Annotated in this window: 45 protein-coding genes; 24 read left to right on the forward strand and 21 right to left on the reverse strand. The window is 66.9% G+C overall.

Features of this window, described 5'->3' with window-relative positions; translation table 11 throughout:
- Positions 1–248 precede the first annotated feature (248 nt).
- Together lpdA and E1263_RS21915 are read left to right on the forward strand one after the other, a co-directional pair.
- Positions 249–1646, forward strand: a complete 1398-nt coding sequence (gene lpdA / locus E1263_RS21910; protein ID WP_132170295.1) for a dihydrolipoyl dehydrogenase — start codon at positions 249–251, stop codon at positions 1644–1646.
- A gap of 568 nt (positions 1647–2214) precedes the next feature.
- A complete protein-coding gene (locus E1263_RS21915) occupies positions 2215–2619 on the forward strand; it encodes a cytidine deaminase family protein (protein WP_132170297.1) in 405 nt (134 codons plus the stop codon).
- Positions 2620–2689: 70 nt separating this feature from the next.
- Here the strand turns inward: E1263_RS21915 and E1263_RS21920 are convergent, their stop codons facing one another.
- The 5 genes from E1263_RS21920 to E1263_RS21940 are packed head-to-tail and all read right to left on the reverse strand — an operon-like array spanning position 2690 to position 8328.
- Complete coding sequence (locus E1263_RS21920) at positions 2690–4147, reverse strand: MFS transporter (protein ID WP_420323389.1); 1458 nt, start codon at positions 4145–4147, stop codon at positions 2690–2692.
- 22 nt (positions 4148–4169) lie between these two features.
- The gene (locus E1263_RS21925; protein ID WP_132170301.1) at positions 4170–5039 is read right to left on the reverse strand and encodes a hypothetical protein; all 870 of its coding nucleotides are present in this window, start codon (positions 5037–5039) and stop codon (positions 4170–4172) included.
- Positions 5040–5070: 31 nt separating this feature from the next.
- The gene (locus E1263_RS21930) at positions 5071–5823 is read right to left on the reverse strand and encodes a metallophosphoesterase (RefSeq protein WP_132170303.1); all 753 of its coding nucleotides are present in this window, start codon (positions 5821–5823) and stop codon (positions 5071–5073) included.
- A gap of 9 nt (positions 5824–5832) precedes the next feature.
- Entirely contained in the window at positions 5833–7341 is a 1509-nt protein-coding gene (locus E1263_RS21935; protein ID WP_132170305.1) for a PstS family phosphate ABC transporter substrate-binding protein, read from the reverse strand.
- A 54-nt stretch (positions 7342–7395) separates the two neighbouring features.
- A complete protein-coding gene (locus E1263_RS21940; protein WP_132170307.1) occupies positions 7396–8328 on the reverse strand; it encodes an NAD-dependent epimerase/dehydratase family protein in 933 nt (310 codons plus the stop codon).
- Between the two features lie 106 nt (positions 8329–8434).
- Here E1263_RS21940 and E1263_RS21945 point away from each other — a divergent pair, with 106 nt between their 5' ends.
- The 6 genes from E1263_RS21945 to E1263_RS21970 all read left to right on the forward strand — a co-directional run bounded on the left by E1263_RS21945 (position 8435) and on the right by E1263_RS21970 (position 14241).
- Positions 8435–9328: an AraC family transcriptional regulator gene (locus tag E1263_RS21945; RefSeq protein ID WP_132170309.1), complete on the forward strand. Its 894-nt coding sequence runs from the start codon at positions 8435–8437 to the stop codon at positions 9326–9328.
- Positions 9329–9383: 55 nt separating this feature from the next.
- Positions 9384–10745: a dihydrolipoyl dehydrogenase family protein gene (locus E1263_RS21950; protein ID WP_132170311.1), complete on the forward strand. Its 1362-nt coding sequence runs from the start codon at positions 9384–9386 to the stop codon at positions 10743–10745.
- 54 nt (positions 10746–10799) lie between these two features.
- Positions 10800–11813, forward strand: a complete 1014-nt coding sequence (locus E1263_RS21955; protein WP_132170313.1) for an energy-coupling factor ABC transporter permease — start codon at positions 10800–10802, stop codon at positions 11811–11813.
- Positions 11810–12568, forward strand: coding sequence for a cobalt ECF transporter T component CbiQ (cbiQ, locus tag E1263_RS21960; RefSeq protein ID WP_132170315.1), 759 nt, complete (start codon positions 11810–11812; stop codon positions 12566–12568). The genes E1263_RS21955 and cbiQ overlap by 4 nt, the downstream gene beginning before the upstream one ends.
- Complete coding sequence (locus E1263_RS21965) at positions 12565–13338, forward strand: energy-coupling factor ABC transporter ATP-binding protein (protein ID WP_132170317.1); 774 nt, start codon at positions 12565–12567, stop codon at positions 13336–13338. The genes cbiQ and E1263_RS21965 overlap by 4 nt, the downstream gene beginning before the upstream one ends.
- Positions 13339–13455: 117 nt before the next feature.
- Positions 13456–14241 (forward strand): SGNH/GDSL hydrolase family protein, encoded by a 786-nt coding sequence (locus tag E1263_RS21970; protein WP_132170319.1) that lies wholly within the window; start codon positions 13456–13458, stop codon positions 14239–14241.
- 550 nt (positions 14242–14791) lie between these two features.
- On the opposite strand, the gene E1263_RS21975 is transcribed toward E1263_RS21970, so the two are convergent.
- A complete protein-coding gene (locus E1263_RS21975; protein WP_132170321.1) occupies positions 14792–17050 on the reverse strand; it encodes an ATP-binding cassette domain-containing protein in 2259 nt (752 codons plus the stop codon).
- A 98-nt stretch (positions 17051–17148) separates the two neighbouring features.
- On the opposite strand from E1263_RS21975, the gene E1263_RS21980 reads away from it, so the two are divergent.
- The 5 genes from E1263_RS21980 (at position 17149) to E1263_RS22000 (ending at position 21969) form a co-directional block, all read left to right on the forward strand.
- Positions 17149–18207, forward strand: a complete 1059-nt coding sequence (locus tag E1263_RS21980) for a LacI family DNA-binding transcriptional regulator (RefSeq protein ID WP_238161396.1) — start codon at positions 17149–17151, stop codon at positions 18205–18207.
- 100 nt (positions 18208–18307) lie between these two features.
- Positions 18308–19624, forward strand: a complete 1317-nt coding sequence (locus E1263_RS21985; protein ID WP_132170323.1) for an extracellular solute-binding protein — start codon at positions 18308–18310, stop codon at positions 19622–19624.
- A gap of 32 nt (positions 19625–19656) precedes the next feature.
- Positions 19657–20532, forward strand: a complete 876-nt coding sequence (locus tag E1263_RS21990; protein ID WP_238161398.1) for a carbohydrate ABC transporter permease — start codon at positions 19657–19659, stop codon at positions 20530–20532.
- Positions 20529–21422: a carbohydrate ABC transporter permease gene (locus E1263_RS21995; protein WP_132170327.1), complete on the forward strand. Its 894-nt coding sequence runs from the start codon at positions 20529–20531 to the stop codon at positions 21420–21422. Before E1263_RS21990 ends, E1263_RS21995 begins: the two co-directional genes overlap by 4 nt.
- A 235-nt stretch (positions 21423–21657) precedes the next feature.
- Positions 21658–21969, forward strand: a complete 312-nt coding sequence (locus E1263_RS22000) for a hypothetical protein (protein WP_132170329.1) — start codon at positions 21658–21660, stop codon at positions 21967–21969.
- Between the two features lie 211 nt (positions 21970–22180).
- Here E1263_RS22000 and E1263_RS22005 read toward each other — a convergent pair whose 3' ends face one another.
- Complete coding sequence (locus E1263_RS22005; RefSeq protein WP_132170331.1) at positions 22181–22636, reverse strand: carboxymuconolactone decarboxylase family protein; 456 nt, start codon at positions 22634–22636, stop codon at positions 22181–22183.
- Positions 22637–22668: 32 nt separating this feature from the next.
- Positions 22669–23451 (reverse strand): sugar phosphate isomerase/epimerase family protein, encoded by a 783-nt coding sequence (locus E1263_RS22010; RefSeq protein WP_132170333.1) that lies wholly within the window; start codon positions 23449–23451, stop codon positions 22669–22671.
- A 106-nt stretch (positions 23452–23557) separates the two neighbouring features.
- On the opposite strand from E1263_RS22010, the gene E1263_RS22015 reads away from it, so the two are divergent.
- Entirely contained in the window at positions 23558–24739 is a 1182-nt protein-coding gene (locus E1263_RS22015) for an RNA-guided endonuclease InsQ/TnpB family protein (protein ID WP_132170335.1), read from the forward strand.
- Between the two features lie 227 nt (positions 24740–24966).
- On the opposite strand, the gene E1263_RS22020 is transcribed toward E1263_RS22015, so the two are convergent.
- Together E1263_RS22020 and E1263_RS22025 are read right to left on the reverse strand one after the other, a co-directional pair.
- On the reverse strand, positions 24967–26109 hold the full coding sequence (locus tag E1263_RS22020) for a mandelate racemase/muconate lactonizing enzyme family protein (RefSeq protein WP_132170337.1): 1143 nt from the start codon (positions 26107–26109) through the stop codon (positions 24967–24969).
- 13 nt (positions 26110–26122) lie between these two features.
- Positions 26123–27160, reverse strand: coding sequence for a hydroxyacid dehydrogenase (locus E1263_RS22025; protein ID WP_238161401.1), 1038 nt, complete (start codon positions 27158–27160; stop codon positions 26123–26125).
- A 97-nt stretch (positions 27161–27257) separates the two neighbouring features.
- On the opposite strand from E1263_RS22025, the gene E1263_RS22030 reads away from it, so the two are divergent.
- Genes E1263_RS22030 through E1263_RS22040 form a run of 3 tightly spaced genes read left to right on the forward strand, consistent with a single transcriptional unit; the run spans position 27258 to position 29898 of the window.
- Complete coding sequence (locus E1263_RS22030) at positions 27258–28139, forward strand: LysR substrate-binding domain-containing protein (RefSeq protein WP_132170341.1); 882 nt, start codon at positions 27258–27260, stop codon at positions 28137–28139.
- 17 nt (positions 28140–28156) lie between these two features.
- Entirely contained in the window at positions 28157–29107 is a 951-nt protein-coding gene (locus E1263_RS22035) for an SDR family NAD(P)-dependent oxidoreductase (protein ID WP_132170343.1), read from the forward strand.
- 11 nt (positions 29108–29118) lie between these two features.
- On the forward strand, positions 29119–29898 hold the full coding sequence (locus E1263_RS22040) for a putative protein N(5)-glutamine methyltransferase (protein WP_132170345.1): 780 nt from the start codon (positions 29119–29121) through the stop codon (positions 29896–29898).
- A gap of 37 nt (positions 29899–29935) precedes the next feature.
- Here the strand turns inward: E1263_RS22040 and E1263_RS22045 are convergent, their stop codons facing one another.
- Positions 29936–30427 carry an SRPBCC family protein gene (locus E1263_RS22045; RefSeq protein WP_132170347.1) on the reverse strand — a complete coding sequence of 164 codons (492 nt, stop codon included), beginning with the start codon at positions 30425–30427 and terminating at the stop codon, positions 29936–29938.
- The gene (locus E1263_RS22050; RefSeq protein ID WP_202868991.1) at positions 30424–31047 is read right to left on the reverse strand and encodes an SRPBCC domain-containing protein; all 624 of its coding nucleotides are present in this window, start codon (positions 31045–31047) and stop codon (positions 30424–30426) included. Before E1263_RS22050 ends, E1263_RS22045 begins: the two co-directional genes overlap by 4 nt.
- Before the next feature lie 115 nt (positions 31048–31162).
- Between E1263_RS22050 and E1263_RS22055 the strand changes: the two genes are divergently transcribed.
- Positions 31163–31927, forward strand: coding sequence for a phosphotransferase family protein (locus E1263_RS22055; RefSeq protein WP_132170349.1), 765 nt, complete (start codon positions 31163–31165; stop codon positions 31925–31927).
- On the opposite strand, the gene pyrH is transcribed toward E1263_RS22055, so the two are convergent.
- Positions 31920–32627 (reverse strand): UMP kinase, encoded by a 708-nt coding sequence (pyrH, locus tag E1263_RS22060; protein ID WP_132170351.1) that lies wholly within the window; start codon positions 32625–32627, stop codon positions 31920–31922. The two genes, E1263_RS22055 and pyrH, sit on opposite strands and share 8 nt — an antisense overlap.
- Positions 32628–32706: 79 nt before the next feature.
- Here pyrH and E1263_RS22065 point away from each other — a divergent pair, with 79 nt between their 5' ends.
- Positions 32707–33372, forward strand: coding sequence for a VOC family protein (locus E1263_RS22065; protein ID WP_132170353.1), 666 nt, complete (start codon positions 32707–32709; stop codon positions 33370–33372).
- An 11-nt stretch (positions 33373–33383) separates the two neighbouring features.
- Here E1263_RS22065 and E1263_RS22070 read toward each other — a convergent pair whose 3' ends face one another.
- The 7 genes from E1263_RS22070 to E1263_RS22095 form a co-directional block, all read right to left on the reverse strand.
- Positions 33384–34148: an SDR family NAD(P)-dependent oxidoreductase gene (locus E1263_RS22070; protein ID WP_132170355.1), complete on the reverse strand. Its 765-nt coding sequence runs from the start codon at positions 34146–34148 to the stop codon at positions 33384–33386.
- Positions 34149–34253: 105 nt separating this feature from the next.
- The gene (locus tag E1263_RS22075) at positions 34254–34694 is read right to left on the reverse strand and encodes a GNAT family N-acetyltransferase (RefSeq protein WP_132170357.1); all 441 of its coding nucleotides are present in this window, start codon (positions 34692–34694) and stop codon (positions 34254–34256) included.
- Positions 34684–35196, reverse strand: coding sequence for an NUDIX hydrolase (locus E1263_RS22080; protein WP_132170359.1), 513 nt, complete (start codon positions 35194–35196; stop codon positions 34684–34686). Before E1263_RS22080 ends, E1263_RS22075 begins: the two co-directional genes overlap by 11 nt.
- Before the next feature lie 5 nt (positions 35197–35201).
- Positions 35202–35378 (reverse strand): hypothetical protein, encoded by a 177-nt coding sequence (locus E1263_RS43740; RefSeq protein WP_238161403.1) that lies wholly within the window; start codon positions 35376–35378, stop codon positions 35202–35204.
- A gap of 63 nt (positions 35379–35441) precedes the next feature.
- Complete coding sequence (locus tag E1263_RS22085) at positions 35442–35993, reverse strand: alpha/beta fold hydrolase (RefSeq protein WP_238161404.1); 552 nt, start codon at positions 35991–35993, stop codon at positions 35442–35444.
- Positions 35990–36721, reverse strand: coding sequence for a VOC family protein (locus E1263_RS43745; protein WP_238161406.1), 732 nt, complete (start codon positions 36719–36721; stop codon positions 35990–35992). Before E1263_RS43745 ends, E1263_RS22085 begins: the two co-directional genes overlap by 4 nt.
- 13 nt (positions 36722–36734) lie before the next feature.
- Positions 36735–37646 (reverse strand): AraC family transcriptional regulator, encoded by a 912-nt coding sequence (locus E1263_RS22095; RefSeq protein ID WP_132170361.1) that lies wholly within the window; start codon positions 37644–37646, stop codon positions 36735–36737.
- Between the two features lie 81 nt (positions 37647–37727).
- Here E1263_RS22095 and E1263_RS22100 point away from each other — a divergent pair, with 81 nt between their 5' ends.
- From E1263_RS22100 to E1263_RS22120, 5 genes are read left to right on the forward strand one after another with little or no spacing between them, the layout of a single operon-like run.
- Positions 37728–38552, forward strand: a complete 825-nt coding sequence (locus E1263_RS22100; protein ID WP_132170363.1) for an NAD(P)H-binding protein — start codon at positions 37728–37730, stop codon at positions 38550–38552.
- Between the two features lie 11 nt (positions 38553–38563).
- Positions 38564–39013, forward strand: coding sequence for a helix-turn-helix transcriptional regulator (locus E1263_RS22105; RefSeq protein WP_132170365.1), 450 nt, complete (start codon positions 38564–38566; stop codon positions 39011–39013).
- A 5-nt stretch (positions 39014–39018) separates the two neighbouring features.
- Positions 39019–39441 carry a VOC family protein gene (locus E1263_RS22110; protein ID WP_132170367.1) on the forward strand — a complete coding sequence of 141 codons (423 nt, stop codon included), beginning with the start codon at positions 39019–39021 and terminating at the stop codon, positions 39439–39441.
- Positions 39442–39487: 46 nt separating this feature from the next.
- Positions 39488–41848: an ATP-binding cassette domain-containing protein gene (locus E1263_RS22115; RefSeq protein ID WP_132170369.1), complete on the forward strand. Its 2361-nt coding sequence runs from the start codon at positions 39488–39490 to the stop codon at positions 41846–41848.
- The gene (locus E1263_RS22120) at positions 41835–42350 is read left to right on the forward strand and encodes a pyridoxamine 5'-phosphate oxidase family protein (RefSeq protein WP_132170371.1); all 516 of its coding nucleotides are present in this window, start codon (positions 41835–41837) and stop codon (positions 42348–42350) included. The genes E1263_RS22115 and E1263_RS22120 overlap by 14 nt, the downstream gene beginning before the upstream one ends.
- Positions 42351–42376: 26 nt before the next feature.
- Here E1263_RS22120 and E1263_RS22125 read toward each other — a convergent pair whose 3' ends face one another.
- Positions 42377–42931, reverse strand: coding sequence for a maleylpyruvate isomerase family mycothiol-dependent enzyme (locus tag E1263_RS22125; protein WP_238161408.1), 555 nt, complete (start codon positions 42929–42931; stop codon positions 42377–42379).
- Between the last annotated feature and the right edge of the window lie 204 nt (positions 42932–43135).

Genomic DNA, 43135 nt, shown 5'->3' on the forward strand with positions numbered 1-43135 from the left:
GGCGGGGGTGGTGTGGGCGTGCCGGCATACGCAGGCAGTGACATCACTGCCAGCACTGTGCCGAGCGCCGCGAACCGCAGCCCCCGACGGTTCCCCAGAACCATCAGGCTCCCCATTGTCGTCTCGCCTCACGCGCGCAGGCCGGACGATGGCCCCCGCGCCTGCCCCAGCGTAGGCCGGGAACGGTCCGGACGGAAGAAAGCTGCCCGATAGTCACGTGACTGGCGTCACCCACTAAAGTCTGGAGTATGGCCTCGCACTTTGACGTTGTTGTCCTCGGCGCAGGTCCGGGTGGGTATGTCGCGGCGATCCGCGCGGCCCAGCTCGGACTCAAGACCGCCATCATCGAGAAGAAGTACTGGGGCGGTGTCTGCCTGAACGTGGGGTGTATCCCCTCCAAGGCGCTGCTGCGGAACGCGGAGCTCGCGCACATCTTCCGCACCGAGAAGAAGGCCTTCGGGATCAGCGGTGAGGTCAGCTTCGACTTCCCGACCGCCGTCCAGCGCAGCCGCAAGGTCGCCGACGGCCGGGTCAAGGGCGTCCACTTCCTGATGAAGAAGAACAGCATCACCGAGTTCGACGGCTGGGGCGCGTTCACCGACGCCAACACCATCGACGTGACGCTGAACGACGGTTCCTCGGAGACAGTGACCTTCGGCAACGTGATCATCGCCACCGGCGCCACCACCAAGCTGCTGCCGGGCACCCAGCTGTCCGACCGGGTCGTCACCTACGAAGAGCAGATCCTCACCGAGGAGCTGCCCGGCTCGATCGTCATCGCCGGTGCCGGCGCGATCGGTGTCGAGTTCGCCTACGTCCTGGCCAACTACGGCGTGAAGGTCACCATCGTCGAGTTCCTCGACCGCGTGGTCCCGCTGGAGGACCCCGAGGTGTCGAAGGAGCTCGCCCGCGCCTACAAGAAGCTCGGCGTCGAGATCCTCACCTCCACCCGGGTCGAGTCGATCGACGAGTCCGGCCCGCAGGTCAAGGTCACCGTGACCGGCAAGGACGGCGTACAGAAGGTCATCGAGGCCGACAAGGTCATGCAGGCGATCGGCTTCCAGCCGCGCGTCGACGGCTACGGACTGGACAAGACCGGCGTCCAGCTCACCGAGCGCGGCGCGATCGCCATCGACGGTCTCTGCAAGACCAACGTGCCGAACATCTTCGCCATCGGTGACGTCACCGCCAAGCTGATGCTCGCCCACGCCGCCGAGGCGATGGGTGTCATCGCCGCCGAGACGATCGCCGGCCACGAGACCATGGAGCTCGACTACGCCATGATCCCGCGCGCCACCTTCTGCCAGCCGCAGATCGCCAGCTTCGGCTACACCGAAGAGGAGGCGAAGAAGCTCGGCCACGACGTCAAGGTCGCCAAGTTCCCCTTCACCGCCAACGGCAAGGCTCACGGCCTCAACGACCCGAACGGTTTCGTCAAGGTCATCAGCGACGCCAAGTACGGCGAGTTGCTGGGCGCCCACCTGATCGGCCCCGAGGTCACCGAGCTCCTCCCCGAGCTCACCCTGGCCCAGAAGTGGGACCTCACCACCAAGGAACTGGCCCGCAACGTCCACGCCCACCCGACGCTGTCGGAAGCGCTGCAGGAAGCCTTCCACGGCCTCGAAGGCCACATGATCAACTTCTGATCGCTTCGACAGCCGCCGCGAACCTGGTTTGCGGCGGCTGTTCCATTCCCGCCCGCGGTGGTCACGATTAGGCCGCAAGTGGGGGCGCGTGCGGGACCGGGGGATGTAATGGCGGCGTGAGTTTTCCCGCACCCCCAGATCCGCGTGTGTTTCATGGGTACTCCGACGCGCCCAGCCATCCGGTCCTGATCACGGTCGGGTGGTGCGTGGCGGGTCTGGTCGGACTCGTCGGATGCTTCCCGCTGCTGACCGCGATGTCTCCGTCTGATCCCTGTTCGCCGTCGGCGATCGAGTGTGGGCCTGAGCCCATAACCTTCCTGGCGGTGGCTGCGGGACTCTTCACGCTTGCCCTTGTCGCGGGTGGGTGGTCGGTGTTCTGGCATCTCCGAGACGCGCAGTACCGCTTCCAGCCGCCACCGAACTGGCCGCCGGTACCGCCGGGGTGGCAGCCGCCGAGGGGGTGGACCCCGCCGTCCACGCTCCCCAGGGCACCCGAGGGCTGGAGGTTCTGGCGGCATCAGGCGTAATTCCTTCGCGATGCACCCGAGAGGGTTGCTAGCTTCTCGGCATGACGAGCAACGACGAGCTGATCCAAGCGGCGGTCGCCGTACTGAATCCGTATCAGGTGGGTGATCGCTGGTTCGGCGATGTCGCATCTGCACTCGTCACCAGCACCGGCCAGGTCCATGTCGGCGTCTGCATCGACACGACCAGCGGCACCGGCTTCTGCGCCGAGCACGCCGCAATCGCCGCCATGGTGACCGCCCGCGAGTACAAGATCGCGAAGATCGTCGCCGTCTGGCGAGGTGACGACGGCGTGCACGTCGTCTCCCCGTGTGGCCGCTGCCGCGAGTTCATCGGTCAGATCGACGAGTCCAACCTGGACACCGAGGTCATCCTCGGCCCCGACCAGACCTCCGCACTCCGCGACCTCCTCCCCGCCAACACCTGGCCCGGCCCACTGGTGCCGTAAGGACTGCAGGTGGTGCCTGGTACGGCGTACTTCCTGCGTGCGGGTGGGTCGAACGAGGCCGGCGGGGGTACTACCTGCAGTCGTTCGTGTCGCTCCGGCGTAGGTGGCGGGCGGCTAGGGCTGCGGTTAGCAGGAGCAGTACGGCGCTTGCTGCGGCGGACAGGTGGAAGGCGTCGGTGAACGCCTCGCGGGCAGCCGGGATGGCGAGGGCTTCGCGGGTTAGCGCGGCGGTGGGGCCAGCTTGGTGGCGGTAGGCGACTGTGATGAGGCTGCCGAGGAGGGCGATGCCTAGGGCACCGCCCAGCTGGGGAGCGGTGGAGGCGATGGCTGCCGCGGTTCCGGCGCGGTCGGCGGGGGCGGCGCCGATGATGAGGGTGGTCGCCAGCGTCATGGTGGGTGCGAGACCGAGCGAGATGATGATCGAGCCGGTGACGAGCAAGGCAAGCGGCCCGGTCGCCAGCAGTACGGCGAATCCCACGGCAGCGAGGATGAGTCCGGCGGCGATGACAGCGCCGGGCGGGATCCGCCGAGCCAGCCGCGGTGCAAGCAGCGACCCCGCGATGGTCCCGACGGCGGAGGGCGCTGTCCAGAGGCCCGCGGTCAGGGGGTCGAGTCCGTGGGCGAGCTGCAGGAACTGGGCGATGGCGTAGTTGACCGCCCAGAGCACGAAGATCGCCAGCGCGAGCGCGATCGACGCCGTACTGAAGACGCGGCTCCCGAACAGCCGCAGGTCGACCATCGGATCGGCCAGCCGACGCTGCCGCAGTACAAACACCGTACCCAGCACCAACCCAGCTGCGACCGCGACCACTGCAGCCCACGCGAACCCATCGGCGGCTAGCTGCTTGAGGCCGTAGACAATCGGAAGGATCGCGGCCAGCGACAGTACGGCGCTCAACGGATCGAGCCGCTTGCCACCAGGCGCGCGGTATTCGGGCAGCAGTCGCGGCCCGACGACGAGCAGCACGACCATGATCGGCACCCCGATCAGAAAGACGGCACCCCAGTGAAAGCTCTCGAGCAGCCAACCACCGACGAGCGGGCCGATCGCCGTACCGCCGGACACGCTCGCGACCACGATGCCGATCGCGACACCGCGTTGCGCAGGGCTCTTGAACATCGCGGCCACCAGCGCGATCACTGACGGCATCAGCGTCGAGCCGGCCACCCCCATCAGGGCTCGGGCCGCGATCAGCATGCCGGGGCTGGTCGCAAAGGCGGCGAGCACGGAAGCCACGCCGTACAGGGCTGCGCCTCCGAGCAACAGCCGGCGCCGGCCGATGCGGTCGCCGAGAGTGCCCATGGTGATCAGCGAACCGGCCAGCAGGAACGCGTAGATGTCGACGATCCAGAGCAGCTCTGCGCTGCTCGGATGCAGGTCCGCGGCAATGGACGGGAGGGCGAGATGGGTCACGGTCAGCTCGAGCGACGCGAGCAGAGCAGGCAGGGCCAGCACACCCAGCCCGACCCACTCCCGCCGCCCCGCCCGAGCAACCTCAACGTTGGTCGATGTCATGACCCCAAGGATCGAACCTCAACTAAAGTTGAGGTCAAGCCAGTACGGCGCGCAGTTTCGGATAGCCCGGCGCAAGGGCGCGGAGAATGTCAGCAGCCCGGGAGAATTGCCGCGAGGTCAGCGTGAATTGCAGACTGCCCAACTGACGGGCGAGATCCGCGGCCACGGTCGCGGCCTCGTGCTGGTCGATGGCGGCCAGCCAGATCGAGGCGTCGTTGAGCCGCCGTACGCCGGAAGGTCCCGCGAGACCGGCCAGATGACCGCGGATCCCGTCGTCCTCGGCGGCAAGCCGGTCGGCCATCTGTTCGACGGCTTGCTGCGAGTCGCGGGAGAGCCAGTCGCGGGCATATGGGAGGGAAGCGCGCAGAGCGTCCTCGACCGGCACCTGATGGTGGCGTTCGAAGTCGGTGCGGAGGATGTAAGAGCCTTCCACCGACGTGATTTCGTCGGCGCGCCAGGCTTCGAGGAATTGCGGAATCGGTAGCGTGGCATAGGGAAAACCGTCTGGATCATGGAAGACGACCACGTCGTCGGTGACCTCGGTGACCACGACCCAATGGTCCCCGCCAACAGCCTGGCCGGCCGACCACGGCTGGTGTGTGAGCAGGCCGATGTCGACCGGACCGACCAGGGCTGGACAGCTCGCGCGGAGCCGGGCCAGCGCTTCGTCAGCCGAACCACCCGAGGTGCGCGTGCAGGTCCAGCCGAGCAGGTCGATGGCCCGGTCGAGCCCCAGGTCGGGCTGCCAGCCGGGCGGGTCGAACCACGGCAGGCCGGTGTCTTCGACCTGGGCGCCGAATGGCGATCCGGTCAGCACCTCGATCGCGGTCATCGGTACGTCGCGAACCATCATCGCCAGCGAATTCGCATAACAATAGGCGCCGGACCCCACATAACTCGTCATGCAGTGATGCTGGCATTTTCGCAATTCGTTGTCACGGAAAGCGGTAGAACGTCTGCAGAGGTTCGCCGGGGTAGTGGATGTGGAGAGCCAGGCCGGGATAGGCCTCCGCGTCGATCGGGCTCCCCTCGGCGGTGGGCGGCTCGAAGGGGAGCGGGACGGTGGAGCGGATACCGGGAGCGCCGAGCACTGGGTGACCGGCAAAGGAAGTCACGACGGCGTTGTGCACGTGGCCGGTGAGGATCGCGGTGATGGGCTTGCCGGTCAGCACAGCCGCGAGCGGCTCCTGTGCACGCAGCGGCCACTGGTCCATCACGGGGTGATGCAGGTCGAGCGGCGGGTGATGCATCGCCACAAAGATCGGTCCGTCGAACGGCTCCGCCAGCACTCGGGACAGCCAGGCCAGCGAGTCGTCGGACAGGAAGCCGTAGTCCTCACCAGGCACACTCGTGTCGAGCAGCACGAAGCGCGCGCCGGCAACATCGCGCACCTGGTGGATCGGGTGGCCGTCACCGGGGGAGTCGAGATAGCTGGCGAGCCCGTTCCGCAGCGGCCCGGTCACATCGTGGTTGCCGGGCAGAACAAGCACCGGCAGATCCGTAGGCAGCTCGGCCGCGAGCTCGGCGTACTCGGCCGGGTCCCCATGGTCGGCCAGATCCCCACTGACCAGTACGACGTCCACCGGCGTACGGAACGCTTCCAGGTAGGCCGTAATCCGCCGCAGCCGATCCCGCGCGACGGCGGTCCCGTCGAGATGGGGGTCACTCAGGTGTGCGATGACGATCATCGCCCGACCCTAACCGCAGAACCCGGTCGGCAGATCGCCGCACGGCAGCAGTCCACCCCGCTCCAGCACCGGCCGCGCTGCACTCGACCGCAGGTAGTCCAGGAACGCCGCGGTGAGCGACTTCGCCTCGGGCGTCTTGTAGGTGTAGGCGTGCTCCACCTCCCAGAACCGGTACGACCGGTCTGCCACCTTCGCGGTGTCCGGAGCGACACCGTCGATCGCGGCGAGCGAGATCTGCGGATATTTCCGCGCGCTCCCCAGCTCGGCGTAACCGATCGCGCCGTCGATCTCGTTGACCCGAGTGAGCAACTCCTCCGTCGTGCCGACCTCGCAGCGGTGATACTTCGCGACCGCGTCGTCGTCGCGGGCACAGTTGTCGGACGAGATGCCGAGCTCCTGGTCCCCGGCCAGCACTTTCTCCCGGAACACCCGGCGCGACCCCGAGTCCGGCCCGACCCGGCTGACCATCCGGATCGGCAGGTCGCGACCGCCGAGCTGCTTCCAGTTGGTGAGCTTGCCGTTGTAGACGTCGCGCAGCTGGGTCGTGGTCAGCGCGGTGACCTCAGCGGAGCGGTTCACGGCCACGGCGAAGACAACGACCGCAACCGGCGAGCCGCGCAGCTCGGGAGCGCTCTCGGCCGGCCCGTCCGACATCGCGATCTGCTGACTCGCCTGTACGGCGTCCTTCGCCCCGAGCTCGGCCAGGCCACGAACCCCGCTGCGGCTGCCGTTCGCCGCGATCGTGATGTCGGCGCTCGTGCACTCGGCCGCGTAGGCGGTGCGCAGCTCGCGCATCGTCGGCTCCACCGCGGTCGAGCCGATGACGCGCAGCTGACCCGACGAGCAGTCCTTCGGCGGCTGCAGGACGTCAACGAGGAAGAACGCGACGAGCGCCCCGACCAGCACCATCGACAACGCACCGAACAGGAGCGTACGGCGACCAGGTCCACGCGGCCGCGGCTCGTGGTAGACCCCACCGCCGGTCGACCCACCAGCGAGGTACCCCGAGTGGCCGACGCCCTGTCCGGTGCCGGACAGCACGAGCAGGAACTTGAAATGGTCGCCCCGGTTGATGGCGATGCGCGGCAGCACCAACTTGCTGGTGTCGACGAAGTGCGCCGGCGACAAGCGCCGTTCGAGCATCTCACCGAGCGAGTGCGGATGCGCCTCGGTCACCTTGAGCCCGACGATCTTGCGATCGGGGAACGCGAACGCGATCTTCTCGTGCATGTCGTGCGGGTCGATGTCCATCCCGCCGGCGTTGTCCAGCCGCAGCAGCACGATGCTCGGGTCGGGCACCACCGCGCCCTGGTGGCGGACCTCGACGTCGACCATCCGCTGGGTCTGGCCGGCGTGCGGGTAGACCCCGATTCGAGCGTCCACCTGGACGCGGTAGACCAGCCGTTTGCGGCGCAGGACATACCGGTCGACCAGCCAGGCGACCGCCGTACCGATCAGTGCGACGGCCGCGATCACGGTTTCGAGATTGACGGACGCGAAACCAGAAAAGTCGAACAACGTGCCCCCACTTCAGCGAAGGCAGGACGCTACCGGCCCGCGGTGAACGGATGCTTACCGTGCAGTGACGTGCTGGTGGGCATCGATCGTCTCGGTCAGGACTGCCTTGAGAGGGGTGGCGGTGACGCCGAGGACGGCCTCGCTGTGGGTGGAATCGAGCAGGAAGGGGGCGCGGACGAGGTACTGCATCTCGAGGAGTTCGGCGGTGATCGGGTCCTGTGTACCGAGGCGCGCAAGCTCCACGAGGGTGAGCTCGGTGACTTGCGGCTCCGGCGCGCTCGCGAGCGCGGCCAGCTCAGCGCTCAGGGCGCGAACCGGCAGGGCGGAGACGGAGGGCACATGCCAGGCACGTCCCCAGGCGTCGTCGTGGCGAGCCGCGGCGATCATCGTGCGGGCGGCATCGTCGACGTACGTCCAGCTGTGCTCGACGTCGAGATCGGCCGGGTAGGACGTCGCGACTCCGGCCAGTACGGCGGGTACCACCAGCAGGTTGTAGACCGACATGGTGTCCGCACCGAGGAAATCGCTCCCGCGGACCTCGGTGACTCGGACCCGACCGGCCTCGTGTGCCGCCAGTGCGTCGGCCCACATCTGTGCCCGCACGGCGCCCTTCACCGTCGTCGGCGCCGACGGCTGGTCCTCAACAACCAGGCCGGTGACCGGGCCGTACGCGTAAACGTTGCCGAGCATCACGTAGTCCGCACCACTGCGCTCGGCCACGGTGAGCAGGGCAGCCGCGAGCGGCGGCCAGTCGGTCGGCCAACGGTCGTACGACGGCATCGCGCAGTTGTACAGCGTGGTTGCGCCGGCACTCAGGCTGGTGAGCCAGTCGACCGCTGTGGCATCTCCTGCGATCCGTTCGATGCCCGGATGTTCCGGGCCGGAGCCGCTCCGCGTGACGAGCTTGACGCGCTCACCACTGTCCGCGAGCAGTCGAGCCACAGCCCGCCCGGTACCGCCGGCTCCGACCACGACAGAGAAGGTCATTGCTATCTCCCGAAGAGTTGTTGGACCTCGACCGTACGAAGAAGTCAGCGGTCACGGACATGGCCGCGACGCTCAATGCCATATCCAGCCGTCTAAACTGACTAGGGTGGACGTGCTGAGCGACGTACTGACTGCCCTGCGGACCGGCCGGCCGCACGCGGCGCGAACTCAGGAGCAAGCTCCGTGGGGGATCCGCTTCCCGCCCAGCGACGGCGCCGGGTGTCATGTCCTGCTCGAAGGCTCGTGCTGGCTGCTTCCGGTGCGCGGTGAGCCGATCCAGCTGACCGTCGGTGATGTGGTGTTCGTTCCGCACGGCGCCGGCTACGCGTTGGCCGACCACCCCGACAGCCCGCTGACCGACTTCAGCTTCGACACCGCACCCGCTGCCGACGAGATCATCGACACGGGTCCCGCGATCAGGCTGCTCTGTGCGGCTTACTACTTCGACCGGTCGAGCAGCCATCCGCTGCTCGAAGAGCTGCCAGAGGTCGTGCACCTGTCCGGCCGGCATCCGTCTTTGCGGGCCGCCATCGAGCTCCTGTCCGACGAACTCACCGAGCCGCAGGCCGGCTCCTCCGCGATCTTGACCGGACTCGTCGACATGCTGCTGATGTTCGTACTCCGCGCCTGGTTCGCCGACGAGCGCGCCACCGACGGCTGGGCGACCGTACTGGCGGACCCGTCGCTGATGGCGGCGCTACGCGGCATCCACGGCACACCCCAGCACCCGTGGACGGTGGCCCAGCTCGCCGCGCTGTCCGGGATGTCGCGGGCGAGCTTCGCCAAGCGATTCACCGGCGCAGTCGGCCGGACGCCGCTCGGCTACCTGACCTGGTGGCGGATGACGCTGGCTGCTCGCGGCTTGCACTCGTCCGACGTACCGCTGCGCACCATCGCCGCCCAGACCGGATACGGCACGGAGTTCGCTCTCGCGAAAGCGTTCAAGCGTGAGTACGGCGTCGCACCGGGGGAGTACCGCCGTCGCCGGCTTACGGGGTGATGACGCGCCGGGGTTGGGCTTGGTTGGCGCGGCGGCGTCTGCGAGATTGGGCGGCATGGCTGAACAGGTTGATGTGGTCGTGATCGGGCTCGGTGTGGGCGGCGAGGAAGCCTCCGGGCGGCTGGCCCAGGCCGGCCTGAACGTGGTGGGGATCGAACCGCGGCTGGTCGGCGGCGAGTGCCCGTACTACGGGTGCATCCCGAGCAAGATGATGATCCGCGCCGCCAACCTGATCGCCGAGACGCGCCGGGTCGACGGCATGGCCGGTACGGCGACCGTCCAGCCCGACTGGGCTCCCGTGGCCAAGCGGATCCGCGACGAGGCGACCGACAACTGGAACGACCAGGTCGCGGTCGACCGGCTGGTGAACAAGGGCGTCACGTTCGTCCGCGAGCACGCGACGATCACCGGGCCGCGCAGCGTGAAGGCCGGCGACCGCGAGTTCGAGGCGTCGAAGGGCATCATCGTCGCGACCGGGACGGTGCCGCTGGTTCCGCCGATCGACGGTCTGGCCGGTACGCCGTACTGGACGAATCAGGACGCGGTGCGCGTCGAGACGTTGCCGGCCTCGCTGGTCGTCCTCGGCGGCGGCGCGATCGGGGTCGAGCTCACCCAGGTCTTCGCGCGCTTCGGCGTGCAGGTCACCGTGGTCGAGGGCGCCGAGCGCATCTTGTCGATGGAGGAGCCGGAGTCGGGCGATCTGGCCCGCGAGGCACTGGAGCGGGACGGCGTGACCGTCACCACCGGTGTGCACGCGTCGAAGGTCGCGCATGACGGCGACGAGTTCACGATCACGCTGGACGACGGCCGCACGGTGACCGGCGAGAAGTTGCTGGTGGCAACTGGTCGCCGGGTCGACATCAAGGGCCTCGGTCTCGACCAGGTTGGGCTGGACGCGGACGTCCGCCGGATCGAGGTCGACGAGCATGTCCGCGCCGGTGACGGTGTGTGGGCGATCGGTGACGTGACGGGGGTCGGCGCGTTCACCCACACGGCGATGTACCAGGCGAACATCGCGGTCCACGACATCCTCGGCACCCAGGACGCACCGCTGGCGCGCTACCACGCGATGCCGCGGGTCACCTTCACCGATCCGGAGATCGGCGCGGTCGGTCTGACCGAGAAGCAGGCCCGCGAGCAGGGCCTGAACGTCTCGACCGGGATCACGCAGATCCCGTCCTCGTCGCGCGGCTGGATCCACAAGGCCGGCAACGAGGGCTTCATCAAACTTGTCGTCGACACCGATCGCGGCGTACTGGTGGGTGCGACCAGCGCCGGGCCGACCGGTGGTGAGGTGCTCAGCGCGCTCGCGATCGCCGTGCATGCCGCCGTGCCTGTGCACTCTCTGCAACAGGTCATCTACGCATACCCGACGTTCCACCGTGCGATCGGTGATGCTCTCAAAGATTTGTCCTGAGTAATTTTCCCGGTGCTTGTTGCGATTCGATCGCAACAAGCCAAGAATGTCCGCGTGCATGTTCCTGATGGTTTCTTCGACGCTCCGACGTCCATCGCCACCGGCCTGATCGCGGCCGGTGCGGTCGGCTTCAGCCTCCAGCGCGCCAACCGCGAGATCCGCGAGACGGGTCCCGCGCTGGCGGGGCTGACGGCCGCGTTCGTGTTCGCGGTGCAGATGGTGAACTTCCCGGTCGGCGCCGGGACCAGCGGCCACCTGCTCGGTGGTGCGCTGGCGGCGGCGCTGGTCGGCCCGTGGACCGCCGTGCTGGTGATGTCCACGGTGCTGCTCGTTCAGGGTCTGCTGTTCGCCGACGGCGGGCTGACCGCGATCGGTACGAACATCACGCTGATGGGCCTGGTCACTGTTCTGGTCGGATATTTCGTCACCCGCGCGCTGCTGCAAGTGCTCCCGCGTCGGACAGGGAGCGTCGTACCGGCGGCGACAGTTGGCGCCCTCGTCTCCGTTCCGGTCGCAGCGCTGTGCTTCACGGGTCTGTACGCGATCGGCGGTGCGGTCGACATCCCGCTCGGCAAGCTCGCCACCGCGATGGTCGGCTGGCACATCCTGGTCGGGATCGGTGAGGCCGTGATCACCGCGGCCGTCCTCGGCGCGGTCGTCGCGACCCGCCCTGACCTCGTGTACGCCGCCCGCCACCTGCAGCAGGATCTAGTCCTGGTCGATGCCGACGGCAACACGTCCACCGTCTCCCCGGACAAACCGATCGCGGCCAAGCCTGCCGGTCGCTCGCTCGGCATCGGGGTCGCCGTCACGCTGATCGTTGCCGGCGGCGTCAGCTTGTTCGCGAGCGCGCACCCTGACGGACTTGAGTTCGTCGGCGCCAAGCTCGGGTTCGAGTCGGCGGCCAAGGGTTCGGCGGTCGCTGGGAGCCCGCTGGCCGATTACGGCGTCAGCGGGATCGGCAACGCGCAGGTCTCCGGTGCGCTGGCCGGAATCATCGGCGTACTCGTCACGATCGCGCTCGGCCTCGCCATCGCCAAGGTCGCGTCACTACGCAAGGCCTCGTGAGCGGCGACGGCCTACTGGTCCCGGTCGACAGCAAGGTCCACCGGATCCCGGCACAGGTCAAGATCGTCGCGCTCTTCGTCTTCGTCCTCGCCGTCGTCTCCACCCCGGCCGCACACTTCTGGGCCTTCGCCCTGTATGCCGTTCTGCTAGCCGCCGCGATCGTGGTTGCGAAACTCCCGCTCCCGGTGGTCTCCCGGCGACTGGCCGTGGAGACGCCGTTCATTGTGTTCGCGCTGCTGCTCCCGTTCGTCGCGACCGGCCCGACTTTCGACGTACTGGGGGTGCAGTTGTCGCAGTCCGGCGTACTAGGCGCTTGGAATGTGTTGGCCAAAGGCACCCTCGGCGTCATCGCCGCGATCCTGCTGTCCGCGACCACCGGTCCGCGTGAACTGCTCGCGGGTCTCGAGCGGCTGCGGCTCCCATCGACGCTGGTGGCGATCTTGTCGTTCATGGTCCGCTACCTGAACGTCGTCTCCGACGACCTGCACCGGATGCGGATCGCCCGGGAATCACGCGGGTACGTCGGCGGCCGAGCCGGGCACCTGAAGGCGGTGGCCGGGGGAGTGGGTGCACTGTTCGTCCGCAGCTTCGAGCGCGGTGAGCGGGTACACCTGGCGATGCAGTCGCGCGGCTACAACGGCCGGATGCCGCTGCTCGGCGAGGTCGGCGCGACGCGCGCGCAGTGGATCGAAGGCCTGACCATCTCCCTGGTCGCAGTGACCGTCGCGGTGGCCGCTAGGGTTGTCGGCTTGTGAGCGGTCCTGCGATTCATGTCGAGCGTCTTGTCTTCGCCTACCCGGACGGACGGCAGGCCCTGTACGGCGTCGATTTCACCGTCGAGCGCGGTGAGCGGGTCGCGCTGCTCGGCCCGAACGGCGCCGGGAAGACCACCCTTGTGCTCCATCTGAACGGCATCCTCGGCTCGGTCGCGGGCGGCTCCGGGAGCGGGCGGATCGAGATCGGCGGGACCGGTCTGCACCGCGAACACCTGCCGGTGATCCGCCGCAAGGTCGGACTGGTTTTCCAGGACCCGGACGATCAGCTGTTCATGCCGACCGTGCGCGATGACGTCGCCTTCGGCCCGGCCAACCTTGGTCTGCGCGGCGCCGAGCTCGAGGATCGGGTCCGCGAAGCGCTCGTCCAGGTCGGTATGCAGGACCATGCGGACCTCGCTCCGCATCACCTCTCGTACGGCCAGCGGCGCCGGGTCGCGGTCGCCACGGTGCTCGCGATGCGGCCCGAAGTTCTCGTACTGGATGAGCCCTCGAGCAACCTGGACCCGGCCAGCCGGCGCGAGCTCTCCGACATCCTGACCGGTCTCGACGTCACGCTGCTGATGATCACGCACGACCTGCCGTACGCGCTGCAGCTGTGTGAGCGCAGCCTGTTGATGGACGGCGGCCGGATCGTCGCCGACGGCCGGACCCGGGATCTGCTCGGTGATGCCGAGCTGATGAACGCGCACCGGCTCGAGCTTCCGTACGGGTTCGACCCGCTGTCGGTCCCCGGCCCGGAAGGCCGCTGACCTACTTCAGAAATACCTCGGTAGTTTCTTACCAAGACCTTGTCTGTTACCCGCGAGTCGGCCATCGTGACTTTCAGTACTTCTGTCACCACCCCTCGCACACAAGGCGGTCCGCCCATGAAGACCATCGCCAGTGTTCTGTCCGCCGCGGCCCTCGGCGCCGTGACGCTGCTCAGCCCCGGTGTCGCCCACGCCGCGGTGAACTACGTCGCCCTCGGCGACTCCTACGCTTCCGGCGTCGGCACCCGCAGCTACATCTCCAGCAGCGGCAACTGCCAGCGCTCGACCAAGGCCTACCCGTATCTGGATGCCACCCGGCTCGGCGCGAACCTGACCTTCGTCGCCTGCTCCGGAGCCCGCGTCGCCGACGTCACCGCCAACCAGCTCAGCGCCGTGACGAGCGCCGCCAACCGCATCACCGTCCAGGTCGGCGGCAACGACGCCGGCTTCTCCTCGGTCATCACCGAGTGCGCCAAACCCGCCTGGCTCGGCGACTGCACGACCGCCATCAACAACGCCCAGGCGACGATCAACAACGCCATACCGGGCCGCTTGAACGGCCTCTATGCCGCGATCCGCAGCCGCGCAGCCTCGGCCAAGGTCATCGTCGTCGGCTACCCCCGCCTGTTCAACGGCACCGACTGCAACGCCGGCACCTTCTTCAGCCCCGCCGAAATGACCCGCCTCAACGAGACGGCCGACCTCCTCAACAACAAGATCTCCGTCGCCGCGAACGCCGCCGGCTTCTCCTTCGCCAACCCCACCTCGGCGTTCACCGGCCACTCCGTCTGCGGCAGCCCCGAGTGGATCAACGGCCTCTCCAACCCCGTCAGCGAGTCCTACCACCCCAACACCACCGGCCAAGCCGCCTACGCCAACCTCGTAGCCCCCGCCCTGAAGTAGCTCCACCCCTCATCCCCGCCGTACCCAAAGAGCAGCCACCCAACTCCCGAGCGCCCGCCCCACCTTTGAGCGCCCGCTGCATCTTTGGGTACCCACCAACCACGCAGCGCCCTCGGAAATGGTTGGTGGCTACACAAAGTTGGCACTCGCGCCCAAAGAGCAGCCTGCCAACTCCCGAGCGCTCGCCTCATTCCCGAGCGGCCGCCCAACTCCCGAGCACCCGCCCCACCTTTGGGTGCGCGCCGCATCTTTGGGCGCCCGCTGCATCTTTGGGTACCCACCAACCACGCAGCGCCCTTGGAAATGGTTGGTGGGTACTCAAGGTCGGCCGTCGTGCCCAAAGAGCAGCCGACCCACCTTTGGGGGGCGCAGCGGATCTTTGGGCACGCAGCGCGTCTTTGGGTAGCCACCAACCACGTAGGGCGCTCAGAAATGGTTGGTGGGTGCTCAAAGTGGGGGTTCGTGCACAAGGAGCAGCCGACCCACCTTTGGCGCGGTTGGGGGAGGGGGAAATGGTTGGTGGGTGCTCAAGGCATCGCCGTACGGCGGGTTAGTCCGCTCGGATGTAGTCGCGCAGGTGGTTGGCGGTGAGCGTGGGGCTGCTTTCGACCAGGTCGGCGGGGGTTCCGGTGAAGACGACTTGGCCGCCGTCGTGGCCGGCGCCCGGGCCGATGTCGATGAGCCAGTCGGCGTGCGCCATCACGGCCTGGTGGTGCTCGATGACGATGACGGTGTTGCCGTCCTCGACGAGCTTGTCGAGCATCGTGAGCAGCGCGTCGACGTCGGCCAGGTGCAACCCGGTCGTCGGCTCGTCGAGGATGTAGATCGAGCCGTTCTTGCCCATGTTGATCGCCAACTTGAGCCGCTGCCGCTCGCCACCGGACAGTGTCGTGAGCGGCTGCCCGAGCCCGATGTAACCCAGCCCGACCGACGACAACCGATCCAGAATAAGACGCGCTGACCCCTTCGCGAAGAACTCGCGCGCCTCGGTGACCGTCATCCGCAGTACCTCGCTGATGTTCTTCCCGCGCAGCTTGTACGCGAGCACCTCGGCCGTGAACCGCGCCCCGTCGCAGACCTCGCAGATCGACCCGACCTCGCCCATCATCGCCAGATCGGTGTAGACCAGCCCGATCCCCTTGCACGACGGGCACGCGCCGACCGAGTTCGCGCTGAACAACCCCGGCTTCACGCCGTTCGCCTTCGCGAACTCCGCCCGGATCGGATCCAGCAACCCCGTGTACGTCGCCGGGTTGCTCCGCTTCGACCCGCGAATCGGCTCCTGACCAGCCACGATGACGCCCGGCCGACCAGCCAGCGACCCGTGGATCAACGAGCTCTTGCCCGACCCCGCCACCCCGGTGACCACGGTCAGCACACCCAGCGGGACCTCCACGCTCACATCACGCAGGTTGTGCAGGTTCGCGTTCTTGATCGACAGCTGCCCAGTAGGACGCCGTACGTCGTCTCGCACCGAGACTCGATGGTCGAGATAGCGACCGGTCAGTGTGCCGGACTTCTTCAGCCCCTCGAGGTCGCCGGCATAGCAAAGCCGTCCACCCGACAGGCCCGCCCCCGGACCGAGATCGACCACGTGATCGGCGATCCGGATCGTCTCCGGCTTGTGCTCGACGACCAGGACGGTGTTGCCCTTGTCGCGGAGCTGGATCAGCAGATCGTTCATCCGCTGAATGTCGTGCGGGTGCAGCCCGACCGTCGGCTCGTCGAAGACATAGGTGACATCGCTCAGGCTGGATCCGAGGTGCCGGACCAGCTTCACCCGCTGCGCCTCGCCGCCGGACAGCGTCCCCGACTCCCGATCAAGGCTCAAATAGCCCAGCCCGATCATGACCATCGAGTCGAGCGTGTGCCGCAACCCTTCGAGCATCGGTCCGACGTCCGTGTTCTCGACCCCGGCGACAAACGAAGCCAGGTCGCTGATCTGCATCGCCGAGCACTCGCCGATCGACCGCCCGTTGAGCGTGACGGAGCGCGCCGCCTTGTTCAGCCGGGCGCCACCGCAGTCCGTGCAGAGGTCCTGCTTCACCGCCCGCTCGGCGAAAGCGCGCGCCTGGCTCTGCATGGCGTCGATGTCCTTGCCGATGAACTGGCGCCGGATCTTCGCCGCCAAACCCTCGAACGTGATCGAGTGCTTGCCGATCTTGATCTTCGTCGGCTCCTGGTGCAGGAATTGCTGCCAGGCCTCGTCCGGGTAGTCACACAGCGGAAGGTCGGGATCGAACAGCCCGGACTTGGCGAAGGCCTGCCACCACCACGTCTCGACCGCATACCCCGGAGCCGTGATCGCGCCCTGATTCAGGCTCAGCGAGCGGTCGACCAGCTCGTCGATGGCGAGCTCGGTGGTCCGCCCGAGCCCCTCACAGGCCGGGCACATCCCCTCGGCGCGGTTGAAGCTGAACACCGACGGCGGCCCGACGTACGGCGTACCGGCGCGGCTGAAGAGGACTCGCAGCATGGTGTGCGCGTCGGTCGCGGTGCCGACTGTCGAGCGCGAGTTCGCGCCGATCCGCTCCTGGTCGACGACAATGGCAGCGGACAGGTTGCGCAGTGCGTCCACGTCCGGCCGGGCCAGGCTCGGCATGAAGTTCTGGATGAACGCGGTATAGGTCTCGTTGATGAGTCGCTGGGATTCGGCGGCGATGGTGTCGAACACGAGTGACGACTTCCCGGAACCGGAGACTCCGGTGAACACGGTCAGGCGGCGTTTGGGGATGTCGAGGGAGACCCCGGCGAGATTGTTTTCACGGGCACCACGGACTTCGATCACGTCATGGCTGTCAGCAAGCATCCTTCAATCCTGTCATTGAACCGACGATGAAGACTTTTATCGAAATACCTTCGCGCAGCCGGGCCGAGAAGTTTCGACACACTGTGAAGGATGGGAAGATGTCCGGCATGCGTGCCACCGTGAAAGACGTCGCGAAACTGGCCGGGGTGTCCCCGAAGACGGTCTCCAATGTCATCAACGGTGTGGTGTTCGTGCGCCCCGAGACCCGGGCCCGCGTCGAACAGGCGCTGAGCGAGCTCGACTACGTGCCGAACATGAGCGCCCGCGGCCTGCGCAACGGCCGCACCGGCATGATCGCCCTGGCCCTGCCCGACCTGCTCCGGCCGTACTCGGCCGAGATCGTCCACCTGGTCGTCGAGCTCGCCCATGAGCGCGGCTGGGGCGTGCAGATCGAGCAGACCGCGTCCGAGCCCACGCGGGAATTCGAGCTCCTGTCAAAGGCCCGCGCGTACCTCGTCGACGGTCTGATCCTGAACCCCGTGAACCTGGACGACAGCGCCGTACTGTCGGCCGGCCCGTTGCCGCCGCTCGTCCTGATCGGTGACGTCGACCAGGATCTGGTGAGCCAGGTCGCGATCGACAATGCCGCCGCGGCGCGCGACATGACCCGGCACCTGATCGCGAGAGGCTGCCGCCGGATCGCAGCCGTCGGTACGCCGGAAATCCCGCGCGGTTCGAGTGGAGCCGGCGTCCTGGGCGGCGTCGCCGGAGCCCCCGGTACGGCGGCCTCCCGCCTCCGGACCGCTGGTTATCGCGAGGCCCTGGCCGAGGCGGGTATCCCGAACGACCCGGCTCTCGAGATCGGGCTCGACCGCTGGCGTCCGGAGGGCGCAGCGACGGTGGTGGGCAAGTACCTGGCCGACCATGAGCTGCCCGACGCGTTCTTCTGCTTCACCGACACCCTCGCCTCCGGTGCGCTGTCAGCGCTCTGGGCGGCCGGGGTCGCCGTACCGGGGCAGACGCTGGTTGCCGGGTTCGACAACGTGCTGGAGAGCCAGTTCATGATCCCGCCGCTGACCACGGTCGACTTCGACCGGCGCGCGTTCGTGGCGGCAGCGCTCGAGCTGCTCGAGGAGCGGATGGCGGACAAAAACACCGCACCGCGCCGCGTGATCGTCCCGCACCGGGTGATCGAGCGGGTCAGCACCACCCGCTGAACCACTCGCCGTTCAACACATTCCGGCAAAACCAAACACAAACACTTGTCAACAGATTCCAACGATGTAATCATCCAGGGGCCCTGCGAAGGAGACACTGATGAGCGCGTTGGACAAGCCCTTTTTGGACAAGCACCTTTCCCGGCGCCGGTTGCTCGGGACGGCGGCAGCGGTCGCCGGTGGCGGCGTACTGCTGGGATGCGCACCGGGAGCATCCCGGTCCGCCGCCGACCTCAGCTACTGGCACCTGATGACCGGTGGCGACGGGATCGTGATGGCCGGCCTGGTGGACGCCGTCAACGCCCAGCACCTCGGCTTCTCGGCGACCCAGACCGTGCTGGCCTGGGGTCCGCCGTACTACACGAAACTCGCGATGGCCTCAGCCGGCGGCCGCGCGCCCGACCTCGCGATCATGCATGCGTCGCGGATCGCGGGCTATGCGCCCGGCGGGCTGCTCGAGCCATGGGATCTCGACCTGCTGGCCGAGGTCGGGGTGCGTGAAAGCGACTTCCCGCCGCTGGTCTGGCAGAAGGGCCTGTACGACGGGAAGCTGTACTCGATCGCCCTCGACACCCACCCGTTCGTGCTCTACTACAACACCGAGCACGCCGAGAAGGCTGGTGTCACCGACGACCTGCATTCGCTGAAGTCGACCGAGGCGTTCACCGAGGTCGCGCGCAAGCTGCAGCAGGTCACCGGCAAACACGGACTCTCGTACGGCTATCTCGGCGACGGCTCGCAGATGTGGCGGTTGTTCTACACGTTCTACCGCCAGCAGAACGCCGAGATGAAGCTGATCCCCGGCCAGAAGGCCCAAGTCGACGAGGCCGCTGCGGTGAAGGCGCTCAAGTTCGTGCAGTCCCTGCTCGACGACACGATCGCCTCCAAAGCCGGCGACGGCGGTACGGCGACCAGTGAGTTCCTGCACGCGGAGAGCGGGCTGCTGTTCGGCGGGGTCTGGGAGCTGCCTTCGATCAAGGATGCGAAGCTGCCGTTCGACGCGATCCCCATTCCAACGTTGTTCGGGACCGAGGCGGCGTACGCGGACTCGCACACGTTCGTGCTGCCGCGGCAGTCGAAGGCCGATCCGGAACGACGCCGGCACACGTACCAACTGGTCGCCGAGATCCTCAAGCGCTCGGTGAAATGGGCAGGCGCCGGCCACATCCCGGCGTACCAGCCGGTCGTGAAGAGCTCGGAGTACCAGGCGCTCAAGCCGCAATCGAACTATGCCGGCATCCCGGACTACGTGAACTACGACCCGGATGCGTGGTTCGGCGGGGCGGGCAGCGACTTCCACCGGTACTTCGCCGAGAACGTCCAGAACGTGTTCCTCGGCAGCGGGGATCCCGCCGCCGGGTTCGAAGGTTTCGTGAAGCGGCTGAACGTGCTGCTCGACCGTCCGCAGCCGCTGTGAAGGGGGCCGTCGCTGTGAAAGGCGTTCAGAAGTTGTCCAATCGGCGTGGAGAGACCTTCACCGGCTGGGCGTTCGCGGCGCCGTTCGCCGTACTGTTCGTCCTGTTTCTCGTCGTGCCTGCGATCTACGGCCTCTACCTCAGTTTCACGGGGGAGACGCTGACTGGTTCCGGCGGCGAACTACTCGGCTTTGCGAACTACACCGAGGCGCTGACCGATCCGGACATGTGGCGATCGCTCGGCAACACCTTGTGGTTCACGGTGCTGAGCACGGTCCCGCTGGTCGTGCTGTCGCTCGCGTTCGCGCTGCTGGTGAACCTCGGCCTGCCGGGACGCTGGCTGTGGCGGCTGTCGTTCTTCCTGCCGTACTTGCTCGCCTCGACGGTCGTGGTGATGTTCTGGTCCTGGATGTACAACCCGAAGCTGGGCCTCATCAACGGAGTGCTGGCCGAGGTCGGGATCGGGCCGGTCGCCTGGCTGCAGGATCCGAAAGTTGCGATGATCTCCGTGGTCGTCACCACGTTGTGGTGGACGATCGGCTTCAACTTCCTGCTCTATCTGGCGGCCTTGCAGAACATCCCGGAGCAGCAGTTCGAGGCGGCCGCGATCGACGGCGCCGGCAAGTGGCGGCAACTGTTCTCGATCGTGATCCCGCAGCTGGCGCCGACCACCACGCTGATCCTGACGCTGCAGGTACTCGCGTCGCTGAAGGTCTTCGACCAGATCTACATGCTGACCAACGGCGGCCCGGCCGGGTCGACCCGCTCGATCGTGCAGTACATCTACGAGTCCGGCTTCACCGGCTACCGCTTCGGTTACTCGTCAGCGATCTCGTACCTGTTCTTCGCGATCATCGTGCTGGTGTCGCTCGCGCAGTACAAACTGATCAACCGCAGGAGCGCCGCATGACTTCATACGCTTTGTCGCGCGGTATCAAGCAAGGACACAAGCCGGGTCGCAAGCCAGGCGAGAACCCTTGGAGTATCTCGCGGATGGTTGCCCTGCTGGTCCTGGCGTTCCTGGCCGCGACCTGGCTGGTTCCGTTCGCGTGGTCGGTGCTGACGTCGCTGAAGAGTGAAGCGGACGCCGGCGCCTCCTCGCTCAGTGTGAATCCGCCAGACGGGCTCGGCTTCGATGCTTATCGCAAGGTGCTGGCGGCCGGCGACATCCCGGCCTGGGCGTGGAACAGCCTGCTCACCTCGGTCGCGATCACGCTGCTGACTGTCGCCACTTCGGCCTTGGCTGGTTATGCCTTCTCCCGCATTTCCTTCCGGGGCAGGCGCTGGCTGTACGTTGCGATCATTGCCGCGATCATCATTCCGCCGCAGCTGCTGATCGTGCCGCTGTTCCGGCAGATGCTGTCGTTCAACCTGGTCGACACCTACTGGGGCATCATCTTGCCGCAGGCGTTCGCTCCCGCGATGGTGCTGATTCTGAAACGGTTCTTCGACCAGATCCCGGTGGAGCTGGAAGATGCGGCCCGGGTGGACGGTGCGAACCGGTTGCGGGTGTTCTGGTCGATCGTGTTGCCCTTGTCACGCCCGATCCTGGCGGCGGTCGCGATCTTCGTGTTCATCGGTGCGTGGAACAACTTCCTGTGGCCGTTCATCGTCACCACCGATGCTGATCTGATGACGCTGCCGGTCGGTCTGCAGACGGTGAAGAGCGCGTACGGCCTGCAGTACGCGCAGAACATGGCCTCGGCGATCCTGGCCGCGTTACCGCTCGTGGTGGTCTTCCTGTTCTTCCAGCGCCAGATCATCAAGGGCATCGCCACTACAGGATTCGGCGGCCAGTAACACGATTGCGCAACCTTTGCATGATGGCGCAGCTTGACGCGGGAGTGGACAACGGTTCCGGAACGCGGGATTCCTGAACTCATCCCTTGAAAACCTCGTCACTCTCAGCAAGGCTTCAAGGATCACTTCCGCGTCGTTTCCGGGTGCGGACAGGACGGGGGAGTGTGCGGTCGCATGGAGTCATGTGGTCGCGCAACCTGTCACTCGGGGGTTGTAACGACAAGAAGGGGGACGCGTGTCAGCGATGACAAGGCTCGCCGAGCAGTGCCGTGATGTGAGGAGTCACGGCAACGGAGGTCTCGGACGGGCTTCGATCCAACCAGCGGTCTGCACCGGCATCCACGAGGTGAACTCGTCGATCCCGTCGGTGCATCCGCGACGCGTGGCGGTACTCAGGCTGAGTAGTGGCCTGACCACCACACTGCGGCTCGGCAAAGGCGCCACGGCGCCGGAGCGAGGCGCCACCGTGTTCGTCCAGGGTGGCCGGGGGATGGGCGATCAGCCCGCCTCAGGTGGGGTCATCCTCGCGTCGGTCCACCCAAGCTGAACACAGGTGTCCAGCTGAACACTGTGTCTAACTGAACCAGGGCCATTCAATGGGCTGAATCAGTGACTCGCCGGTCTCAGGTCCCAACGCCGAGCTGAGGCCGGCAAGTCCCTGCCGAAGGTCCAGATTGCTTGTCCATCCAGATCCCTTGTCCATAAGGCAATCCGGCCTGTCAGTGCGGTCCGCCAGCACGCTGACAGGCCAGGAACAACTACCAGGTCGCCCCTGCGGGCGCCTTGGTGACGGCGTTCAGCCGGTTGAACATGTTGGTCAGCCCGATCATCAAGATGATCGCGGCCAACTGCTGCTCGTCGAAGTGTTCGGCCGCGGCTGCCCAGGTCGCATCCGACACCGCCTCCGCGCGATCCGCGATCCGGGTCGCCTCCTCGGCGAGCGCGAGCGCTGCGCGCTCGGCCTCGGTGAACAGATCCGACTCACGCCACGCCGCGACCTGGTGCAGGCGTTCGTCGGTCTCACCGTTCTTCAATGCCGACTTGACGCCGCCGTACACGCAGGCCGAGCAGCCGTTGATCTGGCTCACCCGCAGGTGGACGAGCTCCAGCACCGGACCCGGCGCTCCGCCTTGGTGAACAGCCTTGAAGATGTTCTGGATGCCCTTCATGGCGTCCGGCAGCAGAGCGGTCGGGTTGGCAAGCCGTGCAGTCATGGGAGGTACTCCTGGTTCCGTTGGGGTGTCTTTCACTCCCTTGACGGATCCCGGCTCCACGATGTGACAGCTTCCTGGAGATCTTTTCGGACGCGTTCCTCGACAGATACGGTCAAGTCCGAATATTGACCCGTCAAGCAAACGGGACCCTCGTACTCCGCCCGCACGAGCGCCGCATGCACGGCCGACCAGTCGGACAGCCCCTCGTCGGCCTGCCCGAACTGCGCCTTCCAGCCGTCCGCAGTCTCGACGTACTTGGCGTTCTTGAGGTTGACGATGCCGAGCCGGCCGGCGCCGAGCTCGATGGTCACCGCCGGGTCGTCACCGGCCAGCGCATCGTGGGCCGCGTCCCAGACCAGCTTGAATCGATCCGGCAGCCCATCGAGCAACTGCAGCACGCCCAGAGTCGACGGCACGAACTTCCCGTGATGCGGCTGTACACCGACCTGGACGTCATACCGCTCAGCCAGTACGGCGGAAGCCTCGAGCTGCTCGCGATTTCGCCGTACCGAGGCCGCGTACCCGTCTGGGCCCAACGGCGCCATGATCCGGATCATCGGCACACCGGCTGCTGCGCAAGCCGCGAAGACCGGCTCGGTGAGTTCAGAGGCAATGCTGATCGGCTCGATGCCTTCGTCGCGAAGCTGCTTGGTGAACGTCGGCAGCTCCGCCTCCGCGTTCGCCGTCGTCACAAACGCCGTGTCCCGGACCGGGATCTCAGCGCCCGCGAACCCGAGCCCGGCGATCAACCGGCCGAGCTCGTCACCCGGCAACCCCGCCCACGGTTTGGTGAAAACAGACCAGAGATAGGTCATCGATCGCTCCAGGGAAGAGTGCTTCGTTCTGTGGCCGTGTACCGCTGAATGTGTTGCTGGGTTTCGGAACGACGAATTGTCGGTGGCATCGTGTTGGATTCCTTTCATGAGCCGGTTCCGTCTGTCGCCTACGCGTGAGCAGGAAGCGATGTTGGCAGAGCATTGCCGACACGCACGATTCGTCTGGAACCTTGCGCTTGAGCAGTGGTCGATGTGGCGTCAGGGCAGGCGCACGAGGCCACCGCGATACGTTGAGCAGGCACGGCAATTGACCGATGCACGCGCCGACAACGGTTGGCTGCGCCTCGGTTCCCAGATGGTGCAGCAGCAAGCGCTTCGGGACTTCGCCCAGGCCGTGAGCAACTTCTTCGCTGGCACACATCGGCGTCCGACTTGGCGTAAGGAAGGCGTAAATGAAGGCTTCCGTATCGTCGGGGGAGCGGCCCAACGAGTTGAGCGTCTCAACCGCAGGTGGGCGCGGGTGCTCATCCCAAAGGTCGGGTGGGTCCGGCTGCGGCTGTCTCGACCGCTGCCGGAGCGGCGGTCGTATCGCGTTACCTGTGACCGTTCCGGACGATGGCACATTGCGTTCGCGGCGATCCCTCCGCCGATCGCTGCGCCCGGTACAGGCGAGATCGTCGGGATAGACCGCGGTATCGCGGTCTCGGCGACCTTGTCCACGGGGGAGATGCTGAAGTGCCCGGACCTCAATGACTCCGAGACATCGCGGCTGCGCAGGTTGCAGCGCCGGCTTGCCCGGTGTCAGCGTGGCTCGAGCCGCCGGGCGAAGGTCCGTAGATCGATCGCCAGGTTGAAGGCGCGCGGCGCCGACCGACGCAAGGATTGGGTGGAAAAGACAAGCACCGCCATCGCTCGTCGCTTCGACATCATTCGCGTCGAGAGCTTGCATATCCGGAACATGACGAGAAGTGCCAGTGGCACCGTCAAGGCTCCCGGTCGCCGGGTCGCCCAGAAGAGAGGGCTCAACCGCGGGATTCTTGCCAATGGATGGGGACAGCTCGTCACTCGCCTCGAGCAGAAAGCCGCAGGCAGGGTTGAACGAGTGCCCGCGGCCTATACAAGTCAGACGTGTTCGCGTTGCCGGTACAGTGCGCCCGAAAACCGCAAGAGCCAAGCGGTCTTCGAGTGCCGTGCCTGTGGGTATCGAGCGAATGCTGATGTGAATGCAGCTGTGAACATCGCGGCCGGACGGTCCGTGACTGCACGTGGAGCCGATGCTGTCCTGTCGGCGCAGAAGCGTGAACCTCAACTGACTACCTCCGCGTAGGAAGTTGGAATCCCAGCCCCTGCAAGGGCAGGGAGGACGTCAAGGTGATTCCGCGGATGAAATCCAGCGCCGTGTTAGGGAGATTGGACGATCAGCGGCACGGAACGCCTGCAGCCCGACGGACGCCGAATGGGTTGCAGGTCGTTGAATGCGAGGTGAGTCCGGAGAAAGCTGCGGCGGGACAGCTTTGGGTTGGATAGCTGTCTTTTGGTCGTGTGCTGTAGAGCTCAGTTGAAGGCGAGGTCGATTGCTTCGGCGCGGATGCGCTCTTCGTCGACCTGGATGCCTAGGCCTGGGGCGGTGGGGACCGTTGCGACGGCCTTGGTGATGGTGAGTCCTTCGACATAGAGGTCGGAGAGAAGCTCCGGCCCGTTCAGCTCGGCGGGCAGCGCGAGCTCGAGCTGACTGAAGACGTGCAGAGCGGCGGCGAGTGCGATCCCGCAGTCGGTGAGCCCGCTCGCGAGAATCTCGAGACCGCCGGAGAGCGCTGTCTGGGCGGTCTTGAGCGCGTTCCTCAACCCACCGGATTTGCAGACTTTGATCACGACGAGGTCGGCCGCCTCCAGGCGGATCGCCCTCGCGAGGTCCTGAGCGGAGAAGCTGCCTTCGTCGATCGCGACCGGGAGATCGATCATGGTGCGTAGTCGCTGCATGGCCAGCGTGTCCGTGCTGGGGACCGGTTGCTCGACGCAATGAATCGTGCGGATATCGCGGGTGCGGTCGAGTAGTTGCTTGAGCGCGCTCGGCCGGTACGACTGGTTGGCGTCCAGCCAGAGCGGTTTCCCGCCGGCGACCTCGGCCACAGTGCGGATCGCCGCGGCGTCGGCGTCCAGGTCGCCACCGATCTTCACCTTGTACGCCGAGTAGTCCGACGACTGGATGGCATGGGCGCGAACCGTCTCCTGGTCGCCGACCCCGATCGCCGAACACAACGCGATCTCGTCGTGAATCTTGCCGCCGAGGAGAGCGTGCACCGGAACGCCCGCGAGCTTGCCGGCCGCATCATGCATCGCAACGTCAACGGCGGCCCGCGCAAACGGAAAGCCGTTGGACACTGCTGGGCTGAGTCGCTTGGCGGCGCGCTGATGGAAGAGCTCGACGTCGAACGGCGTGAGCTCGAGCAGGATCGGTGTCAGGTGCCGCCGGATGATGACCGCCATCGTTTCTGCGGTCTCGTAGCTCCAGCTGGGGAGCGCTCTCTGCTCTCCCCACCCGACGATCCCGTCCTCAGTCGTGATCTTCACGAAGATGACTGCGGTCGCCTGGTCTGCCTTGGCGCCCGGTGCGCCGACGGCGCCGCTCCCCAGCACGAACTTCCGCGCGAAGGGGACCGCGACGGGAAACACCTCAACCTGTCGGATGCGGCTCATGAGTCTCGCCCCCTCACGCTGCGATCGACCAGACGGCGGGGTCCACGAAGCTGGGTCCGCGGGTGCCGTGGTCGAGCCAGCTGAGTGCGTCCTTGAGGACATAGCCCGCGAGGGCAAGATGACCTTCGGCCGTGTCACCTGCGACGTGGGGACTGAGCAACAGGTTCTCGGCGCGGAGAACACTCTCTTCGAAGCGCGGCGGCTCGGGGTCGTAGACGTCCAGGGCGGCGTAGAGGCGACCACCGAGGACGTGCTCCAGCAACGCAGCCTGGTCAATCGCGGGACCGCGCGAGGAGTTGACCACGACTGCGCCGTCGGGGATCCGGGTGATCAGCTCGCGGGTGATCATGCCCTTGGTCTCCGGCACGTTCGGAACGTGGATCGTCAAGAACGCGCTATCTACTGTCTCTCCGAGCTCGGCCGTCCTCACCCCGAGCTGAGCAGCACGCTCGGCGTTCAAATACGGGTCGTAGACGACGATGTCGCAGCCGAACGGCTTGAGCAGCGTGATCAGCGCCCGAGCGGTACTGCTCGCCCCCACGATCCCGACCTTCGCTCCCGCCAACTCATGACCGCGGAACCCAGACTGCTTCCACCCACCGGCCCGAATCGCACCATCGAAGCGCGGCAGCCGCCGGGCCAGCGTGAGCATCGACGCGAGGCAGTACTCGCCGACCGACCACGCAATCCGCGGTCCTGCGGAGAACACGCTCACGCCCTGATCAAGGATCGCCGGATCGATCAGGTTCTTCACCGTGCCGGCCGCGTGCGCGACCACCTTCGGCCCGGTTCCGGCCGACCACAGTTCCTTGCCGAGCGTCGGCGTACCCCAGCTGGTCAGTACGACATCCGCACCGGCCGCCAGTTCGGGAACGGCAGCGGGGTCGAGCGCGGCCGGCTTGGTCGGGTCGTCCACTCCGGCCAGATGCTGCTCGCCGGCCCAGACCACCTCGAAACGCTCGTCCAGCAGGCGCCGGGTCGCGGGGTCCACCACATCGGCGGCCCGCGCGGGGGACAGCAGCGCGGCCAGTCTCAGCCGAGAGTCAGGCACAGGGTCAGCTCCTTCAGATCGTCGATGATCCTGACGGTAGGCGCTTTCCGTTATGCAGGTCCAAGCCCGATTTCGCATGAACCGATACCGTGCCGGTATGGATCTCTCGCTCCAGCAGCTCCGCGGGTTCGTCGCCGTGGCCGAGGAACTCCACTACGGTCGCGCCGCTCAGCGCCTGAACCTGACCCAGCCGCCGCTCACCCGCCAGATCCAGGGCCTGGAGCGCGCTCTCGATGTCCGCCTGTTCGACCGAACCGGCCGTGGAGTCCGGCTCACCGCCGCCGGTGACGCGTTCCTCGACCACGCTCGCCGCGTCCTCGCGCTCCTCGATGTAGCTCCCGCGGCCGCGCGCCGGGCTGCCGACGGGCACACCGGCACGCTGCGGATCGCCTTCACTGCGATCGGCGCGTACGCCGTACTGGCTGATTTCCTGACCACGGTCGCCGAGCATGCGCCGGCAGTCACTGCGGAGCTCACCGAGCTTGTTAGCCCCGACCAATTCGAGGCGCTCGCAGACCTGAAGATCGACATCGGCCTGGTGCGGCCACCGATCCCGGCGCAATTCGCCTCGGTGCTCGTCCACTCGGAGGACCTGGTGCTCGCCGTACCGGCTGATCACCCGCTGGCGGTGGGGGAGTCGGCGGTGACGCTGGCCGAGGTCACCGAGGAATACATCGGGTACAGCCCGGAGGGATCGCAGTACCTGCATGACATCTGCGCGGCGATGATCGGCATGGACCGGTACGCCGTCAGCCAGCTCGCCTCGCAGGTTCCGACCATGCTGGCGCTCGTCCGGGCCGGGTTGGGGTGTGCGCTGATCCCGCGCTCGATCATGGCGATGCGGGTCGAGGGCGTGAGCTACCGCGAACTGGAAGCGGCCGACGCGCACTCGGTCACGTTGCACGCCTGCTGGAGTCCCGACAATCCGAACCCGGCCTTGCAACGGCTGACGGCAAGCTTGACTTCGAGTGCGCTCTAGCTCGTAGTGTCCGAGGTATGACTGGACAGCAAGCAATCGGCTCCGGATTCGGGCATGACAGCACAGCGGACGACGTTCTCGAAGGTATCGACCTGACCGGCAAGCTCGCGGTCGTCACCGGCGGCTACTCCGGCCTCGGTCTGGAGACCACCCGCGCGCTGGTGAAGGCCGGCGCTCACGTGGTCGTCCCGGCTCGTCGCCCAGACGCAGCCAAAGAGGCACTCTCTGAGATCGCCGGAGTGGAGATCGACGAGCTGGATCTGGGTGATCTGGACAGCGTTCGCGCGTTCGCCGACCGGTTCCTCGCCTCGGGGCGCAGCATCGACCTGATGATCGACAACGCCGCGATCATGGCCGCTCCGGAGACCCGCGTCGGCCCGGGCTGGGAGGCGCAGTTCGCGACCAACCACCTCGGCCATTTCACTCTGGTGAACCGGCTCTGGCCGGCGCTCGCTGCCGACGGTGGCGCCCGGGTGATCTCGGTGTCGTCGAGCGGGCACCGGCGCTCGGACATCCGCTGGGACGATCTGCAATTCGGGCAGGGCTACGACAAGTGGGCGGCGTACGGGCAGGCCAAGACCGCAAACGCTCTCTTCGCCGTGCAACTCGATGCCCTCGGCAAGGATTCCGGTGTCCGCGCCTTCGCGCTGCATCCCGGCGGCATCCTGACCCCGCTGCAGCGGCATCTGGAGCGCGAGGAGATGGTCGGTTTCGGCTGGATCGATGCCGACGGCAACCCGCTCAACCCCGGGTTCAAGTCGCCTGAGCAGGGCGCGGCGACGCAGGTCTGGGCAGCCACCTCACCGAAGCTAGAGGGCCTCGGCGGGCTGTTCTGCGAGGACTGCGAGATCGCCGAACTCTCCACTGACGACAGCCCCGGCGTCCGCCCGTACGCCGTCGACCCGGCCTCGGCCGCCCGGCTCTGGACGGTATCCGCGGAACTGACCGGAGAGAACGCGTTCCGGTAAGGTCCCACGCAGTGTCTGTCCCAACGTCATCTCCCGATCTCATCAGCCGCCTGCGCGCGGCCGGCTGCGTGTTCGCCGAGGATGAGGCTGCGCTGATCACGTCGACCGCGCGGGACGCAGCTGACCTGGAGGCGATGACCGAGCGTCGCGTCTCCGGGGTTCCGCTGGAGTACGTGCTGGGTTGGGCGTCGTTCTGCGGACTACGGATCGCCGTCGATCCCGGGGTGTTCATCCCACGTCGCCGTACCGAGTTCCTGGTCGCGCAGGCGCTGCGGGTGACCGCCCCGGGCGCAGTCGTCGTCGACCTCGGCTGCGGCTCGGGTGCATTGGGCGCGGCGATCGCGGCTGAACGGAACGTGTCGCTGTACGCGGCCGACATCGAGCCGGCCGCGGTCCGCTGCGCTGCCCGCAATCTCAAGCCTTGGCAGGGAGCGGTCTCCCAAGGCGACCTGTACGACGCGCTGCCCGCCGAGCTCCGCGGGCGGATCAACATCCTGCTCTCGAACGTGCCCTACGTTCCCACCGACGAGATCCGCCTACTGCCGCCCGAGGCCCGCCTGTACGAACCGCAGATCACGCTCGACGGCGGCCCCGACGGTCTGACCACACTGCGCCGCGTCGCGGCCGGCGCAGCCGACTGGCTCGCACCGGGCGGACACCTCTTCGTCGAGATGAGCGATCAACAGGCCCCGCTGGCACAAGCTGTGCTCACCTCACACGGGCTGGTCGCGGAGATCACCGTCGACGAAGAGCTCGGCGCGAATGTTGTCCACGGCACCTATCTGCCGTAGTTGCCCGGCACCACTACCCGTCCATCGGTACGCCGCGTCAGCTCGCCTCTTCGCGGACGTCCTTGCCTTGTTCGGCGAACGCCTTGAAATCTTCCAGGTGCTGTTGCGACTGCTTGTGAAAGGTCCTCGGCATGAGCAGCCCCACCAGCCGCATCATCAGGCCGCTGAACCGGAATTCGCTGTCCTGCTCCCAGAGCGTTGTGTCCGGACCGGCTTCGATCAGTCGATCGCGGGCGACGCTCCACATGCCCGGGCCGACGACCTCGCGGTCGAAGTGAACGATGGTTCCGGGTGGGATGTTGTGCAGGTCGGCCGGTTCCCGGCGGGTGACCGTCTCGGAGAGCTCCATCGTCTGCTTCCCGGACTGCATCACGACCCGCGACTTGGTCCCGAGCTCCCCGTGGATCCCACTCACCGGCTCGTGCTCGACCAGGCCGCGCAGCCACTTCGGTAGGTGGGCCGGGTTGGCGAGCAATTGGGCGACCTGCTCTCGCGGCAGCGCGATCTCGATCGAGTTCGTGTACTTCATGGCGTTCCTTCTAGATCGGGTGCGTAGAACTTGGTGGTGGCCTCGACTGCGGCCCCGACGTGCTCCGCTTCACCACCAGCGGCCAGGTGAGCCTCGCCCCAGGCCGCGGCGCTGCGCCGGATGAACTCGCGCGGGACCTCGTCCTGGTCGCCGTCCGCGAGCAGCCGGGCCAGGGCCAGGAGGGCGAGATCCCAGCCGACGCCGCCGGCGCCGGGGCCATAGACCGGGAAGAGTGGCTCCTCAACGATCGCCGCGTGGATCAGCTCGAACTCGGTATCGCCGGTCGGGCCTGGGGTCAGGCGAACTTCCACCTCGCTTGTGCCGGGCCAGGCGTCGGCCCCGTAGAGCCAGGACACCTTCAGCAGACGTGGCGGCTCGCACTGGAGGATCTCGCCGTGCTCATCACCGCCCAGCTCGAACCTGCCACCAATCCGCAGGTCTCCGGTGACCGGCTTCAACCAGCGAGGCAGCCGCTCGGGGCTGGTGAGAGCGTCCCAAACCTCGTCGATGTGCGCTTTGTAGCGACGACGCAGCTCGATGGTGTACGCCGCACCGGCGGGCACGGCGCCCTTGCCCATCGCCCGACGCGCGGCAGCCAACTCGTCCAGTACATCTCTCATTGCGCCGGATCATACCGATCCGCGCTTATATAAGCGAGTCCTGATGCTTCAGTGTCGCGGCCGGAGGCGCTCCTTGCGCTCTGTACCCTCTTCGAGGTGGTCAGCCAGGTGATCTATGCAGCCAACTGAAGCCAGCCGGTACGGCGCTGCCGTGCTCGGACCGATCGCTTCCACCGAGCCGGTAGCGGGGTTCGTCGGAAACCAGACCTTCCGCCTGCGGGCCGCGTCTGGCGCGGTCGCCTACCTGAAGACCGGCGCCGCGATCGCCGCTGAGGCGCACGCGATCGGGGCCGCCCGAGAGCTCGGAGTTCCCGCGCCCCGGATCCTCGCGACCGACCTGACCGTGCCCTATCTGCTCACCGCCGAACTGCCCGGCGCACCGTCCGAGGCGCCTGCCGTAGTCCGCGCGGCCGCGAGCTGCCTGCGCCAACTTCACACCGTGCACGCCGACGCCGACTGGGCCGCCACGCTGCTTGAGCCCGTGCAGGTGCTCGATGAACTCGTCCCGTCAGACCTCGCCGACCAACTGCGGAGGGTGCTGCCGCCGTTCATCGCCGAGGTTTCCGAGGTGCCGCCCGTACTGCTGCACGGCGATCTGCACGTGCGCCACCTGTACGCCGAGTCCGGCCGGCTGAGCGGGATTCTCGACTGGGGCGACAGCATGTACGGCGATCCGCTGTTCGACGTCGCGCGGTTCACGATGACCGCCGATGCCGACGTGGTGCTCGCCGGCTACGGGTTGAGCGCCAACCGCGAGCTCGACCGGATCTTCTCGCAGTACCGGATCCTGTGGTCGTTGATGGCACTGCGCGCCGAGATCGCCGCCGGCGGGGACTGGATCGACCCGCACGTACGGCGCATCGCGGCCGAGCTCAGTTGATCAGCGTGCCGATGTGCTTGCCGCTGCTGATGGACGCGGCCGCCGACGGGCGGTCGATGTCGAAGACGTGCAGGGGCAGGCGGTGGTCGCGGGCCAGGATGAACGCCGACTGGTCCATCACGCCGAGGCCGCGGTCGATGACCTCTTCGTAGCTGAGGTGATCGAAGCGGGTCGCGCCGGGGACCTTGTTCGGATCGGCGTCGTATACGCCGTCGGCGCCGTTCTTGGCGACCAGCAGGGCGTCGGCCTCGAGCTCGACGGCGCGCTGGACGGCCGGATAGTCGGTCGTGGTGAACGGCTGACCGTTGCCTCCGGCCAGGACCACGATCGAGCCCTTCTCCAGGTGCCGCAGGGCGCGCATCCGGATGTACGGCTCGGCGATGTTGTTGATCGGGACCGCGGTCATCAGCCGCACCCCGTGGGCGCCGAGCGCGGCGAGCCGACCGCGGAGGAGGACGGCGTTGATGACGGTGCCGAGCATGCCGATGTTGTCGGCCTCGACCCGGTCGATACCCCAGTCCTCGGCGCGGTTGCCGCGGAACACGTTCCCGCCGCCGACGATCACCGCGACCTGGACACCGGTTGCACGCAGCGCGATCACCTCGGTGGCCAGGTGCGTGAGCCGGTCGCCGTTGAACCCGAACTCGTCACCCCCGGCAATCGCCTGGCCGGACAACTTGAGCACGAGCCGTCGGTACATGCTGCTCCGTTCACTGCAGAGGGCGGTCACCGTCTTCTATCACAGGAAATTGTCGGAGGGCCGGTCTAGGCTGCGCGGCATGGACGTATTGACAGTGCAGGCGATTCAGGATGCGGGCTTGGCCGACTGGAGCAAGCTGTCGACGGCGCTGCATGCGCGATACCTGGTCGGATCCCTCGCGGAGGGCCTCGGGTTCGCGCAGGCGGTGGCGGAGGTTTCGGCTGGGCATGATCCCGAGGTCCGTGCGACCTCGACGTTCGTGGACCTGAAGCTGACCACGCCAGGCGCTGTGGACAGCGACGGCGACGTCAGGACCACAGTGACGCAGCTCGACGTCGACGTGGCGCGAAGCATCAGCGAGCTGGCCGCGGCGCGTGGTCTGAAGGCCGATCTGGACGGCATCTTCCTGGTCGAGCTAGGCCTCGATACGCACGATGCGGACGAGATCGGCCCGTTCTGGGCCGCGCTGCTCACCGGCGACGCCGCCAACTACAAGAATCATCTCGAGGTGGTCGACCCCACCGGCCGTGCGCCGGACCTGTGGTTCCAGAAGACGTCCGAGCACGAGACGCCTCGCCAGCGTTTCCACTACGACCTGTGGATGCCGATCGCGCAGGCGCCGGCGCGCATCGAGGCCGCCGTCGCCGCCGGCGGCACCATCACCTTCGCCGAGTACGAGTCCTTCACCGTCCTCACCGACGCCCAAGGCAACAACGCCTGCATCTGCACAATCCAAGGCCGCTGACCCTAGCGATCTCAGAGGTCGTAGCCGCCGGAGGCTTCCAGCGTTTGGGCGGTGACCCAGCGGGCTTCGGGGGAGAGCAGGAAGGTGATGGCTGCGGCGACGTCTTCGGCTTCGCCGATGCGGCCGAGGGCTGTGTTGTCGGCGATCGGCTGGATCAGCTCGGGGCGTTTGGCGAAGGCGTCGTCGCCGAGGCGGGTGCGGGTGACGCCGGGAGCGACGGCGTTCACCCGGATTCCGCGGGCGCTCAGCTCTTTGGCGAGGTAGCGGGTGAGCACGACCTGGGCGCCCTTCACGCTCCCGTACACCGAATACCCGTACGACGGCCGCGAGCTCAGCAGGCCGGATGAGCTGGTGGTGAACACGATCGCGCCGCCGTCGGTGATCAGTGGCAGCAGTGTCTGGGTGAGGAAGTACGGACCCTTGAAGTGCACACCGACCATCTGGTCGAAGAGCGCTTCGGTGGTGTCCTCGAAAGGCACCGGGTGCTGCCCGACGCCGGCGTTGTTGACCAGGAAGTCGAACGTGTCGCGTCCCCACTTGTCCTGCAGCGCCGCCGAGAGCGCGTCCCGGAAACCGGAGAGCGCTCCCTGGTTGCTTACGTCGAACTGCAACGCGACGGCGCTACCGCCGTCCTTCTCGATCCGCTCGGCCGTCTCCAGCCCGCGCTCCGGGCTGCCGTGATACGTGAGAACGACACCGATCCCGCGCTTGGCGACCTCGACCGCCGTGGCTTGACCGATCCCGGAGCTTCCACCAGTGATGACAGCAATTTGCATGATCGCGCCTATCTCCTACAACGTCAGGGTTGATTACCCTTCTAGTTAACGTTGTGGAGCAGGTGTTTCCGTAGACCAATGCTCGCCACTACTTGCCCAATCCTGTCAGGCTGGCGGATACGCGATGAACCCCGTCTTCACACCTTGCTGGAATCCGCAGGCCCGGTAGTAGGCAAGGGTCGACTCCCGCTTCGACCCGGTCGCCAGCATCACCTTGTAGCAGCCGGCATCCCAGGCGGCCTGCAACGTCCCGGCCATGATCGCCTTCCCGACCCCGGTGCCGCGACGCCCGGAATCAACGACCACGTTCTCCACCACGCCGTACGGCGCTGCCCCGCGAGCGAGGTTCGGGATGACGTTGAGGTAGGTCGTGGCGATCAGCATCCCCGCATCCTCGATGACGAACAGATGCATGCCCGGCATCCGCAGGATCTGGTCATAGGCCACCGCAGCGACCTCTTCGGCGACTACCGGATCCTGAGGATGCAGGTGCTCATACAGCCGCATCACGCCGGCAAAGTCAGCCGCGCCAGCCTCACGAAACATGCTCACCGCACATTCGGCTCGAGGTAATCAGGGGTTCCCAGCCGGCGGCCGTCTCGTGGTGTGACGCGCCCAGGTGGAGCAGCGAACTGTTGCCAGCAGCAACATGCTGAATCACCGGCCAGCCGAGCGCCGAAGTCTCCTCGGGGCGAAGCTCGGCCGGATCGACCCAAGCGATCGCACTGATCCGCGGATCGTCCGTCACCAAGACCGCTGTCGACTGCGGCGTCGCCTCGAAGTACACGATCTGTACACTGCGTCCTCGCCAGTGATGCACGCAGTCAGCCACGACCCTTCCCGGTGTGACGAGCACGCCGGTCTCCTCAACGGTCTCCCGGACGGCGGCCTCGGCGGTCGTTTCGCCCGGCTCAACATGGCCGCCGGGCACCTCCCAGCGGACCACGCCCAACCGCTCGTGCCGAACCATCAGCATCCGCCCGCCCGCGTCGACAGTGCAGGTAAAGGCGGTGAGCGTCAGCGGCAGATCGATCGGGCGGGCCGGCACGGCGGTCAGTTGGCGTCGAGGAACGTCGTGACGCTGTCGAGCACGAGATTGGTACGGCTCAGCCCGTTGAAGTGGGTGGTCCCAGGGAAGACGGCCAGCTGCGACGCCGGCACTCCGGTGAAGTCACCGTTGGTGTCCCCGCCCCGCAACTGCACGAACCGTACGGCGTGCTCCAGCTTCACCGCGTCGCAATCGCCGACCGTGATCAGCGTGGGCGCCGCAATCCCGCTGATCTGCTCGTCGGTTCAGTCGGTGACGTTGCCCATGAAGGCGCCAAGCTTGTTGAGCAATTCCTGCAGGTGCTCGTGATCGGGATGCGGTGACTTGGCCAGGTAGTCCGATTCCATCGGCGTTCCGGCGATCATCTCGACCTTCATCTCGCCGACTGCCGAGTTCTCCGGCCGCATGCCGTCGAGACGGTACGAGACCGACGAGATCACTGCCTTGCGGACGAGCTCGGGGTGGTTGATCGCGAGCTCCAGGGCAACCGCTCCACCGACGCTGAATCCGAACAGGTCCACCTGCGGTACGTCGAGCTCCCGCAGCAGTCCGACCACGTCGGACGCGAGAGCCGCCGTACCGAGGGGGCGGTCGATGTCGTTCGTGCGGCCGTGGGCCTGGAAGTCCATCGCGATGACCTGGCGGCCCTCGGACAGCCCCGGCAGCAACGCGCCGAACTGCAGGTCGATGTTGAACAGCCCGCCGTGCAGCACCACCAGCGGCGTACCGCCCGAGCCGTGGATCTCGTAGTACAGCTCCAGGCCGTTGACTGCCGCGTACCCCGTTTGCTTGCTCACAGCGCCCCCACCAGTAGACAGAACGGATGCCCGGCCGGATCGGCCAGGACGTACAAGGGCTCGGACTCTACCTGGGTCCGATCATGCAGAACCCGAGCTCCGAGCTGCTCCGCATGGACTCGATGCAACTCCAGTGCCGCAGGCGTCGGTACGGCGAAATCGAGGTGCATCTGCATCGGGATTTCGGTCGACGGCCAGGTGGATCGCGGGAGCACGTCGGTGCGCTGGACAGCGAGTTGCCGCCGACCGTCCGCGTCGACGAGGACGAGCCAGTCGGCGTCATCCGCCGTACCGTCCGTAGGTGGTTCGTCGCCCGGCCGGTATCGCAGGCCCAAGAGCTGGCGGTAGAACTCCGCGAGCGCTCTCGCGTCCTCAGCGTCCAGCGCGGTGTGCATGCGCTGTGGGCGGGTGACCTCATCGACGTCGAAGCGCACGATCACCAGCTCGTCGTCGGCCTCGAGCCTCGGGTAGTAGTCGCGCAGCCCAGCCAGTACGGCGTCCGCATCGGCGAAGCCGTCTTCGCGAGCTTCGTCGTCGCTCACCGTCGCGACGGTCTTGGCAACTGCCGAGGTGATCTGCCCGGGCAGGCGCACCTCGGGCGACGACTCGAACACCAGTGTCGCCGGGCCGACCTCGACGGGATCGCGGAAGCGCATCGTGATCCGTTTGCTGCCGTTCAGGACGGCGGTCAGGTGGTCCGCTCGGAATCGCAGTTCCTGGAGAGCCATGCCACCCACCCTGTCAGACCGTGAGCTCCTCGACCTGCGAATTACGCCACCGGCCGGGGGAGACGCCGTGCTGGCGCCGGAAGGCGGTCGCGAACGCGAACTCGTTGCTGTAGCCGACGCTGCCCGCGATGGACGCCAGCGTCTGATCGGTGCGAGAGAGCGCGTCCTCGGCGCGTCTCATCCGCAGCTGCGTCAGGTACCGACCAGCCGGTACGCCGACGATCCGGGCGAACTGCGCTGCGAAGGCTGCCCGGGATAATCCGGCCGCTCGGGCCATCGCGGGCAGTGTCCAGTCGAGCGCGGGATCGGCGTGCAGCTGTTCGAGGACGGTGCGGATCGGCGGATGGCCAAGAGCGCGATACCAGCCGGGAGCGGCATCGGTGGTCCGCCACCAGGCCCGGAGTGCGTAGACCAGATTCACGTCGAGGAGTCGGTCGAGGAGCGCTTGCTGGCCGGAGTCGATTGCCAGTGCTTCGGCGGCGAGCAAGTCGATGGCCGCCGCGTGCGCCGGATCCTGGTCGCGACCCGCCACGATGGCGACGGCCGGCAGGCTTTGGAGTAGCGACTCCCCAACACTGCCGGACAGCACGTACGCGCCACACATGACGATCGCGTTGGCCGGCCCGTCGAGATCGTGCGGAGAGAGCGGTTTCTCGCGCGCCGCCGCGATCGGAACCGTCAGCGCCCCGACCTCACTCACCACCTCGTACGGCGTTCCGGCCGTGGCGAGCACGACGTCTCGGGTCTGGAGGGGGATCGGGTCGGTGCCTTCGCGGACCAGGAAGCCGGACCCCTTGAGGAGGATGTGTGCGGTCAGCGGCCGGTGACCCTCGAACCGCAGACCCCACGGGCTGACCTGGTGCAGCACCGAGAAGACCGCTCCCTGTGCCCGTGCCCGGGACAGCTCGTCGCTCAAGATGTCCATCGAGCCACTGTAGACGATGACGAATGATCTCTGGCGAAACAGACATTGGGAGTCCGGCCAGGCGACCATAACGTGGTCTGCATGACCACATTCGCCGTACTCGGCGGGACCGGAAAAGTCGGCCGCCGCCTCACTCGCATCCTCGCAGCCGACCGTCACGACGCCCGCCCGGTCAGCCGCAGTACCCCCACTCCTTTCGACTGGCATGACGAGTCGACCTGGCCGGACGCGGTGGCCGGCGCCGAGGGCGTCTTCATCGTCGGACCAGGATCGGCGACGGACTGGAGTCCCACGCTGACCCGGTTCCTGGGCGTCGCCGATGCGGCCGGCGTGAAGCGCGCCGTACTGCTGTCGGCTCGTGGCGTCGAGTTCCATCCCGAGGGAGCTGTTGCCGCGGCCGAGAGCGCTCTCCGAGCCGGTCCGCTGGAGTGGACGATCCTGCGGCCGACGCATTTCGCTCAGAACTTCACCGAGGCGATGTTCGTGCCGGTCGGCGGGCGAATCGTCGTACCGGTCGGGGATGCTGCGCATCCGTTTGTTGATGTGGAGGATCTGGCCGAGGTCGCTGCAGTGGTGCTGGCCGACGGCGGGTTCAACGGCCGCATTCTCGAACTGTCGGGCCCGGAGGCAATCACCTTCGCCGCAGCGGCCGAGGAGTTGGCCGGAGCTACGGGAGAGAGCGCGATCTTCGAGTCCGAGAGCGATGAGGAGCATGTCGCCGGGCTGCGCGCGGCCGGCACGCCGGAGGGTTACGTCCGGTGGCGGATGGCGATGCTGAACGGCATCCGCTCCGGCGCGGACGCCTACACCTCCGACGGCATCACCGAGGTCCTCGGCCGCCCCGCGACCTCCTTCCACGCCTGGGCCGATCGCGAGGTGGTTCCCTGTCGCCCGTCGCCCATGTAAGGATCTCGGGTATGGCGGGGAAAAGTGCTGAGGAGCAGCGGCTGGAGGATCTGGTCCGGCTGCGCCGCGTGCGGGACCGGATCGACCGCGAGTACGCGCAACCGCTCGATGTCGATGCATTGGCCCGGGGGGCCGGGATGTCGTCGGGACACCTGAGTCGCGAGTTCAAGAAGGCTTACGGCGAGGCGCCGTACAGCTACTTGATGACGCGGCGGGTGGAGCGGGCCATGGCGCTGCTGCGGCTGGGGGAGATGAGCGTGACCGACGTGTGTTTTGCCGTCGGCGGGTCGTCGCTGGGGACGTTCAGCACTCGGTTCACGGAGCTGGTCGGGATGTCGCCCAGTGTGTACAAGCGTGAGGTGACCGAGGCTGCGGCCGGGTTGCCGTCATGTGTTGCCAAACGCGTGACCAGACCGATCAGGAATCAAGAAGCAGACCAGGCCGCGACCCACCTACTGTGATCGTCATGAGCACAAACGCAGACATCAAGATTCAGAGCAGCTTCCTTCCGCACACCGACCCGGACGCCTCCGTGGCCTTCTTCCGGGACCTGCTCGGGTTCGAGGTGCGGATGGACGTCGGTGGCGGCACGATGCGGTGGATCACTGTCGGCCCGGCCGGGCAGCCGGACACCGCCGTCGTCCTGACTCCGCCGTTCGCCGACCCGGGTATCACCGAGGACGAGCGCAAGACGATCACCGAGATGATGGCCAAGGGCACCTACGCCACGCTGGTGCTGTCCAGCCCGAACCTGGACGAGGTCTTCGAGAAGATGGTTGCCGGTGGCGCCGAAGTGGTGCAGGAGCCGACCGATCAGCCGTACGGCGTCCGCGACGCCGCGTTCCGTGACCCGGCCGGTAACCATATCCGCATCAATCAGCAGGCCTGAGACCACGCCCCCGCCTGAGACGGCACGGACCCCTGGAGAACCGCAAATGACCGAGCATGTTGCCGACGGCCACGATCTGATCCGGGTCGTCGGTGCCCGCGAGAACAACCTGAAGGACATCAGTGTCGAGATCCCGAAGCGCCGGCTGACGGCGTTCACCGGGGTTTCGGGCTCGGGCAAGAGCTCGCTGGTCTTCAGCACGATCGCCGCGGAGTCGCAGCGCCTCATCAACGAGACGTACAGCGCGTTCCTGCAGGGGTTCATGGCCAACCAGTCCCGCCCGGACGTCGACGTACTGGACGGGCTGACCACCGCGATCATCGTCGACCAGGAGCGGATGGGCGCCAACCCGCGCTCCACGGTCGGGACGGCGACCGACGCGAACGCGATGCTGCGGATCCTGTTCAGCCGGCTCGCGAAGCCACCGGCCGGCCCGCCGACGGCGTACTCGTTCAATGTTCCGCGCCGTACGGCGTCTGGTTCGATGACGACCGACAAGGGTGCCGGTGAGAAGAAGGTCGTCGTCCAGCAGGTGTATGCCGGGGGCATGTGCGCGCGCTGTGAAGGGATGGGCGCGGTCACCGACTTCGACCTGACCGCCCTGTACGACGACAGTTTGTCGTTGAACGAGGGTGCGCTGGCCATCCCCGGCTACAGCATGGAGGGCTGGTACGGGCGGATCTTCCGCGGTTGTGGGTACTTCAACCCGGACAAGCCGATCAAGAAGTACACCAAGAAGGAACTGCACGACCTGCTCTACCGCGAACCGACCAAGATCAAGGTCGAGGGCATCAACCTCACCTACTCCGGGATCATCCCGCAGATCCAGAAGTCGTTCCTGAGCAAGGACGTCGACGCGATGCAGCCGCACATCCGGGCCTTCGTGGAGCGGGCGGTGACATTCACGACCTGTCCGGACTGCGGTGGGACGCGGCTCAGTCAGGAGGCGCTGGCCTCGAAGATCGGCGGTAAGAACATCGCCGATCTGTGCGCGATGCAGATCAGCGACCTGGCCGTCTGGGTCCGCAAGCTGAAGGCGCCGGGGTACGCGCCGCTGCTGAAGGCGCTCGGTGATTCCCTCGACTCGTTCGTATCGATCGGTCTGGGGTATCTGTCGCTGGATCGCTCGGCCGGCACGCTGTCGGGTGGCGAGGCGCAGCGGACGAAGATGATCCGGCACCTCGGTTCGTCGCTGACCGATGTCACCTATGTCTTCGACGAGCCGTCGATCGGTCTGCACCCGCACGACATCCAGCGGATGAACGAACTGCTGCTGCAGCTGCGCAACAAGGGCAACACAGTGCTCGTGGTGGAGCACAAGCCCGAGATGATCGCGATCGCCGACCACGTCATCGACCTCGGGCCTGGTGCCGGGAGCGAGGGTGGCGAGGTGGTTTTCGAGGGCACGGTCGAGAAGCTTCGCGCGAGTGACACGATCACCGGGCGGCATCTCGACGACCGCGCTTCGGTGAAGAGCTCGGTGCGCGAGGCGAACGGCGTACTGGAGGTTCGGGGCGCTTCGACGCACAACCTGCGGAACGTGGATGTCGACGTACCGCTGGGTGTACTGGTGGTCGTGACCGGGGTGGCCGGGTCGGGGAAGAGTTCGCTGATTCACGGGTCGCTGGTTGATCGCGACGGTGTTGTGACTGTCGACCAGAGCGCGATCAAGGGATCTCGACGGAGCAACCCGGCGACGTACACGGGGATGCTGGAGCCGATCCGGAAGGCGTTCGCGAAGGAGAACGGCGTCAAGCCTGCGCTGTTCAGCGCGAACTCCGAGGGTGCGTGCCCGGCGTGTAACGGGAACGGCGTGATCTACACCGACCTCGGCGTGATGGCGACCGTCGAGGCGACGTGTGAGGAGTGTGGCGGGAAGCGGTTCCAGGCGTCGGTGCTCGAGTACACGCTCGGTGGGCGGAACATCTCCGAGGTGCTGTCGATGCCGGTGGCGGAGGCTGCGCAGTTCTTCGCTGAGGGTGATGCGAAGGTGCCGGCCGCGCACAAGATTCTTGATCGGCTGGCGGATGTCGGGCTCGGGTATTTGAAGCTGGGGCAGCCGCTGACGACGCTGTCCGGTGGTGAGCGCCAGCGGCTGAAGCTGGCCACGCAGATGGCTGACAAGGGTGACGTCTACATCCTTGATGAACCGACGACGGGTCTGCACCTGGCCGACGTCGACAACCTGCTCGGGTTGCTCGACCGGCTGGTCGACTCCGGCAAGTCGGTGATCGTGATCGAGCACCACCAGGCGGTGATGGCGCACGCGGACTGGATCATCGATCTTGGCCCGGGCGCCGGGCATGATGGCGGCAAGGTCGTCTTCGAAGGCACTCCGGCTGCGCTGGTGAAGTCGGCCAAGACGCTGACCGGGAAGCATCTGAAGGAGTACGTTGCCGCTCACTAATCCTTGGCTGGAGGGTCCGACTCCTACCGGCATCCTGCCGCGGGCGGAGCTGGAGGAGCGGATCCTCAACCTGCTGTCGACGCAGAATCTTGCGGTGGTGGCGACGGTGAACCGCGATGGTTCGCCGTCGGCTACGCCGATTCGCTATTACAACCTGGGGTTCGAGATCTTCTACAGCTCCTGGGACTCCTCGGTGAAGTCGCGGAACCTGCGCCGCGATCCACGGGTGTCGGCGGGCATCGTCGTACCGTATGTCGGTCTTGCGTCGAGCCGGGGTGCGCAGTTGTTCGGCACGGCGCGGACGCTGGCGCCGGCGGATGCGGGTGAGTACTGGGAGGCGTTTCGGTGGCAGTCCGAGTACGCCGAACGCGGGCGGCCGCTGGATGAGCCGCCGACTGATCCGCTGACGGTGATCACGCCGGCGCGGATCCTCTATACCGACCACTGGTTGCGCCGGACAGGCCACGCACCTCGCCAGACCTGGCACCCAGAACAACCGTAGCCAGCGCGGTAATCAGTACGACGGCCTCAGGTCAGGCGGCGGCCGAAGGCGTCCAGCAGGCGTAACTGAGCGGGCGCCTCCGGAGTCACCGTTCCGCTCGGGCCGTCGCCGTACGAGCCGAAGGCAAGCATCTCGGCGAGCTCTGGCTCGACGAGCGCCCAGAGCCCTTCGGTGAGTTTGGTGTTCAGCGTTTCGTCCAGGCCTGCTGTCGTGAGCAGGTCCCAGGCATGCACGACCACGTCGACCAACCGGTACCTGAGGAACGCTTCCGCGGTGATGTCGCCAGCGGGGTGATGCACGACGTCGTCGCCCGCCACGGCGCGGAACGCCTCGACCTGTCCGGCGGCCGACTCCTGCACTGCATCCGGGCCGAATTTCTGCGCACGCACCGCACCCCAAGCCGCGGTCGCACTCGCTCCAGCCAGCACCGCCACCGCAAACCGGTTGCCCTCCACAACATGCTCAACCAGCTCGCGCACGCTCACCTCGCACGGCGTCGGAAGCTCCCAGCTCCCCTCAGGCAGCTCCGTCACCACGCGCTCGAACTCAGCCGACGCCGCCACCAGCAGCTCCACATCCATGCCCGCCACGCTACGTCCTCCCAAGAACAGGAGGTAGCCAGACTTGCCTGGCCGGCGTCGGCCGAAGGCCGGACCGCCCCCACTCACAGTGAGAATGGTTGGCGTGGTCCCGCAGCGGTCTTCCTGACTCACCCACTCACTGACTTCGGGTCTTCAATTGGATCTGTCGGTCGACTCGCTGCGGGACCACGTCTGCACCCACCC

The sequence above is a fragment of the Kribbella antibiotica genome (genome assembly GCF_004349055.1).
Taxonomy (GTDB): Bacteria; Actinomycetota; Actinomycetes; order Propionibacteriales; family Kribbellaceae; genus Kribbella; species Kribbella antibiotica.

What these genes read in the sequence shown, in the direction of transcription:
- lpdA (WP_132170295.1), top strand. Translation starts at nt 249, where the DNA reads ATGGCCTCGCACTTTGACGTTGTTGTCCTCGGCGCAGGTCCGGGTGGG.
- E1263_RS21915 (WP_132170297.1), top strand. Translation starts at nt 2,215, where the DNA reads ATGACGAGCAACGACGAGCTGATCCAAGCGGCGGTCGCCGTACTGAAT.
- E1263_RS21925 (WP_132170301.1), bottom strand. Translation starts at nt 5,039, where the DNA reads ATGACGAGTTATGTGGGGTCCGGCGCCTATTGTTATGCGAATTCGCTG.
- E1263_RS21930 (WP_132170303.1), bottom strand. Translation starts at nt 5,823, where the DNA reads ATGATCGTCATCGCACACCTGAGTGACCCCCATCTCGACGGGACCGCC.
- E1263_RS21940 (WP_132170307.1), bottom strand. Translation starts at nt 8,328, where the DNA reads ATGACCTTCTCTGTCGTGGTCGGAGCCGGCGGTACCGGGCGGGCTGTG.
- E1263_RS21950 (WP_132170311.1), top strand. Translation starts at nt 9,384, where the DNA reads ATGGCTGAACAGGTTGATGTGGTCGTGATCGGGCTCGGTGTGGGCGGC.
- E1263_RS21970 (WP_132170319.1), top strand. Translation starts at nt 13,456, where the DNA reads ATGAAGACCATCGCCAGTGTTCTGTCCGCCGCGGCCCTCGGCGCCGTG.
- E1263_RS21975 (WP_132170321.1), bottom strand. Translation starts at nt 17,050, where the DNA reads ATGCTTGCTGACAGCCATGACGTGATCGAAGTCCGTGGTGCCCGTGAA.
- E1263_RS21980 (WP_238161396.1), top strand. Translation starts at nt 17,149, where the DNA reads ATGTCCGGCATGCGTGCCACCGTGAAAGACGTCGCGAAACTGGCCGGG.
- E1263_RS21985 (WP_132170323.1), top strand. Translation starts at nt 18,308, where the DNA reads ATGAGCGCGTTGGACAAGCCCTTTTTGGACAAGCACCTTTCCCGGCGC.
- E1263_RS21995 (WP_132170327.1), top strand. Translation starts at nt 20,529, where the DNA reads ATGACTTCATACGCTTTGTCGCGCGGTATCAAGCAAGGACACAAGCCG.
- E1263_RS22005 (WP_132170331.1), bottom strand. Translation starts at nt 22,636, where the DNA reads ATGACTGCACGGCTTGCCAACCCGACCGCTCTGCTGCCGGACGCCATG.
- E1263_RS22010 (WP_132170333.1), bottom strand. Translation starts at nt 23,451, where the DNA reads ATGACCTATCTCTGGTCTGTTTTCACCAAACCGTGGGCGGGGTTGCCG.
- E1263_RS22015 (WP_132170335.1), top strand. Translation starts at nt 23,558, where the DNA reads ATGAGCCGGTTCCGTCTGTCGCCTACGCGTGAGCAGGAAGCGATGTTG.
- E1263_RS22020 (WP_132170337.1), bottom strand. Translation starts at nt 26,109, where the DNA reads ATGAGCCGCATCCGACAGGTTGAGGTGTTTCCCGTCGCGGTCCCCTTC.
- E1263_RS22030 (WP_132170341.1), top strand. Translation starts at nt 27,258, where the DNA reads ATGGATCTCTCGCTCCAGCAGCTCCGCGGGTTCGTCGCCGTGGCCGAG.
- E1263_RS22035 (WP_132170343.1), top strand. Translation starts at nt 28,157, where the DNA reads ATGACTGGACAGCAAGCAATCGGCTCCGGATTCGGGCATGACAGCACA.
- E1263_RS22045 (WP_132170347.1), bottom strand. Translation starts at nt 30,427, where the DNA reads ATGAAGTACACGAACTCGATCGAGATCGCGCTGCCGCGAGAGCAGGTC.
- E1263_RS22050 (WP_202868991.1), bottom strand. Translation starts at nt 31,047, where the DNA reads ATGAGAGATGTACTGGACGAGTTGGCTGCCGCGCGTCGGGCGATGGGC.
- E1263_RS22055 (WP_132170349.1), top strand. Translation starts at nt 31,163, where the DNA reads ATGCAGCCAACTGAAGCCAGCCGGTACGGCGCTGCCGTGCTCGGACCG.
- pyrH (WP_132170351.1), bottom strand. Translation starts at nt 32,627, where the DNA reads ATGTACCGACGGCTCGTGCTCAAGTTGTCCGGCCAGGCGATTGCCGGG.
- E1263_RS22065 (WP_132170353.1), top strand. Translation starts at nt 32,707, where the DNA reads ATGGACGTATTGACAGTGCAGGCGATTCAGGATGCGGGCTTGGCCGAC.
- E1263_RS22070 (WP_132170355.1), bottom strand. Translation starts at nt 34,148, where the DNA reads ATGCAAATTGCTGTCATCACTGGTGGAAGCTCCGGGATCGGTCAAGCC.
- E1263_RS22075 (WP_132170357.1), bottom strand. Translation starts at nt 34,694, where the DNA reads ATGTTTCGTGAGGCTGGCGCGGCTGACTTTGCCGGCGTGATGCGGCTG.
- E1263_RS43745 (WP_238161406.1), bottom strand. Translation starts at nt 36,721, where the DNA reads ATGGCTCTCCAGGAACTGCGATTCCGAGCGGACCACCTGACCGCCGTC.
- E1263_RS22095 (WP_132170361.1), bottom strand. Translation starts at nt 37,646, where the DNA reads ATGGACATCTTGAGCGACGAGCTGTCCCGGGCACGGGCACAGGGAGCG.
- E1263_RS22100 (WP_132170363.1), top strand. Translation starts at nt 37,728, where the DNA reads ATGACCACATTCGCCGTACTCGGCGGGACCGGAAAAGTCGGCCGCCGC.
- E1263_RS22105 (WP_132170365.1), top strand. Translation starts at nt 38,564, where the DNA reads ATGGCGGGGAAAAGTGCTGAGGAGCAGCGGCTGGAGGATCTGGTCCGG.
- E1263_RS22110 (WP_132170367.1), top strand. Translation starts at nt 39,019, where the DNA reads ATGAGCACAAACGCAGACATCAAGATTCAGAGCAGCTTCCTTCCGCAC.
- E1263_RS22115 (WP_132170369.1), top strand. Translation starts at nt 39,488, where the DNA reads ATGACCGAGCATGTTGCCGACGGCCACGATCTGATCCGGGTCGTCGGT.
- E1263_RS22125 (WP_238161408.1), bottom strand. Translation starts at nt 42,931, where the DNA reads ATGGATGTGGAGCTGCTGGTGGCGGCGTCGGCTGAGTTCGAGCGCGTG.